Source organism: Exiguobacterium sp. AB2 (assembly GCF_000696055.1).
Taxonomy (GTDB): domain Bacteria; phylum Bacillota; class Bacilli; order Exiguobacteriales; family Exiguobacteriaceae; genus Exiguobacterium; species Exiguobacterium alkaliphilum.
The window spans coordinates 1-56,973 of the sequence record NZ_JNAA01000067.1 but is presented as its reverse complement, the minus strand read 5'-3'; the positions used below and the strand labels follow the sequence as shown (position 1 = coordinate 56,973).

Here is a 56,973-nt window from a genome sequence, read left to right as displayed (position 1 = left end):
CCAAGTCCCAAACGATACATATACGTATGACGATACACACATCGATTTCGGTCTCGGCATGCGTCCGGATTTGACCGGACAAGGCCGTGGACGGCGTTTCCTTGAGACTGTGCTTGTCGAAGCGGAACGAACCGGGAAGCCCGTCCGGCTCACCGTCGCGGCGTTCAACGGACGAGTCGTTCGGCTGTATGAGGACGCCGGATTCCGGAAAATCGCATCGTTTGAGAAAGGCACGACCCGCTTCCTCATAATGGTGAACTGATTAACCGTATTGGCGTTGATGGGCCTTTTTCCGTTTCAAATAGTCCTCATCGGCTCGGATTTGGTCCCAGCGCGCTTTAAAGATGCGGGCCGATTCGGCCTTCTCTTCATCGATGTCACGCTCGTGGATGTCACCGTCCGCCTTATATTTGCGTCCGCCTTTATAGTTGGCATAGCGGCGTGCCCGCGTGTAACCCATCTGAATGAACTTACGGGCCATGTCCATGCCGACAAAGTCGTCATTGTTGCGATATGCTTCAAACAGCTCCATAATCTCATCCGCCGATTGCTTGGCGATGTCCGGCGTCTTGAAGCGCCAGTGTGGCAAAATCTCACTTTTATATGGCTCGACGAGGAGCACCCCTTGCTCCCCGCGGCCGACGCGATACAGTTCGGGTTGCTCCCGAAAGTCGATCGTGTCAAAGTCTAAATCATAATCAAACGGCATCGTCATCCCTCCTCTGTTCAATCCATTCCCTGAACGAGCAAGGGAAAAACGATGGGAAGGAGTCCAAGATGATTCAACTCGAGACAGAACGTTTACGACTTCGCGCGTTTCACCTGAATGACGCGGAGGCGATGTATCCGTACGCGAAAGACGACCGGGTCGGCCCGAATGCGGGTTGGGCTCCTCATCAATCGATTGACGAAACACGCGACGTCATTCGTATGTTTCAAGCCGACCAAGACGTATGGGCCATCACGTTGAAAGCGACAGACGAGGTCATCGGGACGATCGGGTTGCACGACCGGCGTCCGGACCCGAATATTCAGCACGAGGCGCAGCGGGAGATCGGGTACGTATTGAATCCGGCATTTTGGGGACAAGGCTACATCCCGGAAGCGGTGCGCGCGATGCTGCGTCACGGGTTTGAAGATCTTGGACTCGAGCGTATCTGGTGCGGGCATTTCGACTTCAATGACCAGTCCCGGCGCGTCGTTGAGAAATGTGGATTCGTCTATGCGTTCACGACGTCGCAACAGCTGACGCGGTTAGACGGTCGTACCGTAACGAGTCTCGTCTACGTGCTCAAAAAAGAAGACTACACGAACCGTTTGGCTCCCTAATGAGTCATACGGTTTTTCTTTCGAAAAATAAAGCTTGATATGTAACCGGTTACACATTATGATGTGTTTGTAAGCGTTACCAAAATGGAGGTGTGGAGATGGCGACAATCAAACAAGTGGCGAAACAGGCGAACGTCTCGGTCGCGACGGTATCCCGTGTCATGAACAATAACGGCTACGTGAGCGCGGAGGCGCGAGCCGCCGTCGAACAGGCCATCGCCGATCTCGATTACGCACCGAACCGTGTCGCCCGGTCCTTATTTACAAAGACGTCCGGATTGATCGGCTTGATCATGCCTGACATCACGAACCCGTTCTTTCCACAGTTAGCACGTGCGATTGAAGATGTCGCCAATCAGCACGGGTATCAAGTCGTCCTATGTAACACGGACGAGCAACTCGAGAAAGAACAGGGCTACCTCGTCGCCTTACAGACGATGCATGTGGACGGCTTGATTATTACGACGAATCATTCGGATAACCCGAACTATGAGAAACTCGACTTGCCGATGGTCGCCCTTGACCGAATCGTGAAATCAGGGATTGATGCGGTCATCTCGGACGGGTATGAAGGGGGGTGCCTCGCGGCCGACACACTCATCGCCTCTGGCGCGACGCGTCTCGCCCATATCGCCGGACCCGAGCAATTGCAGACCGTGAAGCGGCGCACCGAGGGCTTTCTTGACGTCGCTGGGGATCGCCTCATCGGGATGACCCATTCGAACTTCACGTTCAAAGAAGCGCTCACGGCCGCACAAACGTTATTTGATGCACATTGGCCGTTCGATGGCCTGTTCGCAGCGAACGATGTCATCGCCGCTGCCGTGCTTCAAGAAGCGGTACGGCGTGACGTGCGCGTGCCGGAAGACTTACAGGTGATCGGTTATGACGGCATCGAGCTCGGGGAGATGACGTCGCCGCCACTGACGACGATCGCGCAGCCGATTTATGAGATGGGGCGTCTCGCGACAGAGCGGTTGCTGGACTTGATTGAAAAACGAGACGTCGAGACAAAAGAGATGTTGTTGCCGGTTACGTTAACGGAACGGCAGACGACGAGACGGAAGGGGCAAGACAGATGAACCGAATTGTAGTGATTGGAAGCATCTCGATGGATTTGGTCGTTACGACAGATAAACGTCCACGCGCCGGAGAGACGGTGATCGGGAATACGTTCCAAACCGTGCCCGGCGGAAAAGGAGCCAATCAAGCGGTCGCTGCCGCTAAATTAGGCGGGACGGTCGAGATGGTCGGCTGTGTCGGCTCGGATGCGTTCGGGTCGAGCATCCGTCAAAATTTTGAGACGCATCATGTCGGTACCCGTCATCTGCAGACGGTGGAAGATGTGACCGGGACGGCACACATCGTCCTCGCCGAAGGCGACAATTCGATTGTCGTCGTTCAATCAGCCAACAAACACGTGCGCTTCACAGACGGTGAACTCGACGCACTGCTCGACGAGGAAACACTCGTCTTGCTCCAGCTCGAGATTCCGCTCGAGACGGTCGAACACGTGAGTGCCTACTGCCGAAAGCGAAACATTCCGGTCCTATTGAACCCGGCCCCGTCTCAAACGCTCACGGATACGCTGCTCGACAATGTGACGTACGTGACGCCGAACGAACACGAATGCCGTGATTTGTTCGGCGATGTGCCGATCGAGGACGTGTTGCGCCGTTTCCCGAACAAGCTCATCGTCACAGAGGGGGTGCGGGGTGTCCGTTTCCACGACGGGGAAGGGATTCAGCACATCCCGGCGATCCGTGCGAACGTCGTCGATACGACGGGAGCCGGTGACACGTTCAACGGCGCGCTCGCGGTCGGTCTCGTCGAAGGTCGTCCCTTGCTGGAAGCGGCGCGTCTTGCCGTCGTCGCTTCAGGCATGAGCGTGGAAGGGTTCGGTGCTCAAGGCGGGATGCCGACACGAGAAGAAGTCTTGATGAGATTGGAGCGAGTGTGATGAAGAAACATGGGATTTTGAACAGCCATTTGACGAAAGTGTTCGCCGACCTCGGCCATACGGATAAAGTCGTCATCGCCGATTGCGGCCTGCCGATTCCAAACGGAGTCGAACGCGTCGATTTGGCGCTTCGCCTCGGAGAGCCGTCGTTCCTCGACGTCTTGGAAGCGGTCGAGTCGGACATGGTCATCGAACAGATCACGATTGCCGATGAGGTGTTCACGGAAAACGAGGCAATCGCCAAAGCGTTGACCGAACGGTTCGACACGGTAGCGACATGTTCCCATGAGGACTTTAAACGGGAAGTCGCGACGGCGAAAGTCGTCATCCGGACGGGTGAGGCGACACCTTACGCGAACGTCATCTTGCACGCGGGCGTCATATTTTAAGGAGGGATTCGATGCATATCGAATTGAAACAAATCCATAAGGCATTCGGACCGGTCAGCGTGTTAAAAGGTGTCGATTTCGAGCTCCTTCCTGGCGAGATTCATGCGCTGATGGGGGAGAACGGGGCTGGAAAGTCGACGCTCATGAAAGTGATGACCGGGCTTCATGCGCAAGACGAAGGCGAGGTCGTCATCGATGGGGCGGTTCGTCAATTCAAACATCCGAAAGAAGCGGAGCGTGAAGGCATCGCCTTCATCCATCAAGAGCTGAATATTTTGCCGGAGTTGACGGTGACGGAGAACTTGTTTCTCGGCCGCGAGTTGACGGGCGCGTTCGGTATCATCAAGCAACAAGAGATGAAGCGTCGGGCCCGCGAATATTTGGCCGAACTGAACGTGTTCATGGAAGTCGATGAACTTGCGAAAAACTTATCGGTCGGGCAACAGCAGATGATTGAGATCGCCAAGGCGCTCATGACGGATGCGAAAGTCATCGTCATGGACGAGCCGACGGCCGCGCTCACCGACCGCGAGATTCGGGCGCTGTTCGCGGTATCGCGGGCGCTTCGTGACCAAGGGGTGTCCATCATCTATATCTCGCATCGGATGGAAGAGATTTTTGAACTGTGTGACCGCATCACCGTGCTCCGTGACGGCGTCTCGATTGGGACACACCGCATCGCGGACACATCGTTCGAGGCGATCGTCAAAGAGATGGTCGGCCGAGAAATCGGCGAACGTTACCCGGACCGGAACGCGACAATCGGGGACGTCGTGCTCGAAGTGGACGGATTGATAGGTAACCGGTTCCACAACGTCTCGTTTGACGTCCGTGCCGGTGAAATCGTCGGGTTCTCGGGCCTCATGGGGGCAGGGCGGACGGAAGTGATGCGCGCCTTGTTCGGGGCAGACCGGGCCAAAGCCGGGACGGTCAAGCTGAACGGCAAACCGATTCGCATCAAAAAGCCGAGTGACGCGATTCGTCACGGCATCGCCTTCTTGACGGAAGATCGCAAAGGCGAAGGGTTGTTGCTCGACTTCTCGCTCCGGGAAAACCTCTCGCTCCCGACGCTCGACCGGCGAGCGAAAGGGACGATTATCTCGAAGCAAGCCGAAGAAACGTTTGCTGACGACTATTTGAAAAAGTTGCGTGTCAAACACCACTCGATGGAACAAAAAGTGAAGTCGCTATCGGGCGGGAATCAACAGAAAGTCGTGCTCGGGAAATGGCTCGGTGTGGAACCAGACGTCCTCATCCTCGATGAGCCGACACGCGGTGTCGACGTCGGCGCCAAGAAAGAGATTTACACGATTATGAGCGAGCTCGCCGAATCCGGCGTCGCCATCATCATGGTGTCATCCGATTTACCGGAAGTGCTCGGCATGAGCGATCGGATCGTCGTCATGCGCGAAGGCGTCGTCACCGGGACGCTCACGAAACAAGAGGCGACACAAGAGCGCGTCATGACTTACGCGACAGGAGGACAGTGAAATGGAATTGAAAGCAGCGACTGCATTAAATCGACCACAAAAGCTCGGCTGGGGCCAAAAGCTCGGACCGTTGTTTGGTCTACTCGTCATTATCGTCGTCGTCACGGCGCTCGAGCCAGGTTTTCTATCGCTCAACAACATCTTTAACGTCTTGCGCCAAGTATCAATCAACGCCCTGATCGCGTTCGGGATGACGTTCGTCATCTTGACGGGGGGGATCGACTTGTCGGTCGGCTCGATTTTGGCGCTCTCGTCGGCGTTTGTCGCCGGGATGATGGTCGACGGGCAGCACGCCGTCATGGCGATCGCACTCGGATTGATCGCCGGGGCGTTACTTGGCGCGTTCAACGGTGCCGTCATCACGTACGGGAAAGTGGCCCCGTTCATCGCGACACTTGCGACGATGACGATTTATCGGGGGATGACGCTTGTCTATACGGACGGTCGTCCAATCACGGGTTTAGGCGATTCGACGTGGTTCGAGATGCTCGGCCGCGGTTACCTCTGGATTATCCCGGTGCCGGCCGTCACGATGTTGATTGCGTTCGGGGTGTTGTACTTCATCTTGAAGAAGACGACGTTCGGCCGCCACACGTACGCCATCGGCGGCAACGAGGAAGCCGCCAAGCTGATGGGAATCGGCGTCAACAAAGTGAAAGTCATGATTTACTCGTTGTCCGGTATGCTCGCCGCACTCGCCGGCATCATCTTGACGTCACGTCTGAACTCGGCGCAACCGACGGCCGGGACGTCATATGAACTCGATGCGATTGCAGCCGTCGTCCTCGGGGGGACGAGCCTTGCAGGCGGTCGCGGATGGATTGTCGGGACGCTCATCGGGGCGCTCATTATCGGAACGTTGAACAACGGCTTGAACTTGCTCGGGGTCTCATCGTTCTTCCAACTTGTCGTCAAAGGAGCCGTCATTTTGTTCGCGGTACTCCTTGATCGAAAACAAAACGCGTAATCACCGAAAGGGGAAACAGAAGATGAAGAAATGGACAGCTTGGCTACTCGTATTGACAATGGTCGTCATGGCGGCTTGTTCGACGGAACAACCGGGAACAAGTTCGGAGCAGGAGACGAAAGACGGAGATTTTAAGATCGGCCTCTCCATCTCGACATTGAATAACCCGTTCTTCGTCGCCTTGAAAGACGGTGCGGAAGAAGAAGCGGCTGAACTCGACGCCACACTCACGGTCGCGGATGCACAAAACGATGCAGCGAAACAAGTGAGTGACGTCGAAGATATGATTCAAAAAGGCATGGATTTGATTCTCATCAACCCGACCGATTCTGAAGCGGTCGGCGCTGCTGTCCAAAGCGCGAACGATGCCGGCATCCCGGTCATCACGGTCGACCGCAACGCTGAGTCAGGCGAAGTCGTCGCGCACGTCGCATCAGACAACGTTGCCGGCGGAAAGCTTGCTGGCGAATACATGGTCGAACTCGTCGGGGAAGGCGGGAAAGTCGTCGAACTCGAAGGAATTCCAGGGGCGTCAGCGACACGAGACCGTGGCCAAGGGTTCAACGAGGCAATCGATGGCAAACTCGACGTTGTCGCAAAACAATCGGCCAACTTTGACCGGGCCCAAGGGTTGACGGTCATGGAGAACATTCTCCAAGACAATAAAGACATCGTGGCAGTATTTGCCCATAACGATGAGATGGCACTCGGGGCTGTCCAGGCGCTCAGTAGCGCAGGGTTGAGCGATGTCAAAGTCATCGGCTTTGATGCGACGGACGATGCCGTCAAAGCGGTTGAGGATGGGACGATGGCCGCGACAGTCGCACAAAAACCGGCGGAGATTGGGAAATTGGGTGTCGAAGCTGCCGTCAAGCACTTGAAAGGGGAGACGGTCGAAGAAAACATCCCGGTCGACCTCGAGTTGATCAACTAACATAGAAAGCCGACGCATTTTAAAAAATGCGCCGGCTTTTTTTCATGCTTGTTCGATTGGGTGGAGCGACCGGACGATTTCATCTTTGACCGTCACACCGCGCGCTTCGAGCTCGGCGATTTTCTCGGCGAACCGAGGCAAGTGGTCTTTGTGCGCAATCAAGAGTTCGTCAAGCACGCGTTTCGCGGTCTCACCGCTCGGGATGAGCGGATTGATGATGAACGCTTGGAGTGCGAGGCCGTAGTCACCTGTCACGGCCGCCTCCTCGACGCATAGCTCCATATTCTTCATGACTTGGAGCCAGCCTTTCTCGGCCGGAGCGAGCGCACCGAACGCGATCGGTTTCGCACCGGTCGCCCCGACATAGGCGGACACCTCGACGACGTCATCCGGGGCAAGGTCCGGGACGGCCCCGTTGTTTTTTGTCGAGACGACGATGTGGGTGTTCTTGTTCGCATAGATCGACGCGATCGTCTCGCACGCCGCGTCCGAGTAGTGGGCGCCGCCACGCTTAGCCAGTTGCTCCGGCTTGTGATCGAGGTGTGGGTCTTTATACAGTTCGAACAGCTCGGCCTCTGTCTGCTTCACTTGTTCGGCCCGTGTGCCGACGTTCGGGTCCCGGTACTCATCGAGCATATGGACGAGCATCTCTTCGGCACGGTAATAGTAACGATGGTAACCGCATGGAATCATGTTCATCTGGTCTAACTGTTCCTTGAAAAACGGCATATCGTGGATGTTGGCTGGAATACCGGAAGCGCCGTCGTACATCTTGGCGATGATTTCACCTGTGACATCCGTCCCGTTCAAGTCATGGACGCGGTGCCAGTGGAAGTGATTCAACCCGGCGAACGAATACGTCAACTCTTCGGGTTTCTTGCCGATCAATTCCGGTTCGGCCATCATCGCATGGACCGGAACGTTGCAAAGCCCGATAACTTTGTCCCATTTCCCGTAGCGGATAATCGCATCGGTCACCATGCCGCTCGGATTCGTGAAGTTGACGAGCCACGCGTCCGGACAGAGTTGTTTCATGTCTTCGACGATGTCGAGGATGACCGGAATCGTCCGGAACGCCTTCAAGATGCCGCCGGCCCCGTTCGTCTCTTGCCCGACCATGCCGTACGAGAGCGGGATGCGTTCGTCTTTGATGCGGGCGTCGAGCAAGCCGACGCGGAATTGGGTCGTGACGAAATCGGCGTCTTGGAGCGCCTCTCGACGATCGAGCGTCAAATGGACGTTGACGTCATACGGCGAGGCGTCCCACATGCGTTGCGCCATCTGTCCGACGATCTCGAGCTTCTCTTTCCCTGCTTCGATGTCGACGAGCCAAATCTCTCGAATCGGCAATTCTTCATATCGTTTGATAAAGCCTTCCATCAATTCTGGTGTATAACTGCTGCCGCCACCGATGGTGACGAGCTTGATTCCGGTTGTCAAAACAATCTCCTCCTTGTCGTTTCACAAAAATAAAGCACCTGTGTAAATGATATGGATGCATCCTGTCTTCTGTTTCAGTATAGAATAGTGATATACGAGCGCAAGAGGTAACGGGATAACTCCGAAAGCGTTTACAAATAAACACGAAAGCACCTTTATTTTTGTGAATTTCATTTACGGGAGGGGTTCCATTGTTACTGACCGAAAAATTGAAACAGACTGGATTTTCACCGTCTGAGCGCGCCGTCATTGATTACTTGTTTGCACAACGTGAACTGATTGAAGACAAGACGATGAAGCAAATCGCTGAGGCGACGTATACGCATCCGTCGATTTTGAGCCGGATCGCCCATAAGCTTGATTTTACTGGTTGGGTCGAGCTGAAAGCCGGTTTTTTGGAAGAAATCAATTATTTGAATCGTCACTTCTCCGACGTCGATGCCAACTACCCGTTCGCGCCCGAGGACGGATTGATGGCGGTGGCGAACAAAATGGCGGCGTTGAAGCGGATGACGATTGAGGACACGTTGTCGCTCCTCGACCATGAGGCGTTCGAGCAAGCCGTGACGATGCTTCATGAGGCACGTCACATCAAAATTTTTTCAATCGTTCATAACTTGTTGCTCTGTCACGATTTCAAAGCGAAGATGAACCGAATCGGAAAACACGTCTCGCTCTGTGAGGTCGATCCTGAATTCGAAGCGGCCAACTCGGACGAGACGACGTGCGCGCTACTTATCTCCTATACAGGAGAAAGTGACACGACGCTCCGGCTCATCCCTTATTTGAAACAGCGTCACATCCCGGTACTCGCCTTGACGAGCGTTGGCGAGAATGCCATCTCGAACGAGGCGGATTGTACGCTCCGCTTGACGACGCGGGAACGTCTCTACTCAAAGATCGGTAGCTTTACATCGAACGACTCGACGCAGTGTCTGCTCGATTTGCTATACGCCGGTGTGTTTTCGAAAGATTACGAAGCGAACCTCGCCTATAAAATCAACATGTCGAAACGACTCGATCACCGAAAGAGTTCGAGTGAAATCATGCAAGAAAAAGAGCATCCGTTCACGTGAACGGATGCTCTTTGCGGCGCAGATAGAGGAGATAACCGACGAACAGACCGAGACCAAGCAAACTGAGCGCGGTCGTGACAGTGAAGAACGGGGGACGATACGTCAATTCGACGTCGTTTCGTCCTTCATCGAGTTGAATCGCGCTGAACGCATAGTTCGCTTGTAAGACGTCACGCTTTTCTCCGTTGACCCGGGCGCTCCATCCTCGTTCGAACGGAACAGGGAGAACGGCGTATGTTCCCGGGGCGGCCTCTTCGACCGTAAAGTCGAGGTCGGGACCGTCCCACGTGACCGGAATCTCCGGTCGAGCATCCGTCTCATCAATCACAGACTCGAGCGTCGCATAATCTTCCCATTCCACCGTCACATTCTCGAGCGCGTACGTGCCTTCAGGAAGCCGTAACGGCACGCGGTCAGCAAGCGGCGTGCGAAGCGTCATCGAGGTGAGGTCGGTCCGATAAATCGAGGCTTCGGGCTTTCGTGTCGTCCGATAACCACCGAGTTTGATGAAGAAGCCGTCTCCTTCAAGTTTCCGGATATTGAACGAGACATACAAATCGCCTGTTGCATCTTCTGATACGTCTGGAATCAAGTCGATCCCACCTTCTTCTGAAGTGACGCGGAGTGTATCCCCGACGAGTGCGGCCTCAACATCTTCGGTCGTGAAATCGATGGACTGAGCTGGAGTCGGTGTGTCACTTCCGTCTTCTAAAATGACGCCCGAGAGCATCGCCTGCTCACGCGTCAACATCGAGGCGTCTTCAAGGTCGGCTTGACGATACGTGGACGTCGTCGTCCGGACGAACGGGAGCCGTGTCTCGCTCTCGTAGACAGCGTACCGCTCCGTCTCGGCGAGCAAGTCGAAACCGAAAGGAACTTCGCTCGACACGTTTTGGTTGCGCATCCAGTACGGGCTCGACAACAAGTGGTGCAAGTTCGCGCGATTGCCGAGCGTGCCGTAACGGCTCACGCTTTCCCGTAACATATCGATTTCAAGGTCACGCCAATAGAACGTCAGCAAATTCCCGTTCAAAATACTCGAGTATAGACTCGTCCCGAGGAAAGACTGGACGATTGGCGTATTGTTGCGCAAGTGGACCATCCAGTCGAGCCGCTCGAGCGGTCCAGCTTCTTCTTGTACGATGTCAATCAATTCTCGCTGTTCTGGACTGTCATAACGTGAGCTGTTCACGAACGCCTCGTTCGTATTGACGATGGACTTGTCGTGAAGGATGAGCTTCGTATAGCCGTTGAAGACGATGAGACAAGACGCGATCAGAACGTAAGGTGCGAGTGCCGGTTTCCACCAGAGCGACGCCACGGTGGCGAGCATCAAGAAGAAGATGACAAGCCCGACCGGCCACGACACGACGTTCCCGAATAGGCCGAACAGGAGATATAGCGCGACAGTACCGGCAGTGGCGATGAGAAACGCGCGCGTCTCGAACCGCCACTGCGACAACCCGACCGCGACCGCACCGCCCATCGTGAAGCTCGCGAGATACTCCCACCGGAACTGCGGGGCCGAGAACCCGTTAAAGAAACTGCCGACGTGCGGGCTGAAATGGAGCACGACGAACAAGAGGCTCATCGACGCGAATAGCCGGAACGCGGTATGGCGGTAGAGCGGACGATAGAGTGCGAGCAGCACGAAAACTGCTGGAATGATTAAAATGGTGCTATCGTATAACACGTTATCGGGGCGAAGCCACGGGATGTCATGGGCGAGTGACGGTCGCTCGTTCTGTAGAAAGCCGTATGTCGCCGGTACGAACGCGAACGCGCTCAACAAGAGCGCGAGCACGCCAGACCCGCTATAGAGCATCCATTGGTGCCGACGTCTGAGCCGATCTTCCGGGAAGCGGATGAACTGGCGGAACAAGACGTAGACGAGGACGAACACCAAATTGATGTAGGCGAAGTAGAAGTTGTTGACGAGCATTAGGGCGCTGACGGCGATGAACAGGTCCGCCCGACCGAGCCGGATGATTCGTTCGAGCCCGATCACGAGGAGCGGCACCCATAAAAAGGCGTCCGCGAAAAACTCCCAAAACGTGACGTGCCGGATGTACATGACCGACACACCGTACACGACGGCACCGGCAAAGGCGTAAAGCGTCTGGACGTGAAAGAGTCGATACGCGTACGTCGTCAAGACGAAGACGACGGCTAGACGGACGATGCTGACGACGAGCGCGAGCTGTAACCAAAGCTCGAGGTCCGGCGTGACGAGACCGAGCACGTCGAACAACGAGACGACGGCGACGGTGAGCCAAAAGACGACCGACGTCGCGTAATAGTAGGCGAGCTGGGTGATGACCCCGCCGCCAAAGCCGAAGTCTTCCGCATAGACGAGGTTGCCTTTATGGAACGTCTCGTACAAGAAATGTTTGAACGGGACCATCTGCGACAATCCGTCGTTCGGTCCGGCGATGTAGCCGCCTTGCGATTGATAGTAGATGAAGAACGCATGGGCGACGATTGACACGAGAAACGCAGAGACGATTAGAATGACGTTCTTCATACGGTCGACTGCTCGCGTTTCAAAATTTTACTCGTAACGATGAACGTCGCCGGTACGGCGATGAAGATAGCGAACAGCGGTGCGATCGATGTCGAGACACCGAGCTGTTCGACGAGTAGATAAATACAGACGGTCGTGACCGTGAAGTTGACGACTTGCGTCAACGGGAACTGCAAAAATTTCCGTAACGTCGGTTTGACTTTGAACGTGAAATAACTGTTCAAAAAGAAAGAGGCGACCATGCTGAGCGTGAACGCCACCACATGAGAGACCCCGTAGCCGACTTTCCATACGTGATGAAACAACATGTACACCAAATAGTAATTGAGGGTGTTAATTCCCCCGATGACGATGAATTTTATAAACTCTGCCTTTCGCTTGTTCATTCACACTCTTCCTTTGCATATTAGTCTCTTGAATCAAATAAGCAGGACGCTGTTTCGTCTCGAAATAGATGCGTCCGACGTATTCGCCGATAATCCCGAGGCTGACGAGCTGAATGCCACCTAGTAACAGAATCGCCGAGATGAGCGTGAAGTAACCGGGTGTCTCGACACCGTCTTGGATGATGCCGAACAGCGTGAACAAGATATAGAGCATCGATAGCATTAAGATTGAGACGCCCGTGTAAAAACAGAACCGGAGCGGTTTTGAGTTAAAGGAAATCAAACCGTCGATCCCGTAATTGAACAGCTGATTGAACGACCATTTCGTCTCGCCGTTTTGGCGTAAGACGTTCTCATATGTGACAATTTTTTGTTCCATCCCGATCCAAGAGAACAATCCTTTCGAGAAACGGTGATTCTCGTTCATGCGTAACAAGGCGTCGATTGCCTCGCGGCTGAGTAGGCGAAAATCACCGACCCCGTCCTCGAGCTCGACATCGACGATTTTATTGATGAGTTTGTAATACGTCTGCGAGGCGAACTTTCGAAGCCCGCTCTCACCGGTCCGGTCGCGCTTGGCGATGACTTGGTCGTATCCTTCTTCGTAACCCGCAATCATTTGAGGAATGAGGGCGGGAGGATGTTGCAAGTCGGTATCCATTAAAATGGCGGCGTCCCCGGTCACGTGTTGCAGACCAGCGAGGATAGCCGCTTCTTTTCCGAAGTTTCGTGAGAAGGAGACGTATCGGACTTCAGGGTGCCGGTTCGCCAACCGTTTGATGGCGTCTAGCGTATCGTCTGAACTTGCGTCGTTAATGAATACAATTTCATAGTCGTACGGACTCCCCTCGAATTGCTCGCGGATGGCTTCAAAGATGAGTGGAATGTTTTTTTCTTCGTTATAGGCGGGGAGAATAAATGAGATGACGTTCATAAAAAACACTCCTTTCTACACAGTTTGCGTAGTACCTCTCTTCCCGCTAAGTCGACAACTCAAGCATCGTCCCACAGTTTCCCACAAAAAACATCCATCCGCGAGGGATGGATGTCAGATTAATCGAGGGCGCGCAACAAGGCGCGGACGGGGCTGCCATCCCCTTTTACGATCGGGAGCGGGACGGCGTTCAGTTCATAATCGCCCGGTGCGATATGGTTGAGGACGAGTCCTTCGAGAATATGGACCCCGTTACGGGCGAGCGCGTGATGGGCCGCCATTTCTTTACTGTCGATCGCATCGACCGACGGTAAATCGAGACCGATCAAGTAAATCCCGAATTCGCCGAGCCGGTCGGCAAGCGACGGCGTCAGTTCCGGGATGCGTTCCGGGAACACGAGTTTATCTGGCCAACCGTCTGTTTTAATAATGAGGCGTTCGACACCGGTCAAGTCAAAGCCGTCCAAGTCACTCGCCTCAATTCGCTCGTGTCCAGGCAGATGGATGACCCGGGCCGGCCCGATATAAAGTCCGGGATCGAGGTCGATGACGCGTTTTCCGGCGTCATCAAAGTGGAACGGTGCGTCGATGTGAGTGCCGGTGTGAAGGCTCATCGTCACTTTGCCGACGTTGACCGAGCCACTGTCGGCCATCGGCCAAGCGATGTCATAACGGAACGGGGTGTCCCCGGGCCACGTCGTCGTCGTATCTTCGAGCGGTTGCGATACATCAATCCAACTCATGCTGTTGCCTCCTCATAATTTCGTCCGGACGGTCCAGAGTTCCGGGAAGAACCGGTGATCGAGGACACGTCGCAAATAGTTGACGCCAGAAGAGCCGCCCGTGCCCATCTTTTGACCGATAATCCGCTCGACCGTACTCATATGGTTAAAGCGCCACATCTGTTGTTGGCTGCCGATGTCGAGCAGTTTCTCCCCGAGCTCGTACAAGTCCCAGTACGTGTCGACGTCCCGATACACCTCGACCCATGCCGCTTCGACGCTCTCGTTCCATTCCCAATCCGTCGTCACGTCACGATTGAGGACGGCTTGGTCGATGGCCAAGCCGCGACGATGCATCTCACGCACCGTCACGTCATAAATACTCGGGGCGTGAAGCGACGCCTCTAAAAGCGGATACAACGCCTCGTCATGGGCGTAGACGCTGAGCGTGCGGGCATTCTTGAATCCGAGTGCGAACTCGATTTGCCGGTTTTGATATGACTGGAAACCGGACGAAGAACCGAGCTTGTCCCGAAACTCGAGATACTCGGCCGGTGTGAGCGTGGCGAGCACGCTCCATGACTGGATGAGTTGTTGTTGAATCTTTGATACGCGGGCGAGCATCTTGAACGAGCGTTCGAGCTCTTCGTTCGCGATGGCCGTCGTCGCAGCCGTCAACTCGTGCAAAATCAGTTTCATCCATAGTTCGCTCGTCTGGTGGATGATGATGAAGAGCATCTCGTCATGGTGGTCCGATAGACGGTGCTGACTCGATAGAATCGGATCGAGCTGCAAATAGTCTCCATAAGACATGTCCTTAGAAAAGTCAGTTTGAATCGTCTGTTCGACGTTATGTTCAATGCGTTCACTCATCTTGTTTCCTCCTCACGCCACGACTTCGCGAACGTTCACAAACGCTTCATACTCTTTGTCATCCATGATCGTCTTCAAGATTTGAACGACGTCATATACGTCCGTGAACGTATTATATAAGGCGACCGGTGCGAGCCGGATGATATTTGGGGCCCGGAAGTCCGGGATGACCCGGTGTTGTTTGAGCGCCTTGCAGATGCGGGCCGCCTCCGGATGCTCGAGACTGAGGTGGGCGCCGCGGGCTGCTTCGTCACGCGGGCTGCCGAGCACGAACCCGTAAGGTGCGAGTACGGTCTCGACGAGATCCATCAGATACGTCGTCAAGGCGAGTGATTTTTCACGAATCGCCTCCATCCCGACTTCGTTGAACATCTCGAGCGCCCCGAGTTGAGGAGCGAGGCTCAAAACGTGTGGTGTCCCGATTTGAAACGCTCCGGCATGGTCGGCCGGCGTCATCGTGTGGTCCATATCGAACTGCTTGTCTTTACGCGAACCGAACCAGCCTGCGAGGCCGGGTGTCGTCCCGAAGTGGCGCTCGTGGACGAATAAGCCGCCGACGCTCCCTGGGCCGCCGTTCAAGTGTTTATAGTTGCACCAGTACGCAAAGTCGACCCCCCAATCGTGGAAGGCGTGCGGGATGGCCCCGACGGAATGACAGGCGTCGAAGCCGATTAAGATATCGCGTTCATGGGCCGCTTTGGCGAGACGGGCCATATCTAAAATTTGTCCGCTCCGATAGAGCACCGTCGGCAAGACGATGAGGGCGATCTCATCCGTCATCGCGGCGATGATGTCGTCTTCACGCAAATAACGGCCGTCCGGACTCTCGACTTGAACGAGGTGGTCCTCTGGGTTTAATCCGCGCAATTCAAGTTGACTCTTCAGCGCATAGATGTCCGATGGGAACGTGAGTGTATCCGCTAAAATCTTTGTTTTCTTACCTTCTGGCTTATAGAACGAGGCGACGAGCTGATGCAAGTTGACCGTCGTCGATCCCGTCACCATGACTTCTTCCGCACGTGCCCCGATGAGCGGTGCGTTCAAACCGGCGAGTTCTTCCGATAAGTTGAACCACGGATGACGTCCCGACATCCACCCGTCAATCCCGAGCTCTTTCCAGTCTTGAAGCGACTCGAGAAGCGTCTGCTCGGCCCGTTTCGATAACAGCCCGAGCGAGTTCCCGTCCATATAAATCCCGTCTTGCGGCAAATAAAACTCTTCCCGATAGTGTGCCAGAGCATCGCTTTTGTCGAGCGTCTCGGCGTATGACCGTGTGAAATCTTGTAGCATACTCATCCCCCTAAAATTCGTCATGCAATTCTGACAAAAGCGTAGCAATCGACGTCAACCGTGTCAACTGAGTGGAGACGATCGACTAAAAAGAACCGCCCTAGTAAAAGGCGGCTCTTGTGACATCATTTGATTTTCTTCATGTTTTCTTTTCGCAACAGGCTGAACAACGTGTACACCATCAGAATGAGGATGACGGTGAACGGCAACGCCGAAATGAGAGAGGCGGTCTGTAATCCTTCGAGGCCGCTTGCGATGAGCAGGACGGCCGCGATGCCGCCGAGCAATACACCCCAGACGATGCGAACGGCGAGAGGCGGGTTCAAGCTGCCATTCGTCGTCATACTGCTGATGATATACGTCGCTGAGTCGGCGGACGTGATTAAAAATGTCAATATGAGCAGGATGGATAAGACGGACAAAAGGAACGGCAACGGCAACTCGGCGAACGTGACGAACAAGGCGCTCGTGACGTCCGCATCGACCGCTTGAGCAATCGACGTCCCCTCGAACAAATCAAGGTGGAGCGCCGTCCCGCCGAATACCGCAATCCATAGAAGCGCAATGGCCGGAGGCACGACGAGAACACCGACGATGAACTCACGGATGGTGCGACCACGCGAGACGCGGGCGACGAACGCTCCGACGAACGGTGACCAGGCGATGGCCCACGCCCAGTAGAAAATCGTCCAGTCCCGGACCCACGTTCCTTGTTGATAAGGTTGGAGCCGGAGGCTGTAGCGGATAAAGTTTTGCAAATAATCACCGAATCCGAGCGTGAACGTCTCGAGGATGAAGACGGTCGGACCGGCAAAGAAGACGAACATCATTAGGACGAGCGCCGTCGCTAAGTTCACGTTACTGAGCCATTTGATACCGCGGTCAAGGCCGGTCGTCGTCGACGTCAAGAACAGGGCGGTCAGGACGACGATGATCAATACTTGAACGAGCGCCGTATTCGGTAAACTGAAGACGCTGTTCAGCCCACCGTTGATTTTGCAGTACCCCTAAACCGAGCGATGTGGCGACGCCCATGACCGTCGCGATGACAGCAAAGATGTCAATCGTCTGATTGAGCGGCCGCGTATACGAGCGGTCTTTCAAAAGAGGAGACAAACTCGTCGAGATGAGGCCATCCGCGTTTCTCCGGAACTGGAAATAAGCGATGATCAGACCGACGATGGCGAACACGGACCATTGGCTCACTCCCCAGTGGAAGAACGAGTTGGCCATGGCGAGACGGGCGCTTTCGACCGTCAACGCTTGGGTGTCCGCATAAGGTGGTGTGAAGAAGTGGCTCATCGGCTCGGCGACGCCCCAGAAGACGAGCCCGACGCCGAAGCCGGCCGAGAACAGCATCCCGATCCAAGTGAAGAACGGATACTGTGGCCGGTCGCTGTCCGCACCGAGACGGATTTTTCCATATTTACTGAACGCGAGGAAGACGAGAAAGAGGACGAAGAAAAAGACGGCCATCAAGTAAAACCAGCCGAACGACTGCGTCGTGAAACTGAAGATGTTGCCGGCGATTTCCGCGAACAACGTCGGGCGTACGGCCCCGAACAATACGAGCAAGGCGATCACGCTTGCCGAGATATAAAACACACGGTTCAACCGTAGCTTATTCGATGAATGATTCATAAAATCTCCTTCCTAAATGAATACGACTATGTAGGCCTCATTATTATTCCCTAAAAGTAATGTCAGAAAACGAGATTTTCATCGATTGTGCAATCTGGACGTTGAGCGACGACAAATGAGGGAATGATAAAGAAGAAGACTGTATTAAGAGGAGGGACCGATATGAAGTTAATTGCGATTGATTTGGATGGGACGTTATTGTCGCGAAAAGGCATCATCACGGAAGCAAACCAGGAGGCGATTCGACGGCGGCAAGCGCAAGGCGATTTAGTCGCCATCTCGTCGGGACGCTCGATTCATGATATCGAAGAAATCTTAAAACGGAGCAATTTGACGTGCCCGATTTTATCCGGGAATGGGGCGATCGCCTTTTATGAAAATGAACGCATTTACTATCACTCGCTCCCGAAACATGTCGTCCAAGAGCTATGGGACATCGCCCACGAGCACGACACGTACGTGGAGTTTTATACGAATACCGGTGTGAAAGTGCTGCGTTCGGGGACGCATTTATTGAAAGGGGAGCTTGACGAGGTGCTCCCGCACGATCAATCATTCACGCGGGAATGGGGAGAGCGGGAAATCGAGATTCAAAACGAACAGTTCGGTTTGATGTACGTCGATGTGATCGAGGACATCGATTTTGAGGCGGATGAAGTGTATAAAGTGTTCATCTACTCGTTCGATCGTCGTAAACTCCACAAACTTCGGAAATTATACGAGCCGCGGACCGATATTTTGATTACGACAGCCGGGTGGACGAAAATTGAGATCGGTCATCCGAAAGCGAGTAAAGGGATGGCCCTTGAACAGTTGGCAGAACATCATCATATCGCAAAACAACATATCGTGGCCATCGGCGATAATTTGAACGACGTCTCGATGTTCGAGGTGGCGGAGACGTGCATCGCGATGGGAAATGCTGTGGATGCGTTAAAAGACATTAGTACGCACATCACAAAAGACGCCGAAGAAGACGGCGTCGCGTATGCGCTCGAGCATTACATTTAAAAGATTTGGAGAAATGGTGAACACGGATTCGAAGCTTTCAAAAACGGCTATTGTATTACTGTAGTCCTCGTTCATCAAGGAAGTCGAAAGGGGACGACAGATGAATCATCGCTTGAGACGTTTGACTAGGCATGAACCGGTCAAACGACAGACAGCCTGTTCGGACAACCGGTCATCGAACCGTTCCCTGTCGCTACCTGTCGCCGACCTTACGCGATGTGAGGGGCAGACGAAAAGGATTCTTGGGGACACGAGTAGGGTGGTTGGGGGTGTCTCCTCGGGCGGAGGTGGGCCGGATGGGATTCGTGACAGATTTCGTTCACACAGGTCGAACTGACGATTGATTGGCAACCGGAAGCCGTGCTTCTGTATGTGCCGCCTTGTCAGGAAGACGAACGATTGCTCGGAAATCGTTGCATGAATCGCATCGCTTTCTAGCACGACGTAACACTTATGGGACGGTCGATCAACTTGATCGGGTGGAAGTCCAACCGACTAGAAACGCTCACCGTAAGCGCCACGACTGTGGCGCTTTTTCATTGCGTGAACGTGGAGACACGTAACGGGGAAGCACCAGCCGCCGCTTTATACTCGATGCGGTGACCGTCGACCGCCTTCGTCACACGGAACGAATAGTCGGCATCCGGTTCGTCACGGAACGTGACGTCATAGACGTAACCACTAAGGCCGAGTGCTCCGTCAAGCGAGTAAGTCTGTTCCGGAATGTTATAATGAGTGGCAAGATATGATTCCAAAGCGTGTTCTCGTTCTTTGATTTCTGCGTCATAACGTACGTATAAAAAAGCAGCGAGGGCGATGGTGACGAATAAGGTAGAACGGACAAGGCTGTTCCAATTACGACGTGGCATTGGCGAGTCTCCTTTCTTGAGATAGAATTAGATGATATTTTACGGAAAATTCAGACAAATTACAAGCGATTTTTACGGGAGGTGACAAAATGCCGAAAATCTATTGGCTCGGGACGTTCGCGAGCGGTCTGCTCCTCCTCTCCATTGGGGAGGGGGCAGCAGTGCCGCGGGTCCTACCCTACGTTTTGATCGCGGTCGGGATAATCGGATTTCTCACGCAATCATGGTACGAACAGAAACGACGCCGCTAAGCCCGGCGTCGTTTGTTTTTACATAAATTCAAGTAATTCTAAGACCAATGAATCAATTTCAGTTTGCAAGGCGTCGCTTTGTCGTTGCAACGTCATCAATCGTTCCAAATCGTTCGTGTCATTCATTTCAAGAACGAGCGACTGATGGAGCGCCTCGAGCTCGGCCAAACGCGCTTCTCCGCGCGAGACGTCTGTTGAAGGTGTCGCCACTTTTTGCTTCGGAGGTGCTTTTGGTTTTGGCATCGGCATCACCGTCTCGATTGCCTCGCGTCGCTTCTCGAGCGTGTACGTCACGTTTCCCGGGAAACGCGTCGTCGTCCCGTCGAGCCAGTACGTGATTGGGAACAATTTATTCAAGAAGTAGCGATCATGCGATACGGCGACGAGTGTCCCGTTAAAACGGTCGAGCGCCTCTTCGAGTGCCTCACGTGCTTCGATATCCAAATGGTTCGTCGGTTCGTCGAGGACGAGCACGTTCATCTCTTCATGCATCAAGATGGCAATCATGAGCCGCATCTTCTCGCCGCCGCTCAAATCCTTGACCGGCTTGAACACGCTTGCGCCGTAGAAGAGGAATTGGGCGAGGAGTTGTCGCGCTTTGCCTTCGTCGACGGGAATCCGGTCGCGAAACGCCTCGATGAGCCGATGCGTGTCATCGAAGTCGACGTGCTGGGATAAATAACCGATTTTGGACCGTTCCGCTCGCCGCACTTCGCCTGAGGTCGGTTCAATGTGGCCGAGCAACACGTTCAAGAGCGTGGACTTCCCGCTCCCGTTCGGGCCGACGATGGCGATGCGTTCACCATGGCCCGCGTAGAACGAGACGTGTTCGAAGACGGTCTGGTCGAAACGGACCGTCACATCGGTCGCCTCGAAGACGTCACGTCCGGTCCGGCCATGCGCCATGAACTGGATGTCAGGCTGAATGGATTCGAGTTGTGGCCGTTTGATCGTCTCGATTCGGGCGAGCGCTTTCTCCATCGACTTGGCCCGACGGTAAAATTTCTCGTTCGGGGGGTGTCCTTCGTTCGCCCACTGGCGAAGCTGACGAATCGTCTCTTTCATTTTCTTGATTTTCTTCTGTTGCTCCGTGTAGGCGTGAAATTGGTCGAGCAGTCGTTTCTCTTTTTGGGCGATGAACACGCTGTAATTGCCGTCAAAACTCATCAATTCACCATCCTCACATTCGATGATGCGGGTGGCGACGGCATCCAAAAACACACGGTCGTGCGAGACGAGAAGGAGCGTGGACGGACTGTCTGAAAGAAACGTCTCAAGCCAAGCCATCGCCTCTAAATCGAGGTGGTTCGTCGGCTCGTCCAAGATGAGCAGGTCCGGTTCCTGAAGTAACGCCAAGCCGAGTCCGATTTTCGTCCGTTCGCCGCCGCTAAGTGTGTCGAACGGCCGGTCGACGAAGCGGTCAAGCCTGAGTCCGTCAATCATCGCATTCACTTTCGAATCGATGGTATAGCCGCCGTTGTTCTCGAAACGGGTCTGCAAGGCGCCGTACGTCTCGAGTAGCACGTCGATGTCGTCACTTGAAGCCATATTTGCTTCAAGCTGTCGCATCTCGTCGCCGAGTCGCGTCAATTCGGCGAATGCGGTATAGAGCACGTCTCGACCGGTCTTGTCGGGATGGGACGGGATTTGGGCCAAATAGCCAATCATCAACCGCTGTTTCCGGTAAATCGTTCCGCCATCCGGTGTTTCAGTGCCGACGATCAGACGCAGAAGTGTCGTCTTGCCGCTCCCGTTCCGTCCGACGAGCCCGATTCGTTCGCCGGCGTTCACATGAAGATTGGCATCGATTAAGACGGCATGGCCGCCGTATTGCTTTTGGATGTTTTGTAATTCGATTAACATAAATCGTTCCTCCTAAAGTAGAGGCCTATCAAAAAAGCCGAGCGCAAAGAAGCGCTCGGCAAGAGGGAGAGGCGCTTTGTCGTATTTCAACAATGTCTAAAAAAGGACAGACGGGTCCTGTGATTACGCGACATCGTGAAAAATCGCACGCAAAATGTACAAATGTTCTGTTGACCAATGCGTACGTCCGACAAAGTTCACCTTTCTCCCTCCCTTCAATCATCGTTATCCTCAGTGTAAGCGATTTCTTCATATCGGACAACTAGAAAACAGGAATATGATCAAGCGGTGTCGTATTGTTTAGGCATCAGGAGAGGAGGGACACGATGCGTAAAGAGTGGCTCGGTGCCATCAGTTTGACACTCGCCGCAAGTATTTGGGGGGGCATGTACGTCGTCAGTAAATATGCGCTCGGCTTTATCGAGCCGTTCACGCTCATTTGGATGCGCTACTTCGTGGCCTTCATCGTGTTGATGTGCGCGTGGTGGCTGTTCGGAAGAGAACGGATCGGGCGTGGTGATTGGAAATGGATCGCGCTCGTCGGAGTCATCGGCTATGTCGCCTCGATTTCGTTTCAGTTCATCGGGACGAAACTGTCGGACGCGCATACGGGATCGCTCGTCACGGCTGCGACGCCCGCGTTCATGGTGCTGTTTGCCCGTGTGATTTTGAAAGAGAAGTTGACACCGGTGAAAGTCGGATCGCTCCTCTTGGCGACAGTCGGGGTCATTATCGTCGTCGGCTGGCACGTCGAGGGGACGTATTTTATCGGTAGCTTGATTTTGGTCGGGGCGGCCATCACGTGGGCGCTCATGTCAATCTACGTCAAAATCGCGTCGGCGACACTGTCGTCTCTGACGATTACGACGTTTGCGATTGGCATCGCGTTCGTGTTGATGACGCCGCTCATGGGCATGGAAGTCATCGATCATGGGTTGCCGACGATGACGGGGGCTCTTTGGCTCAGTGTGCTCTATGTCGGGATCGTCTCGACGGCCGGGGCGTTCTTCTTTTGGAACAAAGGGATCGAACTCATGGACGCAAGCGTCGGTTCGCTCTTTTTCTTCTTTCAACCGCTCGTCGGCGGCTATCTCGGCTGGCTCGTCTTGAATGAACAACTCGATCGCAATTTCTTCATCGGCGCCGCCTGTATCGTGACGGCCGTGACGTGGTCGACTCTCGTCGAGCGTCGACAAAAACGCGCCATTAGCCAAATTGAACCGGATAAACGACACATCCAATGACAAACGGGACCTGTCGGCCAGGTCCCGTTTGTCATGGATTCAGCGTTTGAATAAGTCGGTGACGAGCTGTTGCGTCAGAAGCGCTTCGCGGCCGTCGGTCAAAATCGGGGTATCCTCGGACAACGCCTCGATGAAGTGGTCGATGGCGCCTTGGAAGCCGCGCTGGGTGAGGAGCGTGTCCCACGACCCGAACGTCTCGGTCGTCTGGGTCCCGTTCGTGAAGCGGTTCAACGTGACCATCTCGTCGACGGTGAACCGGACGTTTGCGGCGACGGCGCTCAATCCTTCATGGTTTGCTCCAGCGTGTCGATGCATCGCCGTCGTATGTAGGCCGTGGTCGTCTCGCCAGACGTGTCGCGCCACGTGCAGTTCGTTCGCTTCGGTCGTCTCGATGTGTCCCGTCACGAGGCGCAGGTCACCTGTTGAGAAGTATCGAAGCGTGTCGACGACGTGCAAATAATCATCGAGTAGCGTGAACGTATAGTCGCGTCCAATCCCGTTTCCCCGATGTTTGACAAAGTCGAGCAAATCGAACGGCCCTGCATCCCGGACTTGCTGATACATCGGGGCGAAACGACGATTGAACCCGACCATCAGTTTGCGATCGTTTCGTTCGGCCAGCTCGACGAGTCGCTCGGCTTGGTCCATCGTCGCGGCGAGCGGTTTATCGACGTATACATCGACGCCTCGGGCGAGTAAATAAGAGACGACGTCATAATGTGTCTCGGTCGAACTGTGGACGAACGCCGCATCGACGGACGTTGCGAGTTCGGGCAGTCCCACGAACGACTCCATCCGATAAGCCCGGCAAATCGCCTCCCGCTTCGCGACGGTCGGTGAGAACGCGCCGATCAGTTCAAAGCTTGTGCTGTTCGTTAAAATCGGCAAGTATGCTTTTTTGGCGATGCCGCCGAGACCGACGACCCCGATTTTCGGTTTTCGCATCCAATCACTCCTTTGTCTCATCATAACGAAAAAACAGACCGAAAGACATCCACGCCTGATGCGTTTTTGTCCCCGGTCTGTACATTAGAGGCTCGCGAGTAAGACAATCTCTCCTTCAGGCGTCGTGTTGCCGCGCTCCGGTTCTTTCGTCACGGCGACCGTGTCCCAATCCATCTCGGCCTCCGTCGCATCAAGCGTATAGATGACGGTGCCGTTGCCTTTGTCATCGGTGACGAACGCTCCGGTCGGAATCGGGGAGTCGTCTTTTATGAGCCATACTTGGTACACTTCGTTCGCCTCGAGCGGAGTGAGCCCGTTCGTTTGAACGATCAGCTGTCGCGTCCCGTCTTGTTCGGCGAGATAGGCCACACCGTCGGCTTCCCCGTCGAGTGGGACGGTCTCGGTCAAGGCGATTCCGCTCGGTTCAGTCTGATTGAGCAACAAGTACCCGTTCCCGATTAGCGATAACAGTAAGGCAGCGGCGAGGGCGAACGCGACCCACGGTGCTTTCCGCCTTTCTTTCGGTGCGGTGAACGGCGTTACCGGTGCCGGTTTGTCTGTCTTCGAATCGACCGCTTTCGATATCTCGTCTTCGGCGAAGACGTGATTTAAGATTCGAGCCTTCATCCCGCTTGGCGGCTCTGCTGGTTCGGAGAGGAACGCGACGCCGCCGACGAGAGCCTCGAGTTGTTCGAGTTCTTGTTGGCACGTCTCACAAGTCGCGAGGTGTGCCTCGAACCGGATTCGTTCATCTTCTGTCAAATGTCGGTTAAAGTAATCAATCAATTGGTCACAAGCGTTCATCGTTCCACCTCCTTATCGATTAAATCTGGGGATAGTCGTCTTCGTAACTGCTTCAACGCCAACCGAATCCTTCCTTTCACGGTGCCGAGCGGGATACCGCACGCATCCGCAATCTTTTGCTGGCTAAGTCCTTGGAAATACATGAGGCGGACGACTTGATGTTGCTCGGCCGGAAGTTCGGCCATCGCCGTCTCGATTTGCGTCCGTTCTTCTTGCCACTCGACCTCACGCTCGACCGAACGTTCGGTCGAAGGAATCGTCTCGGCGTAAGATTCGTCGAGCTGGAGGTCCGGCTTTCGTCTTCGAATCAAGTCGATGGCGACGTTTCGTCCCATCGTGAAAAGCCAAGAACGGAACTGGCCTTTGGTCTCGTCATAGACACCGACGCCGCGCCACAGCTTGATGAACACTTCTTGCATCGCTTCCTCGGCGAGGTCGCGGTCCTGTGTCAATTGCATCAGGAACGCATACAGGATTCGTTCGTAACGATCATATAACGTTTCGAGCGCTTGTTTGTCTTTTTGCCTGACACGCTCATACAGTTCGTAATCAGTCATCGCGTTCTCCTTTATAAAAGGGATGTCCCTTGTAGTTATCTAACGGATCAAACGGTGAAATGGATGTCTTTTTCGGGTGACAAATTCGTGAACAGTTTGTTATGTAACCGACGCGTTCAACGGGAACACGTCGTAGCCTCACCTAGATGCTTGTACAGAAACGCTTGGATGTGGCTGAGAAGCATATAGGCGAACAAGCTGAATAAACATGCCGTGCCGAGACCCGCTGCGAGCGCGGGCCCGTTCGAAAGCCATTGCTGCCAAAACGAGGAGGTCCGGATTCCGAGAAAAAAGGCGAAGACGAGCCCGAACCCGATCATGATTCCGCTATACTGACAGTAGTAACGGCTTACCCAATTTTTCACGTCGCTCATTCCTTTCGTACTTTTACTATACGAGATGGGGTATGGCGACACAAGGAGGAGGATTACGAATGAGACGATTTACCGGAGAAGGGCGGACGCTCGTCTGTTTCGATTTTGACGAGACGTACTTCCCCCATGCGTGCACGGAAGAACAATTAGCCGACGTCCGTCGACTCGAAGATTTTTTAGAACAACACGCGGAACGGTTCTCGACGATGTGGGTCACCGGCAGTTCGTTCGCCGACTTGGCGGAAAAGACGATGCGCGCCTCGATGCGCTATTGGCCGCATCGCATCGCTTCAAGCCTCGGGACGGAGCTGTATCGCGTCAATGCCAGTGGGACGCTGAAACGAGATGACGCGTTCAGCCAACTGTTCCCGGACGACTTCTCGGACCGGGTCGGACGTGTCGTCGACATGATGCGATCCGAAGCCATCGTGCTCGAAGCACAACCCGGGGACGGGACGAACGTGTGGATGCAGAACTATTATTACCACGATCATCAAGAGGCTGCATTCGAGCGAATTCGGGAAGCGACGAGGACGGTAGGTATCGCGGTGAACATCAGCCGGTGCAATCCGCTCGCGGGCGATCCGGACGGGTCGTACGACATCGATTTTATCCCTGAAGGTGCTGGAAAGACGGCAGCGGTCGAGTATGTATGTGACCGGTTCTCGTTTCGCGCCGAAGACGCCTACGCGTTCGGGGACAGCGGCAACGATCTCGGGATGTTGAAGCGGGTCGGCAACGGATACGTCCTCGGGAATGGGACTGAGCAGGCGAAGCGAGCTCATCAACGTATTACGAAAAAATCTTATGCGGCCGGGATTTTAGAAGTGTTAACACGTGAGTTCGATTGACGATCATGCGGTCTGTAGCAACTGGCGAGCAGCCGTCTCGGCCCGAGCAAACAGCCTGAGTCGGAGCGACGTGGTTTGGATATCAAATGTTTGAGGGGCGCGCCACAACTCATTGAACACCTCGAGCAGTGCGGCTTCGGCCAATTCGGCCCGGTTCGTCAAACGGAGTGCGGTGAGGTAGAGAACCCGCTCATATCGGTCGTAGAGGAGCTCGAACGCAGAGGTGTCTCATTGAATGATTCGTTCAAACAATTCGTGGTCGGATAAGAATGACATCGTGAACTCCTTTGAAGGCACATCATGGCCTGGAAATGGGCATAGCAATAATGGACCTATTCCCTGTCTCGAATCGACTGTAAACGATAACAACTCGATTTGAGCACATTCAAAAACCCGAACGCGCGATGCGATCGGGTATCGGTTCAAAATGAACGGTAGCAGTGTGGACACGTCTGGGTGTTGCTACCGGAACGCTTGAACGTTTTCTTGCAGTTCGGGCACGTGACGGTCTCACTGTCCGCCCCGAAAAGGCTGCCGCGATTATATAACACATTTTTTAAATTCGGTAACGCCTTGGCCGCAAACGTCATAGAGATGAATAAGACGAGCGCCAAGAGCGCGAGCATAACATACGTCGTCATCGACAACGCTCCTTTCGTATAAAACTGTTATTCCCAGCATACTCGAAAACATCAAAGTGCACACCTAAAACTAGAAATACGAACTTTTGTTCGGTATAATAGAAGTAAAGGAGGGAGAACAGATGAAGGATGAGTTGTTACGTGATATGCGTTTAGGTCGATTGGTAGAATTGATGTATGTCGATCGACATGGGGTGATTTCAAAGCGCCGAGTCAAATTGTTGAGGTTACAAGGCGAGCGAATCATTGCTTGGGATGTACGGAAACGGGCCCGTCGAACGTTTTACGTTGAACGCGTCCTCGCCTGTCTCCCGATTATTGAACGCGCTTATGGAAAAGAGGAGGAAATCGGATGACACCGCTCCCAAAATGTCCAGCGCCGGCAGAACGGGCGCTCGCTGCCGCTTACATTGACACGCTCGAACAACTCGCGACGTATTCGAAGACGGAAATCGCCGCGATGCATGGTATCGGCCCGAAAGTACTACAAGTGTTAGAGCGTGCGCTCGTCAAACAAGGACTTCAGTTTACCGATAGCGAATTAACCTCCTAGTCCCGTCATGGGCTAGGATTTTTTTAGTTTGACGTATGTTTTCATATGAAAAAGGGAAGTAATATATTTGTCATCTCCATTACGCCTAAAATCGAGTACCATGACGATAAGGTTTACGAACCTAGTGACACCCATGAGAAAGGAAGTACACAGCATGAGGACGAAACGTTTATCCGCCATTCTAGGAAATGAGATGGATGACATCGAATGTGATCCATGGGTGACCGGAATTGAAACGGATTCCAGGAAGGTCAGTCCAGGGAATTTATTTATTTGCATCCGCGGCTATACGGTGGATGGTCATGAATTCGCTGAAGATGCCGTCTCAAAAGGGGCGAGCGCCATCATCTCGGAATATCCGCTTGAACTTGATGTACCAAACATTGTCGTTGCTGACACGAAAAGGACCGCCGGCATCGTGGCGAGCGCGTTTTACGATCATCCGTCGCACCGGATGCGCATTTATGGCGTGACGGGAACGAACGGGAAGACGACAACAGCGACACTCACATACGATTTGTTTCGATTATCGGGACGACCGATCGGCATCGTCAGCACGATTGGGGCTCGCTATAAAGACCAAACGCTAGAAACACCGAATACGACACCGGAAGCCGTCGTCTTGCACCGACTCTTGGCCGAGATGGCAGATGCCGGGGTGACCGACTGTGTCGTCGAAGTATCCTCACATGCGATGATGGAAGGGCGCGTCGAAGGGGTCCACTTCCATGCGGCCGCGTTCACGAACCTGACGCACGATCACCTCGATTACCATCGTTCGATGGATGAATACGCGCGAGCGAAAGCCCGTTTGTTCGAGCAAGTCGAACAGACGAACGGTGACGCGATCATCTTAAATGCGGAAGACGAGGCGAGTGCGATTATGGCGTCGTTCGCTCCAACGAGACGCCGTGTCATGTACAGTACGCACACGAACGTACCGGCCGACATCCAAGTCATTTGGCTCGATGACACGGTGCGTGTCAAAGTGAACGCGATGACGATTGAAGTACCCGTTCAGTTCATGGGAGCGTTCAATGCGGCGAACTTGGCTGCTGCGATCGGGCTCGTCTCGACGTCTGAATTGATGCTCCGTTCCATCATTGCCAACGTGCCGGGGCTCACGCTTCCGAAAGGTCGTCTCGAGCGTCTCGACACGGAGGACGCAGAGATTTATATCGATTATGCACATACACCGGACGGGCTAGAAAAGTGTCTGTCGACGCTTCAAGCTGACGATTGCGAATTGGTCGTCGTCTTGAGTGCGGCCGGCGATCGCGACTCGACGAAACGGGCCGAGATGGGTCGGGTTGCGAGCCGTTACGCCGACCGCTTGATTGTGACCGTTCACGACGTGCGTTCAGAAAATCCTACGCAGATTATCGATGGCTTGCTCGAGGGGATTGATGCGGACACACCGCATGTGACGTTTGAGAATCGGTTAGACGCCCTTAAACATGCGGCGCTACAAGGACTCGACGGCAAACGAGTCGTCGTCGTCGGGAAAGGCCATGACCACATCGAACGTGTCGGGAAGCAATCGATTCCGTTCAACGAATCTGACATTTTGTTGGATGAACTGAAAAAATTGAAGGGCCAAGAACCGGCCGTTTGACGAAACGATGACGCTTGTCATCGTTTTTTAATGTGTAGAAACGATGAAAACAGGAAATACCTTTAACTGTAACGCAATTGAAGGAGGAGAATAGACATGTCAGTTTTGTACAAAGAGTTCACAAATGATGAAGAAGTCGTCACCGCCATTCAATCGATGAAAGCAAAAGGGGTCGACGAGTCGCACATTTACGTCATCACCCATGACGATGACCGGACCGATCGAGTCGCCGACAACGCGGACGCGAATACGGTATCGGCATCGGACGTCGGTCTCGGAACGGCAGCGAAAAACTTGTTCCGTAAAAAAGGGGACGAGTTACGTGCCCAGTTCGAGGAACTTGGTTTCTCAGCGACCGAGGCGGATAGCCTTGAGAAGAAGTTGGACCAAGGGAAAGTGATCGTCGTCGTCAAAGACGCGCCGAACGGCTTCACATTATAACCTTTCCTTGAAGCATACAGAGACAGGGCTGAATCCATCGATTCAGCCCTGTTTGGATTAGGTATGGGTGCGGACAACGGTCCGGCCGCTCAGTTCACCGCGCATCATAGCCTCGGCTTGGCGAGGGACGTTATGAAGCGGGATCTCGTGAATCATATGGTTGAGGACGTTCGAATCGAGTAGTTCATTCAATCGTTCCCACGCCTTCAAACGTCGTGCGATGGGTTGCATGACGGAATCAATACCGATTAATTTGACGCCTCGTAAAATGAACGGATAAACAGTGGTCGGAAGATCGGAACCGCCGACAAGCCCACACGCTGCGACTGCCCCTTCATAACGGACTTGACTCAAAATATTTGCAAGTGTGTTGCCACCAATCGAATCGATCGCCGCATCGAAACGTTGTCGAGCGAGAGGACGCGTCGGTCCTTCGAGCTCATGCCGGTCGATGACCGTGTCGACGCCAAGTTCATACAAGTAGGGAGAGTCTGTTTTTCCTGTCGATGCGATGACGTGATAGCCGAGTTTATGAAGTAAAACGATTGAAAAACTGCCAACTCCTCCAGTCGCACCTGTTACGAGTACTTCTTCTCCTGGTCGAACGCCGGCGGACTCGAGCGCATCGATTGAAAGCATCGCTGTCAGTCCAGGTGTCCCGATTGCGATGGCGTCGCGCATTTCCATACCTTTAGGCAGTTTGACCAGCCAATTTCCGGGAACTTGTGCAACTTGGCTGAAACCGCCGAAATGTCGTTCACCGATACCGAAACCGGTCGCGATGACCTCGTCGCCGGCTTTGAAATCGAGATGGTCGGATTCGATGACTTTTCCGACGAACTCACAGCCCGGGATGAACGGGAACTCGTTAATGATCGCCCCCGCTCCGGTCAGTCCGAGCGCATCTTTATAGTTGAGCGCGGAGTAATGGACTTCGACTAGTACGTTCCCATCTTCTTCTCGCGGTAGTGCGTCGCGTTTCACTTCGGTCACTTCGGCATGAAGCCGGTTTTCTTCTCTGTTTAAAACGAGCGCTTGAAACGTGTCATGCATCGTCATTTCCCCTTTCGAATCGTAAGGTTTCATCCTCTACTATGATTCCCGTTCGTAGAAAATATATACACAAATGTTTCGTTCTCACGTGGAGTGGAATGGTATAATGGAATAGATTCAACTAGAGTGAGGAGGAATGTAGCATGCGGCACGATGACTACGAGTTTGACGAAGAAGTAGAAGAAGGCGAACTGTTTAACGTATACGACATTCTACCGCCCGATGGTACGATTCTCGAGATGGCGACTGCCGAAGAGATGGTCCGAGCGGCGGAGCTTGAAGCGAAGCATCACGCGCTTCAACGCATCCAAGACTCAAACTTTCAGTTATCCGGCGTGACGTTCAAAGAGTTACTCACAGAATTCGAACGATATGAACAAGAATCGATGGAATTCTGGACGGGCGTATATAGCCGATTGCGCATTCCATGGGCATGGACGATTCGAATCGACGTGGCCAACGGTCCGATTCACGTCGTCAATGACCGTGATATTTTTATTGATGAAGAAGATTTTGAAGAATACGACTTCGACGATTTCATCGATGACGAAGACGAAGATTGAATCGAAAACGTCTTTCCCTCATTCAGTAGGGAAAGACGTTTTTTTCATGGAGCGGACGTCCGAGCGCATGCGCACGACTTCCGTCGCACCGAACCATAGTCCGACGCTCGAGAGGATGGACACGCCGCTCACCAACGCGCCGACGATAGCTGTGTCGCCAATCATCGTGGACGAGAGAACAAGGCTGAATAAGCCGAAAAACAATAACCCTCCTGCAATCGTCTTCATGACACCATCATCCTTTCTGCTTTTGTCTGACTTCAGTGTAGACGCTTAAGAACAGAAGGGGTGGGTGAATTTTGACCCGGGTTAAAAATTAGACGAGGTCGTAAATCGAATACGTCTTCCCGTTCTCAAACGGCGTATCAATCATATACTCGATCAAGACACGGGCCACGGTTTCCGGAGAACGGAGCCGGCCTTCCACGACGTATGCCTGAAACTGTTCGACATCTTGGAAAGCGTCTTTTGACGAGGCTCGAATCGTCGCTTGCATCGATGTGTCCATCACGCCCGGATTGAACAAGGCGGCCCGGTGGTGCGTGTCGGTCAGCTCGAGGGCGAGTGTCTCCGTGAAGTGATCGAGACCGGCTTTCGTCGCGCAATACGCGCTCCAACCAGAAATCGGCCGTTTGGCGGCGCCCGACGTCACGTGAATGAACGAGACCGGTAACGTATAACGGAGCACATGGTTGGCGAGGAGCATCGGTGCGAGCAAATTCGCTTGGACGTGTGACATCAATTGGTTGGAGTCTAACTGTCCGACCTGATGAATCGGGTCAATCAGCGCCGCGTTTTGAACGACGAGGAGCGAATCGGCGCGTTCGATGAGCGGACGCATTTGTTCGAGCGCGTGGAGTAGACTCACAGAATCGGAGAGGTCGACGCTCACATGGCGGAACGGGGCATCGCCTTGCGTGCGTGAGAAGTTGACGACCTCGTAATCCCGTTTCGATAGTTCTTCGGCAATGGCGCGGCCGAGGCCGCGTGAGGCACCGGTGACGATGGCAAGTTTCATCATTTTTCCTCCTATTCATGTATCGTTTTACGATAACCGTAAAACGGACGGAAGTTCAATTTCTCATAGTACGTCTGCGATGAGGCGCTCGCAAGCATCTCGAGGCGTGTCGTCGGATAGCGTGAATGCACGTACGCCAAAAGTTGCTCCCCGAGTCCGAGTCGACGATGTGAGGCGGCGACAAGCAGTTCACAGATGTACAGGCTCACGGCCGTGTCGGTCATCCCCCGGACGTACGCGACGATTAATCCGTCGACCTCGATGACATAGGCCACGTTTGAATGGTCCCAAGCCTGCCTCGTCTCATCCGAACGTACGACGAGCTGTGTCCAGCCTTCTGTCTCGTTTAATGTTTGGATTTGTTCAAAGTCCTTCTCAGTGTAGGGACGAATAAAGTAGCTCACTATAGAAACCTCCAAATGAACTGACGTGGCACATTGATGACAAGATCTTAAAAAATCATTCCCCTAAATAACGGAGGACGCAAGAGGCATAGGCGTGCTCCATGATACGATAGATGAAGATTTTTTAAGACAGGGGTGTACGTCGTGGTCGAGTTTATTTTAGGGATCCTTATCGGGTTAAGTGTAGCATTCATTGTCTATAAAATCCGTCGTCAAGTGAATCAGGCGGATGAACCGATAACCCGATTCACCGACCAGATGAAAGATGTCATCTACGTTTTTGACGTGAAACCGGTCTTTCGGTTTCGTTACATCAGTCCGTCACTTGATGACTATCTAGGAGAAGGGACGGTTGCGAAAAACTATGACGACCCGAATGACTGTTTTCATCGCATTCATCCAGATGATTATGAGCTACTTGTCCAGAAAGTGACAGGGCAGGTTAACTATGAAGAACCGATTTTGCAGCGGTGGCAAACGAATGATGGTCGTTATTTATGGTTTGAGGAGTATGCGACACCGATTTATGAAGGCGAGGAACTTGTCGCCGTGCAAGGCGTCATCCGGAATGTCGAGGCGGCCGTCACGGAACGAGAAGCACTCGTATATGAGAGTCGCCACGATAGTCTAACCGGCGTGTGGAATCGACGGGCGTTCGAAGAGACCGTCGATCGCTTACCCACTGCCTCATCATGCGGCGTCATTGTAATCGATTTAAACGATTTAAAGCAGGTCAATGATACGTACGGGCACTCCGCTGGCGATATGTTGCTCCAACGAGCGGCACACGTGTTGACACGAAAAAGTCCAAAAGTGTACCGGCTCGGTGGAGACGAGTTCGTCGTATTGATGACCGGTTCGGACCAGGAGTTGTCGGAACTTGTTACGGCCATTCATTTTGCTTTTGAAGAAGCGGGTATATCGGCTGCGGTCGGTTCTTCCTTTACAGAGGACCATACCGATTTCGTCGCCTTATACGATAAGGCGGATCAAGCCATGTATGAACGAAAACGCCGTATGAAACAAAACAACCTCACCGATCCATTAACGGATCGGTGAGGTTGTTGTTAACTACCGCTTGCTTCTTCTTCAGTCTCTTCACTCGTCCCAAGGTTGTTCAAATACGCTTCATAGCGCGGGAGCCAGTAGCGATACGAGACAAAGACGAGCCCGGCCGTCACGGTGAACAACCCAAGCGTTGCCGGGAAGAACCAGCCTGAGACGATTCCGTCCGCGTAGGCGAGTCCAATCGGTGAGAAGACGAAGTAGACAAAAATCATCGATGCGATAAGAAGAATTGACGTCGAGATGGCGTGACGCCACGGCTTGACACGACCGAGTTCGATGCGAATCGGATTCGCCGTCGTCATCGGACGAACTTTCGCGAACAGGAGCATAATCGATGTCTCGATGACGAACAAGATGCCATAAATATGAATAAAGTTAATCCCAAGGTCAAAGCCAAACCACTGCTCGGTCCCCCAGACAAGAAAATAGTACGTGATGACATGGAACACGATAACAATTTTCGCGGCAATCGGCGGGACACGCTTCACGAGCATCCCAATCAAGACAATGACGAGAATCGGGATGTTGAAGAAGCCGGTGAAGCGACGAATCAAGTCCCAAAGCCCGTCTGGTGCATACATCAAGTTCGGGGCGACGAAGAACGAGATGAGGGCGACGAGCGTCCCGAACCATTTACTGACGCGAATCAAATCTTTGTCTGATGCGTTCGGTTTGAACTTCGGTTTATAAATGTCGAGCACGAACAACGTGGCGATACTGTTTAACAAGGAGTTAAACGAACTGAACACGGCCCCGAACAAGACGGCGAGGAAAAAGCCCATCAGCCACATCGGCAACAAGTCGGCAATCAAACTCGGGTAAGCGAGGTCGGCCTTATCGACGTTTGAACCGTACAAGTGAAACGCGATAATCCCTGGAAGCAACATGAAAATCGGGACGAGCAACTTCAAATAACCGGTGAACAAGACACCTTTTTGTCCTTCGGCCAAGTTCTTGGCGCCGAGCGCACGCTGGATGACGTATTGGTTGAGCGCCCAATAAAACAAGTTGGCGAAAATCATCCCGGTGAAGATGGATAAGAACGGGACCGAGTCGTTGCTCGAACCGATGGCGTTCAGTTTCTCTGGGTTCGACGTCGCGATCGTCTTCATCCCATCGACGAGGTTACCGTCACCGAGGGCGATGAAACCGAGCGTCGGGACAAGGAATCCGATGATGATGATGAGTCCAATCCCGTTCAACGTATCCGACACGGCGACGGCGCGAAGGCCGCCGAAGATGGCATAGATTGCCCCGATTATCACGATGAACCAGATGACCATCCAGAGCGCCTGTTCGAAACTGACGCCGAGTAGTTCCGGCACATCGAACAGCTGCAAGACGGCGAGGCCGCCTGAATAGAGCATCGACGGGATCGTGACGCACATATAGCCGAACAAGAACAAAAGCACTGTCAGACGGCGGACGTCCTCGTCATACCGTTGGCTCAAAAATTCAGGGATGGTCGAGATGCCGATTCCGAGGAAGCGCGGCAGTAAAAAGAGCGCCATGATGATGGCGGCAATCCGGGCCGTGACTTCCCACGCCATGGCGGACATATTGCCCGCGAACGACTGACCGTTCAACCCGATCAGTTGCTCGGCGGAAAGGTTTGTCAAAAGCAATGACCCTGCGATGAACAAACCGGTCAATCCACGGCCTGCGAGGAAGTAGTCATCGGCGCTGTCGACTTTGCCGCGCGTCATCCGATACGATACGTATGCGACGAGCCCCATGAATAAGGCCCCGGTAATCAATATGTAAGCGACTTACTGAATGGTCATATGAGAGACCTCCTTCGGTTTCTTCTTATTTATAAGTATTTATTTGTAATACCCATTCAGGCAGGCAATCATTTCCCGTTTTCTCGTCTGTAAACAAAACGTAACAAAAAAAGACACGTGCGCGAGGGCACGTGCCTTAAAGGAACTGAAGCATCGATGTGGCGACGGTGAAGTAGATGATTAACCCGAGGTTGTCCATTAACGTCGTGATGAACGGTCCCGAAGCCACAGCCGGATCGAGTTTCAAGCGATTGATGAGGAGCGGGATGAGTGTTCCGACAATCGTCGCCACGCTCAGTGCGGCGAAAATCGAGATACCGACAATGATACCAATAAAAGCGTTGTCATACAGGAACGTGATGACGCCGAAGATGACGATCATGCAGACGACGCCGAGGATGACGCCGGTCCCGAACTCGCGTCGTACCATCTTCATGACGTTCTTTCGATTGATTGTGCCGAGCGCGATCGAGCGGACCGTGACGACGAGTGATTGGGTCGCGGCGTTCCCGGCCGATCCCATGACGAGCGGCATAAAGACGGCGAGGAGCACGATCGTCTCAAGCGTTTCTTCGAATCCGCCAATCGTCGAGGCGGTAATCATGCCGAGGAACATGAGACTGATAATCCAAGGCGCGCGTTTCTTGGCCGCCTCGACCGGTCCCATATTGATGTCAGATGAACCTTTCGTAGCGGACAGTTCTTCAAAGTCTTCGGTCGTCTCGCGCTCGATGACGTCCATGACGTCATCGACGGTGATGATTCCGAGTAGTTTCTCTTCATCGTCGACGACGGGAAGGGCAAGCAGGTCGTACTTTTGGACGGTCCGAGCCAAGTCCTCTTGGTCGGTGAGTACGTTCGCAGAGACGACGCGTCGCCCCATAATGTCGGCGATCCGAGCATCGAGCCGTGACACGATCAAATCGCGGAGCGAGACGACACCGACGAGACGACCGGATGCATCGATGACGTAAAGGTAATAAATCGTCTCGGCGTCCGGTCCGAGGTCGCGCAACTCTTCGAGCGTCTCGCCGACGGTCTTATCTGCCTTTAGGACGACGAACTCTGTCGTCATGACGGCGCCGGCCGTGTCGTCTGGATAGCGCATCAAGTCTTTGACTTCTGTGGCCTCGGTCTCATCCATCTGTTCGAACAGTTCGTTCATGAAGTCATCAGGCAGTTCATTCATCAAGTCAGCCGCATTGTCCGAGAACATGTCGTTCAAGACGCGGACCGCATAAGGCCGCGGCATCTCTTGGATGAATTGCTCCTGGTCTTCGAGTTCCAACTTCTCAAATAAATCCGTGAACGCTTCCGGTGTGAGTGCTCGATAGACGAACTGGCGCTCAGGTTGTTCGAGCTCGATGAATAAATCCGCCTGTTCACCAGGGTGGAGGGTAAGGAACAAGTCGCGGAAATCGACCGGGTCCCCCTTTTGAATGAACGCGGTCACTTGAGCTTGGTGACGCGCATGTTCTGTACGTTCGATTGCCATCGACTCACTTCCTTTTCCATAGTAGATTCAGGTACGTCCCTATTATACAGGAAAGGAACATAAAAAAATAATGAATTTATTTCACAATCTATACAGCGATTATACAGAGGAAAGTGATTGTGCATACTTGTGTAATGGTTCACAATTGTTTTTTCATTCAGTTTTATCGATCGTTCATTCATCTTGATGTGGAATTCACCACGGTCCCACCGTCGGACTTACCCGTCCCGATATTGGGTAAGTTGATAATGTAAGGGTAGCAACACACCCGAAACACTAGGAGGAAGCGAGATGATAACGATGATGGATCAACAGACCTCACGGGATACTACGCTAAAACATCCAATCCACGTGTATTCAGAAATCGGTGAACTCAGGACGGTGCTGCTGAAACGTCCGGGCCGTGAACTTGAAAATTTGACCCCCGAATATTTAGAACGACTCCTCTTCGATGACATCCCACATTTGCCGGTCATCCAAAAAGAACATGACTACTTTGCGAGCGCCCTGCAAAACCGTGGCGTCGAAGTGTTGTATTTAGAAAAATTGATGGCCGAGACGTTATCGCTCCCGGGCGTAAGGGAACGGTTCGTCGCCGACATCTTGTCCGAGTCAAAGTCGAACATCAACGGATCGTATGAGACGTTGAAAGAATATTTGCTCGCCTATGACAATGAACAGTTAATCGAGACGGTCATGGCTGGGATTCGCAAGTCGGAAATCAAGCCGGAGAAACGACGTCACTTGCATGAGATGATTGAAGACACGTATCCGTTCTACTTGGATCCGATGCCGAACCTATACTTCACCCGCGACCCGGCAGCGGCCATCGGCAATGGCTTATCGATCAACCGTATGAAAGAGCCGGCGCGGCGACGCGAATCGTTATTCACGCAATATATCATGAAGTACCATCCTCGATTCGCCAAACGTGACGTCCCGATTTGGTCAGACCGTGACTACCGGTTCGCGATGGAAGGCGGGGACGAACTCGTCTTGTCTAAAGAGGTCGTCGCCATCGGTATTTCCGAGCGAACGACAGCGCAAGGCATCGAGCGGGTCGCCCTTAATCTGCTCAAGCATGGCGGGACGTTTAAAAAAGTGATCGCCATCGAAATCCCCAAATCGCGAGCCTTCATGCACCTCGATACCGTCTTCACGATGGTCGACCACGACAAGTTCACGATTCATCCGTTCATCCAAGGACCGGAAGGAAAGATGAACATCTTCGAGCTGACACTGAATCAAGACGGAGAACTTCATATCACGCAACATAGCGATTTGTTACAAGTGCTAAAAGCCGCACTCGGTCTCGATGACATCGTTCTCATCCCGTGTGGCGGCGGCGATCCGATCGCGGCGGCACGGGAGCAGTGGAACGACGGATCGAACACGCTCGCCATCGCACCGGGGGTCGTCGTCACGTACGACCGTAACTATGTCTCGAACGAGCTCTTGCGTTCGGAAGGTGTCGAAGTCATCGAAATCATGTCGAGCGAGTTGTCACGCGGCCGTGGGGGCCCACGTTGCATGAGTTGCCCGATTATTCGTGAAGATATTTGACGAGGAGGAACCTGAACATGTCCACAACGTACAATGTTGATTTGGTAGGCCGTCACTTTTTATCGCTCAATGCGTTTTCTCCGGACGAACTGAACTACTTGATTGATTTGTCGGCCGCGTTCAAGCGTCAAAAGAAACAAGGCATCCCACATCGCGTCTGTGAAGGGAAGAATGTGGCGCTCTTGTTTGAAAAGCCGTCGACTCGGACACGGTGTGCGTTCACGGTCGCAGCCGTCGACCTCGGCATGCATCCGGAATATCTCGGAAAGTCGGACATTCAGTTTGGTAAGAAAGAATCCGTTCGTGATACGGCCATCGTGCTCGGTCGCATGTTCGATGGCATCCAGTTCCGAGCCTTCGCGCATGCGACGGTCGAAGGACTCGCACGTGACGCGGGCGTCCCGGTCTGGAACGGGTTGACCGATTTGTATCACCCGACGCAAATTTTAGCCGATTTCTTGACGGTGAAAGAGCAAAAAGGCGACCTTGCCGGCATTCGGTTCGTTTACGTCGGGGACGGGCGCAATAACATGGGCAACACGTTGTTGATTGGCGGTGCAAAACTCGGAATGGATATCCGGATTTGTGCCCCGAAATCACTCTGGCCGTCAGACGAGGTCGTCGATTACGCCCGCTCGGTCGCACAAGAGACGGGCGCGCTCATCACCCTCACAGAAAGCGTCGACGAGGCGGTGGCGAACGCGGACGTCATCTATACGGACGTCTGGGTATCGATGGGTGAAGAGGCCGAGTTCGCAGAGCGGATTCAACTGCTCCGACCGTATCAAGTGAACATGGAGATGCTTGAGAAGACGGGGAACGCAGATGTCATGTTCCTCCACTGCCTCCCGGCGTTCCACGATTTAGAGACAGAAGTAGGCCGGGCCATTTACGAAGAGTACGGTTTGGCCGAGATGGAAGTGACCGATGAAGTGTTCCGGAGCCGTCATTCGTTCGTATTTGACGAGGCTGAGAATCGGATGCACACGATTAAAGCAGTCATGGCGGCGACGCTTGTCGATACAGCGGAATGGCTCGAACGTTGAGGAAAGGGGGGATTTCCCCCCTTCAATGAAGCGAAAGGGGTGAGTTAAATGTCTACGAAATTAGATCATGACTCAAGCGGTTCAGCTGGCGCAAATCCTAGTCCGAAAGACAAACGGTTGGGGCTCGGGGCCCTGACGGCACTCGTCGTCGGTTCGATGATCGGGGGCGGGGCGTTCAACTTGGCGGCCGACTTGGCCCAAGGTGCGAACGCGGGTGCGATTCTCATCGGTTGGGTCATCACCGGCATCGGGATCATCACACTCGGATTAAGTTTCCAAAACTTGACGATGCGGCGACCGGACCTCGACGGCGGGGTGTATAGTTATGCGCGTGCTGGCTTCGGACAGTTCGTCGGATTCAACTCGGCTTGGGGCTACTGGCTCTCCGCCTGGCTCGGAAACGTCGCGTACGCGACGCTATTGTTCAGTTCAATCGGCTATTTCTTTCCAATCTTCGAAGGCGGTCAAAACATCGCCTCCATCATCGGTGCGTCCATCATGTTATGGCTCGTCCACTCCCTCATTTTGCGTGGGATTCACGAGGCGTCGATGATCAACATCATCACGACCATCGCGAAACTCGTTCCGATTTTTGCTTTCATCACCATCACGTTATTCTTCTTCAACCTCGACAACTTCACGTTCGACTTCTGGGGACAGGGCGGCTTCTCATGGAGTAGCATCCGCGATCAAGTCGTCTCGACGATGCTCGTCACGCTCTGGGTGTTTATCGGTGTCGAAGGGGCAGTCGTCTTGTCAGGACGGGCCCGGAAGCGCTCGGACGTTGGGAAGGCGACTGTCATCGGTCTACTCGGGACGCTCATCATTTACTTGCTCATCTCGATTATGTCGCTCGGTTTGTTGAATCCAGAGAACGTGGCGAACGCCACGCAACCGGCGATGGCGTACTTGCTCGAGTCGGCAGTCGGTCCTTGGGGGGCGATGCTCATCAACGGCGGGCTCGTCATCTCGGTGCTCGGGGCGTGGCTCGGTTGGACGCTCCTTGCGGCAGAGATCCCCTATGTGGCAGGGAAAGATGGTGTCTTCCCGCGTTGGTTCACGAAAGAGAATAAAAACAACGCGCCGGCGAACGCACTTTGGCTTACGAATGGTTTAATTCAACTGTTCCTGTTCACGTTCCTCTTCTCGGACGCGGCGTATAACTTCGCCTTCTCGCTCGCATCGAGCGCCATCTTGATTCCATACGCGTTCTCGGCCTTCTATCAAGTGAAAGTCGCAAAAAATGGCATCGGCTACAACATCGGTGAACGTCGAACGCGCGATCTCGTCATTGGGGCGGTCGCTTCCATCTATGGGATTTGGCTCATCTATGCGGCAGGCGTCGATTACTTGTTGTTAACGACGCTCCTTTACGCACCAGGGACGTTGCTCTACGTGAAAGCGCAACGTGAGAACGGGATCAAGTCGTTGACGAAGACAGAATGGATTGTCGCCGGTATGTTGACCGTCCTCGCCATTTTAGCGGTCGTCCGCATCGTCTCAGGCAACATTACAGTCTTTTGATCGGGGGAATGGACATGAAGAAACGACGCGTCGTCATCGCGCTCGGTGGCAATGCAATCCAACAAGGGAAGGATGCGACCGCGAACGCCCAAATGCGCGCGGTCGAGACGACCGCCGACGCGTTGGCGGGTCTAATCGCAGAAGGAATCGAGGTCATCATCACGCACGGCAACGGGCCCCAAGTCGGAAATTTGATGTTGCAACAAGCAGCTTCCGATAGCGAGGCGACACCGGCGATGCCCTTAGACGTCTGTGGTGCGATGACGCAAGGGATGATTGGGTATTGGTTTGAGAACGCGCTGACGAAAGCGCTCCGTAAACGTGGACTCGAACGGTCGGTCGCGCCACTCGTCACACGGGCCGAAGTCGACCCGAACGATAGCGCCTTCAGTCACCCGACGAAGCCGATTGGTCCGTTTTATTCGGAGCAAGAAGCGATTCAACTCGAGCGAGAGACTGGTTTCCTGTTTAAAGAGGATGCGGGCCGCGGTTATCGTCGTGTCGTCCCGAGCCCGTTCCCGATTGTGATTTGCGAGCATGCCGTCATTCGTGACCTCATCGACAACGGACACGTCGTCATCGCCTCTGGCGGGGGCGGCATCCCGGTCATCGATACACCGGACGGTTATGTCGGTGTCGAGGCCGTCATCGATAAAGACTTTGCCGCCGCAAAATTGGCCGAGCTCGTCGAGGCCGACATGCTCCTCATCTTGACAGCGGTGGATCACGTCTATGTCCACTTTGGGACGCCGGACCAAACGGCGCTCGAAGAGACGACGAAACAACAACTCGAGACGTATATCGCGGAAGGGCAGTTCGCGCCCGGTAGCATGTTGCCAAAAGTTCGCGCCGCCCTCCAATTCGCGGAGACGGCGGAAGGGCGCCTTGCCGTCATCACATCGCTCGATCAGGTCAATGAGGCGGTGCGAGGCCGAATCGGGACGCGTGTTCGCATGGCGGCGACGCTAAAACAATAATCGATTAACCGTGGCCGACCCGGGTCACGGTTTTTTGTGCCCCCACATCCTGTCGTTTTCGAAACGGAGACATCGGGAAGGAAGATTGTATGTCGAAACTGACATTGGTATCATTCTTGGTGTAAACGTTTGCACAAACAGAGAGGGAGTGACGAAGAGCGGCAACGCTCGAACCTATGCGCTTATTTGAACAGGATCACGTCTATTCGAAGCAGATGAAACCGAAAGCGGATGAACGAGCCGTCGTGCAGGGAAGCTGTTATCGCTTCACCGTGCTCACGAGCCAATTGATTCGTATGGAGTACGCGGCAGATGGTGTTTTTGAGGACCGACCGACCCAAGTCGTCTGGAATCGCGCCTTCGACGTCCCAGATTTTCGGGTCATCGAAGACGAGCACGAACTGCAAATCATCACCGACCACGTCCACTTGTACTATACGAAAGGCCCGTTCGCACCAAACACACTCTATGTCGATGTGAAAGGGAACTTCAGTACGTATTACAGTCGCTACACGTTCAACGGGCCAAAACGGACGCTCAAAGGGACGGCCCGGACGCTCGACCATGTCGACGGCGCGGTCGAACTCGATGAAGGGATCGTCTCAAAACAAGGCTACGCCGTTATTGACGATTCGACATCATTCATCATGACGGACGACCGCTTCGTCGAGCCACGCCGTAAAGACGTCCATGACTTGTATTATTTCGGTTACGGTCACGAGTATCGGCGTGCGCTCCGAGATTTTTATCAGCTGACCGGTCCGACCCCGTTGCTGCCGAGAAAAGCGCTAGGGAACTGGTGGAGCCGGTATTGGCGCTACGACGAGACGGAATACAAGGCGCTCATGCGTCGCTTCAAGACGGAGGACATCCCATTTTCGGTCAGCGTCATCGACATGGACTGGCACGTCACCGACATACCGGAGGAGTACGGGAGCGGTTGGACCGGATACTCGTGGAACCGAAACTTGTTCCCGGACCCGAAAGGTTTCTTGAAATGGTTGAAAGAGGAACATCTCCTCGTCACGTTGAACCTCCATCCGGCTGATGGGGTGCGCGCCTTCGAGGACCAATACGAATCGATGGCCGAGGCGATGGGGGTCGACCCGGCGACCGGTGATCGGATCCCGTTCGACTTTTCAAATAAACGGTTCATCCAAGCGTATTTCGAACAGATGCATCACCCGCATGAAGCCGACGGGGTCGACTTTTGGTGGATCGATTGGCAACAAGGCTCGACCTCGAAGATGGAAGGACTCGACCCGCTCTGGATGCTAAACCATTACCACGCCGTCGATATCGCCCGAGACGGGAACCGTCCGCTCATCTTCTCACGGTACGCAGGGCCGGGAAGCCATCGTTATCCAATCGGTTTTTCCGGAGACACGCTCATCTCATGGGCGTCGCTCGCATTCCAACCGTATTTCACCGCGACGGCCTCGAACATCGGCTATGGCTGGTGGAGCCATGACATCGGTGGCCACTATCGCGGGGCGAAAGACGACGAACTCGCCGCGCGTTGGGTCGCGTTCGGGGTGTTCAGTCCCATCATGCGCCTCCATTCGACGTTCAGCATCTTCAACGGCAAAGAACCGTGGCGTTTTGGATTAGAGGCCGAACGCTCGATGCAGTCGTTCCTGCGCCTACGTCACCAGCTCATCCCGTACTTATATACGATGAACTGGCGTAACCATATGGAGGCGACCCCGCTCATCTTGCCGATGTATTATGAACATCCGGATGAGGACGCGGCGTATGACGTGCCGAACGAATATTATTTCGGCAGTGAACTGATTGTCGCGCCGATTGTCGAGCCGATGAACAAGGCGCTCCACGTCGCTGCCTCGAACGTCTGGTTACCGAAAGGCGATTGGTTCGACTTCTTCACCGGACATCGTTATGCGGGTGACAAGTCGGTCCGTGTGTTCCGGGGAATAGACGAACAGGCCGTGTTCGCGAAGGCGGGAGCCATCATCCCGATGGCCCCGCACCATTCTGGGCGGAACGACACGGACAACCCGGACGAATTAGAAGTGCTCATCTTCCCGGGGGCCTCGAACACGTTCACGCTTTATGAGGACAATGGGACGGACCGTTCTTATGAGACCGGCGCGTATGCTGAGACGACGTTCACACTCGACTGGAAAGCCCGCCGCCTCGACATTCGTCTGTCTGGAGATGCGACGGTCTTGCCGGAATGGCGTACGATGACGCTCCTCGTTCGTGGCGTCAAAGCCGAAGGTGCGTACAAGCAGGAGACACAGACGCTCCGTCTAGAGCTCGGAGAAGTTGACCGCGACATGACCGTCGAACTCCCGGTCGACTTGACGAGTAACGACCACCGCCTCGATCGGTTGTACCGTTTCCTCGACCGAGCCGAGATTTCCTATGATTTGAAAGACCGGTTGTATCAGATGTCGGCAGCAAAAACGCGCCTCGAGGCGTGGCTGTTCGATTTGCATGCGCTCGAACTCGAGCGGGATCTCCAAGATGCGATCATGGAACTGATGTTGGACTGAAGAGGGGGGTGTCCCCCTCTTTGTCTTGTCAGAAAACTGTCGGAATTTGAAAGCGTTTACATAAAACAGTTTAGTATACTGAAGGGGGAGCGATTCGATTGTGGAAAGTGAGGGATGCGACATGTCGCAGCAATGGTCGGTTGAGGACTTGAGACAAATCGACGTGTTCGAGCAGTGTGCGAGTCGGGAGCTCGAGGCGCTTTTGCCGCACGTCTATCAACGGACATATCGAAAAGGACAGATTTTGTTTATGGAAGGCGACCCGCGGGAGCGCGTCTACTTTCTCATGGACGGTTACGTCAAGCTTGAGCGCCTCCATGAGACGGCGATGTATCAATACGCGGACTACTTGAAGCCGAAGCAGTTGTTCCCGTACAGCGGGATGTTTTCCACGACGTTCTACCGCCACTCCGCGGAGGCACTTACTGATATCACGGTCATTTATATGCCGGCGGACCGATTCGAACAGCTCGTCAAACGAAGTGCGACGATGCTGTTGAATATCGTCGGGCAGATGAACCGGATTCTCGATTTACATGAACGGCGTCTCCAAGAGATTATTACGCCAAGCGCGACGGATCGCGTGCTCAACACGATTCACTACTTGATTGAAGACTTAGGGGAGCGCGAGGCAGACAGCGTCCGTATCCGCTGCCCGTTCACGACGGTCGAACTGTCGCGCCTGTCCGGGACATCACGGGAGACGGTGTCGGGTATTTTGTCGCGGCTACGGAAAGAAGACATCCTGCAATTCGATGCCCGACAACTCGTGACGGAGCATCCAGAATATTTTGAACAAGCGACGCATTGACACCGTACGGACGTACGGTGTTTTTTGCATGCTCTCGTAAGCGAAGCGTTCGCTATGGAGAGATGCATGCGATATAATTAGTGAGAATCATCACAAAGAAATGATGTTATGACTTGTTAGAAAGGATGAACGCAGTGAAACGACTGCAAGCCCTCGCGTTAGCTGAAAAGCGGCACATCATCGGCCTCGTCATCGCGGCCGTCATGATCGGTTTGTCGATTTTAGCCCAAGCCTATTTAATCGTCGACGTCGTCGACCGTGTCTTCTTACAAAATCAATCGTTTGAAAGCGTCCTTCCGACGCTCGGTTGGCTCGTCGTCGCGCTTCTCGTCCGGGCGTTGTTCGGTTACGTCTCGGGACGCATCGGTGCGAGCCTGTCAGAGAAGGCGAAGCGGTCGCTTCGACGTCAACTCTTGGATCGTTATACGTCGAACCCGGTGGAGACGTCGCTCTCGGGACAATCCGGTAAGAAAGTGAGCGTATACATGGACGCCGTCGACGAGGTCGACGCCTACTTCAGCCAATATTGGCCCCAAGTGATTCAGACGTCGATTATTCCGCTCCTCATTCTCATCGTCGTCTTCACCCAACATTGGATCTCGGGCGTCATCATGATGGTGACGGCGCCGTTCATCCCGATTTTCTTCATCATCATCGGGATTGCGACGCAGAAGAAATCGGAACAACAGATGGAGAAGATGAACCAGTTCTCTGGTAAGTTTTTAGACGTCTTGCAAGGACTGACAACGCTGAAGCTATATGGACGGACGGAGCGAGAAGCGCAAGCCATCGAGAAGAGCAGCCTCGACTTCCGAGACGCGACGATGGTCGTCTTGAAGACGGCGTTCTTGTCCGGACTCATGCTCGAGTTCATCTCGATGCTCAGTACCGGTGTCGTCGCCCTTGAAGTGGCGCTCCAAATGGTCGTCTGGCAGAACTTGACGTTTTTCGCCGGCTTTCTCATTCTCGTCTTGGCCCCTGAATATTACTTGGCCATCAAAGACCTCGGTGGCGCGTTCCATACGGGACGTGGCAGCATGGGTGCGGCCGATCGAATCTTTGAAGCGCTCGACGCCCCGGATGATCGCATCGTGTGGGGTGAGCGCGTGCTGACGAACCGGACCCCTGAGCTTCGACTCGAGGAGGCGTCGTTCCAATATCAGGGCGGTCGCTTCACCTTGCAGCCGCTCAACGCTACGATTCCGGCGCGGTCACATATCGCATTGGTCGGGGCGAGCGGGTCAGGGAAGACGACAGTGTTAAATCTTCTTTCCGGGCTCGTCAATCCCGATACGGGTCGCGTCCTCGTCGACGGGAAGCCGCTCCACTCGTATACGGACACGTCGTGGTACGGCACGGTCGGCTATATCTCGCAGACCCCGTACTTGTTCGCTGGGACGCTCGCTGACAATATCGCCCTCGGCGAGACGGCTGACGAAGCGGCGATCATGCGCGCGGCCGAAGCGGCCGGCCTCGTCGACGTGATTCGCCATTTGCCGGACGGGCTATACACCGAACTCGGTGAGGGCGGCTACGGCTTGTCTGGCGGCGAGCGGCAACGGCTCGCGTTGGCCCGCGCCTTCTTGAAACGGCCGGGCATCATCTTGTTCGATGAGCCGACGACCGGTCTCGACTTGATGACCGAGCAAATCGTGCGCCGCTCGATCGAAGAGTTGTCGCGCGACGCGACGCTCGTCACGGTCGCCCATCGTCTGCATACGATCAAGCAGGCGGATGCGATTTGGTTCATGGACAACGGGACGCTCGTCGCGAGCGGGACGCATGAACAGATGCTCCATGCCCCGGCTTATGCCGACTTATTCACGTTACAGAAAGGAGTGAGAGGATGAGTTCCCTTTGGACGATCACGAAATGGATGATGCGAGAGAAGAAGGATATCGTCCTCTCCATCTTCTTTGGATACGTGGCGGGACTTGCCGCCGTCGCCTTATTCGCGGCGAGCGGATACCTCGTCGCGCGGGCCGGCCTCGTACCACCGCTCTACGCGCTTATGATTCCCGTCGTCTTAATCAAACTGTTCGGTGTCATCCGAGCGAGCGCGCGGTATCAAGAGCGACTCGCCTCGCACCGGGCGACGTTCACCATTTTGAGTGAGCTCCGTGTCCGGTTTTATCGACAGCTCGAACCACTCGTCCCGAATATCTTCGCGAAATATCGAAGTGGTGACTTACTCGCGCGCGTCGTCGGGGACGTGGAGAGCTTACAGAACTACTTTTTACGCGTCTTCTATCCACCAATTATTTTAGTGCTCGTCTTCTTGAGCACCATCTTTTTCGTCACGTACTTCTCAATTTTCGTCAGTCTCTGGATTTTGTTCGGTGTCTTCGTGACTGGCTTCTTGATCCCGGCTTTCTTCGCCCGTGTCCGAGCCCGACACGACCGCAAACTGCGGTCGCTTCGTGGTGATTTGTCGAGCGGGATGACGGAGATGATGTATGGCTATCGTGACTTGTTGCTGCATCAACATCTCGGAAAGACGAAGCAAGACTTGATGGAGCGGAGCGACCGCTACGTGGCGGCCGAGCGTGAAGATGTGACGAGCCAGTTCTTCAACTCCTCGCTCGTCGTCGGTGCGTCATTGCTCGTCTCTTGGGGTGTGCTCGCGATTGGTGCTTACTTGGTCGTCGGTGGAGAGCTTGACGGCTTGTTCCTCGCCATGCTCATCATGATGTCGCTCACGGCGTTTGAGAACGCGACGCCGATGGCCGTCTTCCCAGGTCACTTTGCCGACAGCAAGCAGGCGGCCGACCGTCTGTTTGAGGTCGTGGCACCGAGTGAAGCAATGGAGCAAGCCGAAGCGGCAAGACGCGACATCTCGCTTCAAGGGGCACCTGAGATTTCTGTCAGCCGTGTGAACTATCGGTATCCGGACACGTTCCGCGACGTCCTCGTCGACGTCGATGCGGTGTTCCCGAGCGGATCGAAGACGGCGATCGTCGGGCCGAGCGGCTCGGGAAAATCGACGCTCCTCCAAATGCTCCTCGCTTTCATCCGTCCAGACGAAGGCAACGTCTTCATCGACGAGGCACGACTCGACGACATCACACAGGCGTCGATTTGGGAGCATGCGAGCGTCGTCCTTCAAGAGAACCACTTCTTCTTCGGGACGGTGCGCGACAATTTGGCGCTTGCCGGTGAACACACGGACGAGGCGATGACGAGAGCGCTCAGCAGCGTCCGGCTCGGCTTCTCGCTCGATGAACCGGTGCTTGAGAAAGGCGCCAACTTGTCGGGGGGGAACGCCAGCGGCTCGCGATTGCCCGGGCGCTACTTAAAAACGGCTCGCTCTGGCTACTCGACGAGGCGACGTCAGCGCTCGATGCGCGGACCGAGGCGGACGTGTACGCCGAGATGTTCGACACAGCACAGGCTTCGACGCTCGTCATGGTCAGCCACCGTCTGAACGGGCTCGAGGCGTTCGATCAAATCATCGTCATGGAAGCCGGGCGCGTCATCGAGACCGGTTCATTCGATGAGTTGATGCAGGCGCGCGGCACGTTCTATGCGTTGAAGCAAATCGAACAAGATGTATTCGCCTAAACGAAAAGCGAGCGGCTCCGTCGGAGAGCCGCTCGCTTTTTCATATGGCAAATCTGGGTGCAACAAATGGGGGTTGTCGCATTGCTTTCAAAAAGAGTGTCGTGGAGGGGAATCCACGTGACGCATGCGTTTGGGGAACGAGCGCGTCAAGCTTTTGGGAGCTACAAGTCGAGTATAAGTGATAACGATTCTCATTGTCAATTAGTAATAAAATAAAAACTGCAACCGAGATCCGATTGCAGTGTCGAGGGTCAGTTTGACGGGACGCCTTTACTGAGCGTGAACCGGAGCAAGCTGAACAGATAGCGGATATAAAATAACGCGAACGCGTAAAAGACGGCGATAATTGGAGAGGCGATATTGACGCCTGGAATATTCAATAGAAACTCGAAGACGAGAATCGAGAGTAAGAAGACATAGAGGCCTGCATCGAGATAGAGCGGCATCACGTTTCCGCGCTGGTGCCAGAACGTGCGCACGAGCGGAGCGACAATCATGCCGATGATGCGTTCGGCGAACCCGATGCTCAAGACGGCGATGAGGAAAGATGCAACCGCATCGAATCCGATGAGACGCGGGAAGGCGAACATCGAAATGAGCAAGAGCGGTCCGATAAAAATCATCATGGAGATTGAGGTGCGTAAAAAGATGAACAAGTTCCGCTTTAACGTATCGACTCCCCCAAAGAGCGATTGGCGGAACGTCTTACCGCGTTGATAATCGAGGACGAAAGATCCCACGAACATCAACCCAAATAGTGATAACAAGACTGTCATGAAATGTGTTTCCCCTTTTTCTAGTCAAATCGATGATTACAAAAAGCTTACGAACCAAAGTCTAGCCTAGTGTACCGATTCGACTAGGGAAAGTAAAGCAGGAAAACTGATGAACGTGTTAAACTTTTACGAACGCTTTTTGGCTTCATGAAGCCAAAATGAAGCGATTGCGTCCCGATTCTTTTGCGTGATATAACGCTTCGTCGGCATGTTTCAAGACACTGTCGACCTCGATATCGTTCGAATGGCAGGCACCGAGCGAAACGGTGATGTGGAGCGTCCCGGCACTCGTCTCGAACGGGAACGTCGAGACTTTTTCTCGTATAGATTCGGCGAGGCGTGACACCTCGTCTTTTTGGGCGTTCGGCATGATGATTAAAAATTCTTCTCCACCGAAACGTCCGACGAGGTGATCTTCGCGACTCTCGGCGACAAGAAGCATCCCGAGCTCACGCAATACGTCGTCGCCGACGTCATGGCCATACGTATCATTAACGCGTTTGAAATGATCGATATCGACGAGGATGAGCGCATACTCTTCTGCCTCGACCGTCAAGTTTGCCATCGCCTCGTTCAACAGGCGACGATTGGCGATCCCCGTCAAAGCGTCCGTGCGCGCGAGCTGTTGCTGATGCTGGACGTTCTCAAAGTGCCTGCGCAACTCTTGGAGCAGACGATAGGCGGCGCAAGCGCCGACGTACGACATGACGAGATAGACGAGTAAAATCGGATAGAACAAGTCGAGTGGCAGCGCGTAATAGATTGCCGCACCGAAGACGATGGCGCCGATTGTCGTGAAGACGAGCAACGTGCTCCGCGTGTTATCAAGTTTGAGCCGCAACAGGCTCGCCGGAAGAACGAGCGCGACCATCGTGGCGATCGCCAAGTAAAACCCGACGTACTCGCCGTTCGTGATCATGAAAAAACGACCGATCAAAAACAAGACAGCCGCGACGGCGCCGCTCACCCAACCACCAAACAAGACGGCGAGCGTGATCGGGATGGCTCGTAAATCGATGAGCACCCCTTCGAGATGAAGGGCGTTCCCGAGTAAAATCGTGGCGGTGAACGCGCTCTGCACCCCGAGCAGGACACGGGCCTTCAGCGGCGAATGCGGCGTCAGTCGTGGTCGATTCCGAAAAGGTAGGAACGAGATTGTGAACAGCGTGAACAAGATGCATAGGTCGATGAAAAATGAGTTGATGATGGTGAGCATGGACACAGTCCCCCTGTGTGGAAATGGAAATAACTAGTTTAACAAAATTAGGCGAGAATTCTCCCTCCTCTAAGTGTCTCGGGGCGAAGCCCAGCGTAGGTGGGAGATGAATCGCCCGTCTTGTCGAGATTGTATGTTCTTGATACAATCAGTGTAACCAATCAAAAGGACTGAACTATCAATGAAAATGGATACAAACAAACATTCAGTCTTTCTCCTGAATTACCACCTCGTCCTGGTGGTCAAATATAGACGCAAGGTGATTGACGAAGACGTCTCGGAGTTCGCGAGACAGACGTTCGAACGGATCGGCGCGTCATACCATATCACACTGACCGAATGGAATCATGACGGCGACCATATCCATGTGTTGTTCAAAGCCCACCCGAACACAGAGATGTCGAAGTTTCTGAACGCCTACAAGAGCGCCAGCAGCCGACTGATCAAACGAGACTTTCCGCACGTCAAGAGACGACTATGGAAAGAAATGTTCTGGTCCCGGAGCTACTGCCTCGTGACGACCGGTGGTGCGACGATCGACGTCATCAGGCAATACATCGAAAAACAAGGAAAGGAGTGATCACTTTGCTGAAGGCGTACAAGTTTCGACTATACCCGACAAAGTCACAGAAAGGACACTTCGTGAAGACGTTCGGTTGCGTCCGTTTCGTCTACAACAAGATGCTCGAGGAGCGTATCCGGTTGTATGAGGAGTCGAAGTTGAATCCCGACGCAAAGCAGAAGCTCCCGACCCCGGCGAAGTACAAGCCCGAGTTCCCTTTCTTGAAAGAGGTCGATAGCTTGTCTCTGGCGAACGCCCAGATGGACTTGAACAAGGCGTATGCCAACTTCTTCCGCGACAAGTCTGTCGGGTTCCCGAAGTTCAAATCGAAGCACGGCGACCGCGCCTCCTACACGACCAACAATCAGAACGGGAGCGTCCGGATCGAGGACGGGAAGGTGAGACTTCCTAAGGTCGGCTTCGTGAAGTTCAAACAACATCGTCCTTTCGAGGGGATCATCAAGTCCGTGACGGTCTCGATGACGAAGACGGGCAAGTTCTTCATCTCCATTCTTGTCAATCAAGGCGAGGAAAAATGGGTTCCTGCCAAGAACAAGATCGGGATCGATCTCGGTTTGGAACACTTTGCTATCGTGACAAACGATGACATGGTTTCCGAGAAGATTGACAATCCTCGCTTCCTTCGTAAGTCGGAAGAGAAGGTCAAGAAGGCGCAGCGTGCCCTGTCGCGTAAGAAGACCGGAAGCAAGAACCGAGAGAAGGCCAAGCTGATCCTCGCCAAGAAACATGAGAAAATCGTAAACCAACGCAAAGACTTCCTTCACAAACTGTCGAAACGAATCGTTGACGAGAACCAAGTCATCGTCGTGGAGACGCTGAAGTCGCAAAATATGATGAAGAACCACAAGGTCGCGAAATCGATCGCAGACGTCAGTTGGTACGAGTTCGTCCGACAGTTAGAATACAAGTGCAAGTTCTACGGACGGACGCTCATCAAGGCCGACCAATGGTACGCATCGACACAAATCTGCTCTTCCTGCGGTGAAAAAGGCGAGAAGAAAACAGTGGATGTACGCGAATGGACGTGTACGTGCGGCGCTCATCATGACCGCGACATCAATGCGAGCATCAACCTGTTGATGTTGGCAGACTGAAATATCTTCAGGGCAGGGACTTGCCCGACGAGCTTGGTAAACAATCGTGGCTAGTAGAAGTACGGTCTTCCCAAGAAGCTCCCACTTCAATTTGCGAAGCGAATAAGTGGTGAGTAGTTCACGTGTAGCATAATTCAAGTGACCGGCATCGTTTCAATCGGCTCACCATTCGCGCCACTCTTCCGTCACGTCGTCGTCGGTCTCGTAGCCGACGAGTGCAGCCGCAGCGACGATGAAATCATACAGTTCCTCGCGTTCAATCGTCTCGATGAAGTAGTCATGTTCCTCATCGAGTTCGTTTAGCCGCAAGACGAGGTCGCGGACAGCCGCTAAAACGCTCGCCTCTGACTTGTCGGAACGGGTGAGCGCGTTCGCGTATTGTCGAAGCGCGGCATCGACGGCGAGGATGGCCGGGAGGGTATAGATGTCATCTCCCTCGTTCAACCGTTCTTCCCAGATGAGGGTCGGGCGGTTCGCCCATAATGTTTCCATGGTCATCTCTGTTGCTCCTTTCAAATCGTCTCCAGCTTTTCTTCTATCCCAGTCGAGATGTTTGGTATGATAGAAAAAAGGGGGACTGTCCGTGCGTTATTGGGATCATTTTAAACGAGCGTTCATTCCGATTGCGCTCATCTTGATTGGACTTGCGATCTTTTATACATTATCGGCACGAAACAACCCGGCGTTGACCATTCTTGGGGCTGGAATCGTCGGTGTGATTTTATTTTTAGTGATGCGACATATGAATCGCGTCGAGGATTGAAGACGAGAACACGTTCCGGGTTCTCGTTTTTTTGTTGTTGTCGCATCTTTTTGGGTACACTACATAGTAAGGAGGGATCGATTATGTCAAAAGCTACATTTGCGGGAGGCTGTTTTTGGTGTATGGTCAAACCGTTTCATAAATACGAAGGGGTCGAGCGTGTCATTTCCGGTTATACGGGCGGGCATGTTGACAATCCGACGTATCAACAAGTCTGTTCGGAGACGACGGGACATTTAGAGGCGATTGAGGTCACCTATGACCCGGATGTCATCTCGTATGAGGAGTTATTGAAGATTTATTGGCGTCAAATCGACCCGACGGACGGCGGCGGCCAGTTCAACGACCGCGGTGAGTCGTATCGTCCGGCAATCTTCTATCACTCAGAAGAACAGCGAGCGGCGGCAGAGCGGTCGAAGCAAGAAGTCGAGGACTCAGGACGGTTCGACCGACCGATTGAGGTCGAGATTCGTCCGGCGAAGACGTTTTGGGAAGCCGAGGACTATCATCAAGACTATTATAAGAAAAATCCGTTCCGCTATGAGATGTATCGCGTCGGCTCCGGTCGCGCGAAATTCATTAAAGAGGCGTGGAGCGATAAGAAACAGCAGAAAGAATTGAAGGAACGGCTGACACCGATGCAGTTTAAAGTCACGCAAGAGAATGGCACCGAGCCGCCGTTTCAAAACGAGTATTGGGACGAGGAGCGCGAAGGGCTATACGTGGACATCATCGACGGGACGCCGCTCTTCACGTCACGCGACAAGTTTCAGTCAAACTGTGGCTGGCCGAGTTTCTCACGGCCGATTGAAGAGCAACGGCTCGATATGAACATGGACACGTCCCATCACATGGTGCGGACCGAGGTCCGTTCGAAGCGGGCCGACAGCCACCTCGGTCATTTGTTCGATGATGGTCCGAAAGAACTCGGGGGCTTGCGCTACTGCATCAATTCGGCCTCGCTCCGGTTCATCCCGAAAGAAGAGCTCGACTCGGCCGGGTACGGGGAGTACAAACACTTATTCGACGCGTGAAGGGGAGAAGGCGATGTTCACTTCAGTCAAGCAACAAATCCGCCGGGAGACGATTGCGACCGTCCTCGACTACTATGATACGTCGATTCGACATCTGTCTGAAGAAGCGCGGCGCGAAAAGTACACGAAGATGAGCGTGAGCCCGTTCTCGTTCTTCCGGAGCAGCTCCCACTTGTTTTACTATGACTTCGCGAAAGTACCGCTCGCGTTTGATACGGGTGACGCGCATCCGACGTTCATCCAAGGGGATTTACACTTCGAGAACTTCGGCGTGTTCGAGGATGGGGCCGGTACGATCATCTATGACGTGAACGACTTCGATGAGGCGTATATCGGATCGTATTTGTTCGACGTGTTACGGATGGCTATCTCGGTCGACTTGTTCGCCGAAGAGGCGGGGTTCGATGCGACGGCGGCCATCGAATCGTATGCGAAGACGTATGCCAAAACGATCGACCGTTACGCGAACGGAAAAGACGAGGACGTGCAGTTCACGAAAGCGAACACGTGCAAGGCGATTAAAAAAATCATCAAAAAGGCAGAGGCGAAAAAGGATGCGTTCATGGCCGAACGGACCGAGGTGCGCGATGAGGAGCGCTACTTCGCGACGAGCGAAGATTTGATTCCGGTAAGCGAGACGATGGCATCGAAGATTAAAGCGGCCTGGCCCGACTATTTGACGTCGTTGAAAGCGGACCATCGCCATCACGCCGACCATTATGAAGTGAAAGACATCGCCATCAAGCTCGATAGCGGGACGGCTTCGATCGGTTTGGAGCGTTACTACATCTTGATTGAAGGGGCGGACGCGGAACATGACGAGGACGTGATCCTTGAGATGAAACAGGCCCAGTCGGCCGTTCCGTCCCTCTTTCTGCCGATGCACCCTTTGTTCGAGGATGGACTCTCCCATCAAGGGGCGCGGGTGACGGCGGCGCAACGGGCGATGGTGCATAGCCGTGACCCGTATCTCGGCTATTTGACGATCGATGGTCACGAATACTACGTGCGACAGCGTTCGCCTTATAAGCGAAAAGTGAAAGCGAAGCACATCAAGGACGAGGCGTCGCTCATTGAGACGTTGAACGTTCAAGCCGAGATTACGGCCAAAATCCATGCCCGTGCCGACGCAGACGCGAATATTCTCGATTACGAGGCGAGCGAACGGATTGCCGCCGCCATCGGGGACGCCAAACCACTGTTCATCCGACAAATCGCGCGCTGGGCTCGATTCTACGGGAATCAAGTCCGATTCGATTTTGAGGCGTTCCAGACGTGGCTCGATACCCGTGACGGTCAAGCGTGACACTTGCGGGCTTGCCGCGTTTTCCGGCACAATGATGGGGTAAAGGATGTGGACGTGTGATTACCGAACAACAACTCATCGCCCAAATGAAACATGTGATGACCGAAATCGAACAGTCGAACGGAGAGACGCAGAAACGGCATGTCGCCAAGCTGATGGGGTACTGCGAACTGTTACTTGCGGATCCAGCAGTCTCGAACCCTTCCGTCCAACCGTCTGCTCCTGTGACGGTGGCGCCGGCACCGGATCAGCCGCCGCTCGATCGTCAAATGGCGGCATTTCTCGGGATTCCGCTCGAAGAGGATGAAGAGCCAAAAACCGATTCATTGCTCGACTTTTAAGCTGCGCCTGAGGGCGTGGCTTTTTTTGAGGCGTCTTCATTGACTTATATACCTAAGGGGGTATAATTGAAGCAACAAAACTCATCGATCATGGAGGCGGACATATGCTTGATTTCTTATTTGTGGCGGTAGTAATTGGATTGATTTACGTGTGGTGGTCTAAGCGGAACAGTGTGAAGACGGTGTCGACGGATGAACTGAAGCGCAAGATTGCCGAAGAGCGCAACATCCAGCTGCTCGACGTAAGGGAGCCACAAGAGTATCGAGGCGGTCATATTAAGCAGGCGAAAAACGTACCCCTATCTGGCTTCGGGAACGCGAGCGCGCAATACCCGAAACAGAAAGACCGTCCCGTCTATGTCATCTGTCAAAGCGGGATGCGCAGCCAGCGAGCAGCCGCGATGCTTCAGAAGGCAGGCTATACAGACGTCTATTCGGTCAAAGGCGGGATGAGCTTCTGGCGTGGATCATGAAAAAACCGGCTGAAACGTTGGAGGGCA

Annotated in this window: 59 protein-coding genes and 2 pseudogenes (1 of these 61 only partly in view); 35 read left to right on the top strand and 26 right to left on the bottom strand. The window is 53.8% G+C overall.

What is annotated here, in order from left to right; translation table 11 throughout:
- A protein-coding gene (locus DI14_RS09040; RefSeq protein ID WP_034807753.1) for a GNAT family N-acetyltransferase crosses the window boundary here: on the top strand, window positions 1-262 show its 3' portion. 179 nt of this gene lie to the left of the window's left edge; only the last 262 of its 441 coding nucleotides appear in the window; its start codon lies beyond the left edge, outside the window; it ends in the stop codon at window positions 260-262.
- On the opposite strand, the gene DI14_RS09035 is transcribed toward DI14_RS09040, so the two are convergent.
- A complete protein-coding gene (locus DI14_RS09035; RefSeq protein ID WP_034807752.1) occupies window positions 263-709 on the bottom strand; it encodes a DUF4385 domain-containing protein in 447 nt (148 codons plus the stop codon).
- A gap of 68 nt (window positions 710-777) precedes the next feature.
- Between DI14_RS09035 and DI14_RS09030 the strand changes: the two genes are divergently transcribed.
- From DI14_RS09030 to rbsB, 7 genes are all read left to right on the top strand, one after another.
- Window positions 778-1,329: a GNAT family N-acetyltransferase gene (locus tag DI14_RS09030; protein WP_034807750.1), complete on the top strand. Its 552-nt coding sequence runs from the start codon at window positions 778-780 to the stop codon at window positions 1,327-1,329.
- Between the two features lie 98 nt (window positions 1,330-1,427).
- Window positions 1,428-2,411: a LacI family DNA-binding transcriptional regulator gene (locus DI14_RS09025; RefSeq protein WP_034807748.1), complete on the top strand. Its 984-nt coding sequence runs from the start codon at window positions 1,428-1,430 to the stop codon at window positions 2,409-2,411.
- Window positions 2,408-3,289, top strand: a complete 882-nt coding sequence (locus DI14_RS09020) for a ribokinase (RefSeq protein WP_034807746.1) — start codon at window positions 2,408-2,410, stop codon at window positions 3,287-3,289. Before DI14_RS09025 ends, DI14_RS09020 begins: the two co-directional genes overlap by 4 nt.
- Entirely contained in the window at window positions 3,289-3,678 is a 390-nt protein-coding gene (gene rbsD / locus DI14_RS09015) for a D-ribose pyranase (protein ID WP_034807743.1), read from the top strand. The genes DI14_RS09020 and rbsD overlap by 1 nt, the downstream gene beginning before the upstream one ends.
- A gap of 11 nt (window positions 3,679-3,689) precedes the next feature.
- Window positions 3,690-5,168 carry a sugar ABC transporter ATP-binding protein gene (locus DI14_RS09010; protein WP_034807740.1) on the top strand — a complete coding sequence of 493 codons (1,479 nt, stop codon included), beginning with the start codon at window positions 3,690-3,692 and terminating at the stop codon, window positions 5,166-5,168.
- A gap of 1 nt (window position 5,169) precedes the next feature.
- Entirely contained in the window at window positions 5,170-6,135 is a 966-nt protein-coding gene (gene rbsC, locus DI14_RS09005; RefSeq protein ID WP_024371256.1) for a ribose ABC transporter permease, read from the top strand.
- A gap of 22 nt (window positions 6,136-6,157) precedes the next feature.
- Entirely contained in the window at window positions 6,158-7,069 is a 912-nt protein-coding gene (gene rbsB / locus DI14_RS09000; protein WP_034807738.1) for a ribose ABC transporter substrate-binding protein RbsB, read from the top strand.
- Window positions 7,070-7,111: 42 nt separating this feature from the next.
- On the opposite strand, the gene DI14_RS08995 is transcribed toward rbsB, so the two are convergent.
- A complete protein-coding gene (locus DI14_RS08995) occupies window positions 7,112-8,509 on the bottom strand; it encodes a 6-phospho-beta-glucosidase (protein ID WP_034807737.1) in 1,398 nt (465 codons plus the stop codon).
- Between the two features lie 191 nt (window positions 8,510-8,700).
- Between DI14_RS08995 and DI14_RS08990 the strand changes: the two genes are divergently transcribed.
- Window positions 8,701-9,585, top strand: a complete 885-nt coding sequence (locus tag DI14_RS08990) for a MurR/RpiR family transcriptional regulator (RefSeq protein ID WP_034807735.1) — start codon at window positions 8,701-8,703, stop codon at window positions 9,583-9,585.
- Here DI14_RS08990 and DI14_RS08985 read toward each other — a convergent pair.
- The 7 genes and pseudogenes from DI14_RS08985 to DI14_RS08955 form a co-directional block, all read right to left on the bottom strand.
- On the bottom strand, window positions 9,578-12,109 hold the full coding sequence (locus DI14_RS08985; RefSeq protein ID WP_034807733.1) for a YfhO family protein: 2,532 nt from the start codon (window positions 12,107-12,109) through the stop codon (window positions 9,578-9,580). The two genes, DI14_RS08990 and DI14_RS08985, sit on opposite strands and share 8 nt — an antisense overlap.
- Complete coding sequence (locus DI14_RS08980) at window positions 12,106-12,495, bottom strand: GtrA family protein (protein ID WP_034807730.1); 390 nt, start codon at window positions 12,493-12,495, stop codon at window positions 12,106-12,108. Before DI14_RS08980 ends, DI14_RS08985 begins: the two co-directional genes overlap by 4 nt.
- Window positions 12,443-13,429: a glycosyltransferase family 2 protein gene (locus DI14_RS08975; protein WP_034807728.1), complete on the bottom strand. Its 987-nt coding sequence runs from the start codon at window positions 13,427-13,429 to the stop codon at window positions 12,443-12,445. The genes DI14_RS08980 and DI14_RS08975 overlap by 53 nt, the downstream gene beginning before the upstream one ends.
- Window positions 13,430-13,548: 119 nt before the next feature.
- A complete protein-coding gene (gene kynB, locus DI14_RS08970; RefSeq protein WP_034807726.1) occupies window positions 13,549-14,172 on the bottom strand; it encodes an arylformamidase in 624 nt (207 codons plus the stop codon).
- Window positions 14,173-14,184: 12 nt separating this feature from the next.
- Window positions 14,185-15,024, bottom strand: coding sequence for a tryptophan 2,3-dioxygenase (gene kynA, locus DI14_RS08965; protein WP_034807724.1), 840 nt, complete (start codon window positions 15,022-15,024; stop codon window positions 14,185-14,187).
- Window positions 15,025-15,036: 12 nt separating this feature from the next.
- Window positions 15,037-16,314 (bottom strand): kynureninase, encoded by a 1,278-nt coding sequence (gene kynU / locus DI14_RS08960; RefSeq protein ID WP_034807722.1) that lies wholly within the window; start codon window positions 16,312-16,314, stop codon window positions 15,037-15,039.
- 125 nt (window positions 16,315-16,439) lie between these two features.
- Window positions 16,440-17,955, bottom strand: a pseudogene (locus tag DI14_RS08955) (BCCT family transporter).
- Between the two features lie 162 nt (window positions 17,956-18,117).
- Here DI14_RS08955 and DI14_RS08950 point away from each other — a divergent pair.
- The gene (locus DI14_RS08950; RefSeq protein WP_034807721.1) at window positions 18,118-18,966 is read left to right on the top strand and encodes a Cof-type HAD-IIB family hydrolase; all 849 of its coding nucleotides are present in this window, start codon (window positions 18,118-18,120) and stop codon (window positions 18,964-18,966) included.
- 536 nt (window positions 18,967-19,502) lie between these two features.
- On the opposite strand, the gene DI14_RS08945 is transcribed toward DI14_RS08950, so the two are convergent.
- Complete coding sequence (locus DI14_RS08945; protein ID WP_034807719.1) at window positions 19,503-19,835, bottom strand: hypothetical protein; 333 nt, start codon at window positions 19,833-19,835, stop codon at window positions 19,503-19,505.
- Window positions 19,836-19,924: 89 nt separating this feature from the next.
- Between DI14_RS08945 and DI14_RS15535 the strand changes: the two genes are divergently transcribed.
- Window positions 19,925-20,086, top strand: a complete 162-nt coding sequence (locus tag DI14_RS15535) for a hypothetical protein (protein ID WP_034807717.1) — start codon at window positions 19,925-19,927, stop codon at window positions 20,084-20,086.
- An 18-nt stretch (window positions 20,087-20,104) separates the two neighbouring features.
- Here the strand turns inward: DI14_RS15535 and abc-f are convergent, their stop codons facing one another.
- Window positions 20,105-21,949 (bottom strand): ribosomal protection-like ABC-F family protein, encoded by a 1,845-nt coding sequence (abc-f, locus tag DI14_RS08935; RefSeq protein ID WP_034807715.1) that lies wholly within the window; start codon window positions 21,947-21,949, stop codon window positions 20,105-20,107.
- A gap of 326 nt (window positions 21,950-22,275) precedes the next feature.
- On the opposite strand from abc-f, the gene DI14_RS08930 reads away from it, so the two are divergent.
- Window positions 22,276-23,193 (top strand): DMT family transporter, encoded by a 918-nt coding sequence (locus tag DI14_RS08930; protein ID WP_034807714.1) that lies wholly within the window; start codon window positions 22,276-22,278, stop codon window positions 23,191-23,193.
- A gap of 39 nt (window positions 23,194-23,232) precedes the next feature.
- Here the strand turns inward: DI14_RS08930 and DI14_RS08925 are convergent, their stop codons facing one another.
- The 4 genes from DI14_RS08925 to DI14_RS08910 all read right to left on the bottom strand — a co-directional run bounded on the left by DI14_RS08925 (window position 23,233) and on the right by DI14_RS08910 (window position 25,864).
- A complete protein-coding gene (locus tag DI14_RS08925; RefSeq protein WP_034807713.1) occupies window positions 23,233-24,138 on the bottom strand; it encodes a Gfo/Idh/MocA family protein in 906 nt (301 codons plus the stop codon).
- A gap of 84 nt (window positions 24,139-24,222) precedes the next feature.
- Complete coding sequence (locus DI14_RS08920; RefSeq protein WP_034807712.1) at window positions 24,223-24,942, bottom strand: anti-sigma factor; 720 nt, start codon at window positions 24,940-24,942, stop codon at window positions 24,223-24,225.
- Window positions 24,939-25,499, bottom strand: coding sequence for an RNA polymerase sigma factor (locus DI14_RS08915; RefSeq protein ID WP_034807710.1), 561 nt, complete (start codon window positions 25,497-25,499; stop codon window positions 24,939-24,941). The genes DI14_RS08920 and DI14_RS08915 overlap by 4 nt, the downstream gene beginning before the upstream one ends.
- A gap of 116 nt (window positions 25,500-25,615) precedes the next feature.
- Window positions 25,616-25,864: a hypothetical protein gene (locus DI14_RS08910; protein WP_034807708.1), complete on the bottom strand. Its 249-nt coding sequence runs from the start codon at window positions 25,862-25,864 to the stop codon at window positions 25,616-25,618.
- 68 nt (window positions 25,865-25,932) lie between these two features.
- On the opposite strand from DI14_RS08910, the gene DI14_RS08905 reads away from it, so the two are divergent.
- Window positions 25,933-26,724 (top strand): HAD-IIB family hydrolase, encoded by a 792-nt coding sequence (locus DI14_RS08905; protein WP_034807706.1) that lies wholly within the window; start codon window positions 25,933-25,935, stop codon window positions 26,722-26,724.
- 3 nt (window positions 26,725-26,727) lie between these two features.
- On the opposite strand, the gene DI14_RS15470 is transcribed toward DI14_RS08905, so the two are convergent.
- Together DI14_RS15470 and DI14_RS08895 are read right to left on the bottom strand one after the other, a co-directional pair.
- The gene (locus tag DI14_RS15470; protein ID WP_160165647.1) at window positions 26,728-26,886 is read right to left on the bottom strand and encodes a hypothetical protein; all 159 of its coding nucleotides are present in this window, start codon (window positions 26,884-26,886) and stop codon (window positions 26,728-26,730) included.
- Window positions 26,887-27,146: 260 nt separating this feature from the next.
- Complete coding sequence (locus DI14_RS08895) at window positions 27,147-27,365, bottom strand: hypothetical protein (protein ID WP_235193433.1); 219 nt, start codon at window positions 27,363-27,365, stop codon at window positions 27,147-27,149.
- 122 nt (window positions 27,366-27,487) lie between these two features.
- Here DI14_RS08895 and DI14_RS08890 point away from each other — a divergent pair, with 122 nt between their 5' ends.
- The 4 genes from DI14_RS08890 (at window position 27,488) to DI14_RS08875 (ending at window position 29,974) form a co-directional block, all read left to right on the top strand.
- Window positions 27,488-27,721 (top strand): hypothetical protein, encoded by a 234-nt coding sequence (locus tag DI14_RS08890; protein ID WP_034807703.1) that lies wholly within the window; start codon window positions 27,488-27,490, stop codon window positions 27,719-27,721.
- On the top strand, window positions 27,718-27,918 hold the full coding sequence (locus tag DI14_RS08885; protein ID WP_034807701.1) for a hypothetical protein: 201 nt from the start codon (window positions 27,718-27,720) through the stop codon (window positions 27,916-27,918). The genes DI14_RS08890 and DI14_RS08885 overlap by 4 nt, the downstream gene beginning before the upstream one ends.
- A gap of 154 nt (window positions 27,919-28,072) precedes the next feature.
- Complete coding sequence (locus DI14_RS08880; RefSeq protein WP_034807700.1) at window positions 28,073-29,533, top strand: UDP-N-acetylmuramoyl-L-alanyl-D-glutamate--2,6-diaminopimelate ligase; 1,461 nt, start codon at window positions 28,073-28,075, stop codon at window positions 29,531-29,533.
- Between the two features lie 96 nt (window positions 29,534-29,629).
- The gene (locus tag DI14_RS08875; RefSeq protein WP_034807698.1) at window positions 29,630-29,974 is read left to right on the top strand and encodes a general stress protein; all 345 of its coding nucleotides are present in this window, start codon (window positions 29,630-29,632) and stop codon (window positions 29,972-29,974) included.
- A gap of 57 nt (window positions 29,975-30,031) precedes the next feature.
- On the opposite strand, the gene DI14_RS08870 is transcribed toward DI14_RS08875, so the two are convergent.
- Entirely contained in the window at window positions 30,032-31,027 is a 996-nt protein-coding gene (locus DI14_RS08870) for an MDR family oxidoreductase (RefSeq protein WP_034807697.1), read from the bottom strand.
- Window positions 31,028-31,170: 143 nt separating this feature from the next.
- Here DI14_RS08870 and DI14_RS08865 point away from each other — a divergent pair, with 143 nt between their 5' ends.
- Window positions 31,171-31,590 carry a hypothetical protein gene (locus DI14_RS08865; protein WP_034807695.1) on the top strand — a complete coding sequence of 140 codons (420 nt, stop codon included), beginning with the start codon at window positions 31,171-31,173 and terminating at the stop codon, window positions 31,588-31,590.
- 18 nt (window positions 31,591-31,608) lie between these two features.
- On the opposite strand, the gene DI14_RS08860 is transcribed toward DI14_RS08865, so the two are convergent.
- The 3 genes from DI14_RS08860 to DI14_RS08850 all read right to left on the bottom strand — a co-directional run bounded on the left by DI14_RS08860 (window position 31,609) and on the right by DI14_RS08850 (window position 33,012).
- On the bottom strand, window positions 31,609-31,818 hold the full coding sequence (locus DI14_RS08860; protein WP_034807692.1) for a hypothetical protein: 210 nt from the start codon (window positions 31,816-31,818) through the stop codon (window positions 31,609-31,611).
- 88 nt (window positions 31,819-31,906) lie between these two features.
- Entirely contained in the window at window positions 31,907-32,608 is a 702-nt protein-coding gene (locus DI14_RS08855; protein ID WP_034807690.1) for an SDR family NAD(P)-dependent oxidoreductase, read from the bottom strand.
- A gap of 11 nt (window positions 32,609-32,619) precedes the next feature.
- Window positions 32,620-33,012 (bottom strand): GNAT family N-acetyltransferase, encoded by a 393-nt coding sequence (locus tag DI14_RS08850; RefSeq protein WP_235193432.1) that lies wholly within the window; start codon window positions 33,010-33,012, stop codon window positions 32,620-32,622.
- A 144-nt stretch (window positions 33,013-33,156) separates the two neighbouring features.
- Here DI14_RS08850 and DI14_RS08845 point away from each other — a divergent pair, with 144 nt between their 5' ends.
- Entirely contained in the window at window positions 33,157-34,071 is a 915-nt protein-coding gene (locus DI14_RS08845; RefSeq protein WP_034807686.1) for a sensor domain-containing diguanylate cyclase, read from the top strand.
- A gap of 8 nt (window positions 34,072-34,079) precedes the next feature.
- On the opposite strand, the gene DI14_RS08840 is transcribed toward DI14_RS08845, so the two are convergent.
- Together DI14_RS08840 and mgtE are read right to left on the bottom strand one after the other, a co-directional pair.
- Window positions 34,080-35,816, bottom strand: a complete 1,737-nt coding sequence (locus DI14_RS08840) for a solute:sodium symporter family transporter (RefSeq protein ID WP_051622661.1) — start codon at window positions 35,814-35,816, stop codon at window positions 34,080-34,082.
- Between the two features lie 184 nt (window positions 35,817-36,000).
- Complete coding sequence (mgtE, locus tag DI14_RS08835; protein ID WP_034807682.1) at window positions 36,001-37,359, bottom strand: magnesium transporter; 1,359 nt, start codon at window positions 37,357-37,359, stop codon at window positions 36,001-36,003.
- A 300-nt stretch (window positions 37,360-37,659) separates the two neighbouring features.
- On the opposite strand from mgtE, the gene arcA reads away from it, so the two are divergent.
- From arcA to DI14_RS15700, 9 genes and pseudogenes are all read left to right on the top strand, one after another.
- Entirely contained in the window at window positions 37,660-38,922 is a 1,263-nt protein-coding gene (gene arcA, locus DI14_RS08830; protein WP_081825875.1) for an arginine deiminase, read from the top strand.
- 17 nt (window positions 38,923-38,939) lie between these two features.
- Complete coding sequence (argF, locus tag DI14_RS08825; protein ID WP_034807680.1) at window positions 38,940-39,968, top strand: ornithine carbamoyltransferase; 1,029 nt, start codon at window positions 38,940-38,942, stop codon at window positions 39,966-39,968.
- A gap of 48 nt (window positions 39,969-40,016) precedes the next feature.
- A complete protein-coding gene (gene arcD / locus DI14_RS08820; protein ID WP_034807677.1) occupies window positions 40,017-41,492 on the top strand; it encodes an arginine-ornithine antiporter in 1,476 nt (491 codons plus the stop codon).
- Window positions 41,493-41,506: 14 nt separating this feature from the next.
- On the top strand, window positions 41,507-42,469 hold the full coding sequence (gene arcC / locus DI14_RS08815; protein ID WP_034807675.1) for a carbamate kinase: 963 nt from the start codon (window positions 41,507-41,509) through the stop codon (window positions 42,467-42,469).
- 176 nt (window positions 42,470-42,645) lie between these two features.
- A complete protein-coding gene (locus tag DI14_RS08810) occupies window positions 42,646-44,988 on the top strand; it encodes a glycoside hydrolase family 31 protein (RefSeq protein WP_034807673.1) in 2,343 nt (780 codons plus the stop codon).
- A 121-nt stretch (window positions 44,989-45,109) separates the two neighbouring features.
- The gene (locus tag DI14_RS08805; protein WP_034807671.1) at window positions 45,110-45,799 is read left to right on the top strand and encodes a Crp/Fnr family transcriptional regulator; all 690 of its coding nucleotides are present in this window, start codon (window positions 45,110-45,112) and stop codon (window positions 45,797-45,799) included.
- A gap of 125 nt (window positions 45,800-45,924) precedes the next feature.
- Complete coding sequence (gene cydD, locus DI14_RS08800; protein WP_034807667.1) at window positions 45,925-47,649, top strand: thiol reductant ABC exporter subunit CydD; 1,725 nt, start codon at window positions 45,925-45,927, stop codon at window positions 47,647-47,649.
- Window positions 47,646-49,072, top strand: a pseudogene (gene cydC / locus DI14_RS08795) (thiol reductant ABC exporter subunit CydC); the annotation flags it as partial. The gene cydD and the pseudogene cydC, both read left to right, overlap by 4 nt.
- A 99-nt stretch (window positions 49,073-49,171) precedes the next feature.
- Window positions 49,172-49,360, top strand: a complete 189-nt coding sequence (locus DI14_RS15700) for a hypothetical protein (protein ID WP_369792708.1) — start codon at window positions 49,172-49,174, stop codon at window positions 49,358-49,360.
- 251 nt (window positions 49,361-49,611) lie between these two features.
- Here the strand turns inward: DI14_RS15700 and DI14_RS08790 are convergent, their stop codons facing one another.
- On the bottom strand, window positions 49,612-50,136 hold the full coding sequence (locus DI14_RS08790) for a hypothetical protein (protein WP_051622660.1): 525 nt from the start codon (window positions 50,134-50,136) through the stop codon (window positions 49,612-49,614).
- A gap of 145 nt (window positions 50,137-50,281) precedes the next feature.
- A complete protein-coding gene (locus tag DI14_RS08785) occupies window positions 50,282-51,352 on the bottom strand; it encodes a diguanylate cyclase (protein ID WP_034807665.1) in 1,071 nt (356 codons plus the stop codon).
- 181 nt (window positions 51,353-51,533) lie between these two features.
- On the opposite strand from DI14_RS08785, the gene tnpA reads away from it, so the two are divergent.
- Complete coding sequence (gene tnpA, locus DI14_RS08780) at window positions 51,534-51,932, top strand: IS200/IS605 family transposase (protein WP_034807663.1); 399 nt, start codon at window positions 51,534-51,536, stop codon at window positions 51,930-51,932.
- A gap of 5 nt (window positions 51,933-51,937) precedes the next feature.
- Window positions 51,938-53,029 (top strand): IS200/IS605 family element RNA-guided endonuclease TnpB, encoded by a 1,092-nt coding sequence (tnpB, locus tag DI14_RS08775; protein WP_034807660.1) that lies wholly within the window; start codon window positions 51,938-51,940, stop codon window positions 53,027-53,029.
- Window positions 53,030-53,191: 162 nt separating this feature from the next.
- On the opposite strand, the gene DI14_RS08770 is transcribed toward tnpB, so the two are convergent.
- Entirely contained in the window at window positions 53,192-53,527 is a 336-nt protein-coding gene (locus DI14_RS08770; RefSeq protein ID WP_034807658.1) for a hypothetical protein, read from the bottom strand.
- Between the two features lie 85 nt (window positions 53,528-53,612).
- On the opposite strand from DI14_RS08770, the gene DI14_RS08765 reads away from it, so the two are divergent.
- From DI14_RS08765 to DI14_RS08745, 5 genes are all read left to right on the top strand, one after another.
- Complete coding sequence (locus tag DI14_RS08765; protein WP_034807656.1) at window positions 53,613-53,792, top strand: hypothetical protein; 180 nt, start codon at window positions 53,613-53,615, stop codon at window positions 53,790-53,792.
- 83 nt (window positions 53,793-53,875) lie between these two features.
- Window positions 53,876-54,826, top strand: a complete 951-nt coding sequence (gene msrA / locus DI14_RS08760) for a peptide-methionine (S)-S-oxide reductase MsrA (RefSeq protein ID WP_034807654.1) — start codon at window positions 53,876-53,878, stop codon at window positions 54,824-54,826.
- Window positions 54,827-54,839: 13 nt separating this feature from the next.
- Window positions 54,840-56,132 (top strand): DUF2252 family protein, encoded by a 1,293-nt coding sequence (locus DI14_RS08755; RefSeq protein WP_034807652.1) that lies wholly within the window; start codon window positions 54,840-54,842, stop codon window positions 56,130-56,132.
- A gap of 56 nt (window positions 56,133-56,188) precedes the next feature.
- A complete protein-coding gene (locus DI14_RS08750) occupies window positions 56,189-56,473 on the top strand; it encodes a DUF5327 family protein (protein ID WP_034807649.1) in 285 nt (94 codons plus the stop codon).
- A gap of 104 nt (window positions 56,474-56,577) precedes the next feature.
- Entirely contained in the window at window positions 56,578-56,946 is a 369-nt protein-coding gene (locus DI14_RS08745; RefSeq protein ID WP_034807647.1) for a rhodanese-like domain-containing protein, read from the top strand.
- Window positions 56,947-56,973 lie beyond the last annotated feature (27 nt).

What these genes read in the sequence shown, in the direction of transcription:
- DI14_RS09035 (WP_034807752.1), bottom strand. Translation starts at nt 709, where the DNA reads ATGCCGTTTGATTATGATTTAGACTTTGACACGATCGACTTTCGGGAG.
- DI14_RS09030 (WP_034807750.1), top strand. Translation starts at nt 778, where the DNA reads ATGATTCAACTCGAGACAGAACGTTTACGACTTCGCGCGTTTCACCTG.
- DI14_RS09025 (WP_034807748.1), top strand. Translation starts at nt 1,428, where the DNA reads ATGGCGACAATCAAACAAGTGGCGAAACAGGCGAACGTCTCGGTCGCG.
- DI14_RS09020 (WP_034807746.1), top strand. Translation starts at nt 2,408, where the DNA reads ATGAACCGAATTGTAGTGATTGGAAGCATCTCGATGGATTTGGTCGTT.
- rbsD (WP_034807743.1), top strand. Translation starts at nt 3,289, where the DNA reads ATGAAGAAACATGGGATTTTGAACAGCCATTTGACGAAAGTGTTCGCC.
- DI14_RS09010 (WP_034807740.1), top strand. Translation starts at nt 3,690, where the DNA reads ATGCATATCGAATTGAAACAAATCCATAAGGCATTCGGACCGGTCAGC.
- rbsC (WP_024371256.1), top strand. Translation starts at nt 5,170, where the DNA reads ATGGAATTGAAAGCAGCGACTGCATTAAATCGACCACAAAAGCTCGGC.
- rbsB (WP_034807738.1), top strand. Translation starts at nt 6,158, where the DNA reads ATGAAGAAATGGACAGCTTGGCTACTCGTATTGACAATGGTCGTCATG.
- DI14_RS08985 (WP_034807733.1), bottom strand. Translation starts at nt 12,109, where the DNA reads ATGAAGAACGTCATTCTAATCGTCTCTGCGTTTCTCGTGTCAATCGTC.
- DI14_RS08980 (WP_034807730.1), bottom strand. Translation starts at nt 12,495, where the DNA reads ATGAACAAGCGAAAGGCAGAGTTTATAAAATTCATCGTCATCGGGGGA.
- DI14_RS08975 (WP_034807728.1), bottom strand. Translation starts at nt 13,429, where the DNA reads ATGAACGTCATCTCATTTATTCTCCCCGCCTATAACGAAGAAAAAAAC.
- kynB (WP_034807726.1), bottom strand. Translation starts at nt 14,172, where the DNA reads ATGAGTTGGATTGATGTATCGCAACCGCTCGAAGATACGACGACGACG.
- kynA (WP_034807724.1), bottom strand. Translation starts at nt 15,024, where the DNA reads ATGAGTGAACGCATTGAACATAACGTCGAACAGACGATTCAAACTGAC.
- kynU (WP_034807722.1), bottom strand. Translation starts at nt 16,314, where the DNA reads ATGCTACAAGATTTCACACGGTCATACGCCGAGACGCTCGACAAAAGC.
- DI14_RS08950 (WP_034807721.1), top strand. Translation starts at nt 18,118, where the DNA reads ATGAAGTTAATTGCGATTGATTTGGATGGGACGTTATTGTCGCGAAAA.
- DI14_RS08945 (WP_034807719.1), bottom strand. Translation starts at nt 19,835, where the DNA reads ATGCCACGTCGTAATTGGAACAGCCTTGTCCGTTCTACCTTATTCGTC.
- DI14_RS15535 (WP_034807717.1), top strand. Translation starts at nt 19,925, where the DNA reads ATGCCGAAAATCTATTGGCTCGGGACGTTCGCGAGCGGTCTGCTCCTC.
- abc-f (WP_034807715.1), bottom strand. Translation starts at nt 21,949, where the DNA reads ATGTTAATCGAATTACAAAACATCCAAAAGCAATACGGCGGCCATGCC.
- DI14_RS08930 (WP_034807714.1), top strand. Translation starts at nt 22,276, where the DNA reads ATGCGTAAAGAGTGGCTCGGTGCCATCAGTTTGACACTCGCCGCAAGT.
- DI14_RS08925 (WP_034807713.1), bottom strand. Translation starts at nt 24,138, where the DNA reads ATGCGAAAACCGAAAATCGGGGTCGTCGGTCTCGGCGGCATCGCCAAA.
- DI14_RS08920 (WP_034807712.1), bottom strand. Translation starts at nt 24,942, where the DNA reads ATGAACGCTTGTGACCAATTGATTGATTACTTTAACCGACATTTGACA.
- DI14_RS08915 (WP_034807710.1), bottom strand. Translation starts at nt 25,499, where the DNA reads ATGACTGATTACGAACTGTATGAGCGTGTCAGGCAAAAAGACAAACAA.
- DI14_RS08905 (WP_034807706.1), top strand. Translation starts at nt 25,933, where the DNA reads ATGAGACGATTTACCGGAGAAGGGCGGACGCTCGTCTGTTTCGATTTT.
- DI14_RS08895 (WP_235193433.1), bottom strand. Translation starts at nt 27,365, where the DNA reads ATGACGACGTATGTTATGCTCGCGCTCTTGGCGCTCGTCTTATTCATC.
- DI14_RS08890 (WP_034807703.1), top strand. Translation starts at nt 27,488, where the DNA reads ATGAAGGATGAGTTGTTACGTGATATGCGTTTAGGTCGATTGGTAGAA.
- DI14_RS08885 (WP_034807701.1), top strand. Translation starts at nt 27,718, where the DNA reads ATGACACCGCTCCCAAAATGTCCAGCGCCGGCAGAACGGGCGCTCGCT.
- DI14_RS08880 (WP_034807700.1), top strand. Translation starts at nt 28,073, where the DNA reads ATGAGGACGAAACGTTTATCCGCCATTCTAGGAAATGAGATGGATGAC.
- DI14_RS08875 (WP_034807698.1), top strand. Translation starts at nt 29,630, where the DNA reads ATGTCAGTTTTGTACAAAGAGTTCACAAATGATGAAGAAGTCGTCACC.
- DI14_RS08870 (WP_034807697.1), bottom strand. Translation starts at nt 31,027, where the DNA reads ATGCATGACACGTTTCAAGCGCTCGTTTTAAACAGAGAAGAAAACCGG.
- DI14_RS08865 (WP_034807695.1), top strand. Translation starts at nt 31,171, where the DNA reads ATGCGGCACGATGACTACGAGTTTGACGAAGAAGTAGAAGAAGGCGAA.
- DI14_RS08860 (WP_034807692.1), bottom strand. Translation starts at nt 31,818, where the DNA reads ATGAAGACGATTGCAGGAGGGTTATTGTTTTTCGGCTTATTCAGCCTT.
- DI14_RS08855 (WP_034807690.1), bottom strand. Translation starts at nt 32,608, where the DNA reads ATGAAACTTGCCATCGTCACCGGTGCCTCACGCGGCCTCGGCCGCGCC.
- DI14_RS08840 (WP_051622661.1), bottom strand. Translation starts at nt 35,816, where the DNA reads ATGGGGCTCGTCGCATACGTATCGTATCGGATGACGCGCGGCAAAGTC.
- mgtE (WP_034807682.1), bottom strand. Translation starts at nt 37,359, where the DNA reads ATGGCAATCGAACGTACAGAACATGCGCGTCACCAAGCTCAAGTGACC.
- arcA (WP_081825875.1), top strand. Translation starts at nt 37,660, where the DNA reads ATGATGGATCAACAGACCTCACGGGATACTACGCTAAAACATCCAATC.
- argF (WP_034807680.1), top strand. Translation starts at nt 38,940, where the DNA reads ATGTCCACAACGTACAATGTTGATTTGGTAGGCCGTCACTTTTTATCG.
- arcD (WP_034807677.1), top strand. Translation starts at nt 40,017, where the DNA reads ATGTCTACGAAATTAGATCATGACTCAAGCGGTTCAGCTGGCGCAAAT.
- arcC (WP_034807675.1), top strand. Translation starts at nt 41,507, where the DNA reads ATGAAGAAACGACGCGTCGTCATCGCGCTCGGTGGCAATGCAATCCAA.
- DI14_RS08810 (WP_034807673.1), top strand. Translation starts at nt 42,646, where the DNA reads ATGCGCTTATTTGAACAGGATCACGTCTATTCGAAGCAGATGAAACCG.
- DI14_RS08805 (WP_034807671.1), top strand. Translation starts at nt 45,110, where the DNA reads ATGTCGCAGCAATGGTCGGTTGAGGACTTGAGACAAATCGACGTGTTC.
- cydD (WP_034807667.1), top strand. Translation starts at nt 45,925, where the DNA reads ATGAACGCAGTGAAACGACTGCAAGCCCTCGCGTTAGCTGAAAAGCGG.
- DI14_RS15700 (WP_369792708.1), top strand. Translation starts at nt 49,172, where the DNA reads ATGTTCGACACAGCACAGGCTTCGACGCTCGTCATGGTCAGCCACCGT.
- DI14_RS08790 (WP_051622660.1), bottom strand. Translation starts at nt 50,136, where the DNA reads ATGACAGTCTTGTTATCACTATTTGGGTTGATGTTCGTGGGATCTTTC.
- DI14_RS08785 (WP_034807665.1), bottom strand. Translation starts at nt 51,352, where the DNA reads ATGCTCACCATCATCAACTCATTTTTCATCGACCTATGCATCTTGTTC.
- tnpA (WP_034807663.1), top strand. Translation starts at nt 51,534, where the DNA reads ATGAAAATGGATACAAACAAACATTCAGTCTTTCTCCTGAATTACCAC.
- DI14_RS08770 (WP_034807658.1), bottom strand. Translation starts at nt 53,527, where the DNA reads ATGACCATGGAAACATTATGGGCGAACCGCCCGACCCTCATCTGGGAA.
- msrA (WP_034807654.1), top strand. Translation starts at nt 53,876, where the DNA reads ATGTCAAAAGCTACATTTGCGGGAGGCTGTTTTTGGTGTATGGTCAAA.
- DI14_RS08755 (WP_034807652.1), top strand. Translation starts at nt 54,840, where the DNA reads ATGTTCACTTCAGTCAAGCAACAAATCCGCCGGGAGACGATTGCGACC.
- DI14_RS08745 (WP_034807647.1), top strand. Translation starts at nt 56,578, where the DNA reads ATGCTTGATTTCTTATTTGTGGCGGTAGTAATTGGATTGATTTACGTG.